Below are 57,671 nucleotides of genomic sequence, written 5' to 3'. Positions count from 1 at the left end.
AGGCCGGTGCCAAACACCCGCTGATGGAAACATTGCAAACCTTGCTGCCCGAAGGTGCCAAAATGGCAGATAACGGTTTGTTAGAAAAGATAGAGAATGCAGCACCTGAGGCGCAACCAGGCGCGCAACCAGACGTAGAACCTGATGTCCAGAACATCGATACACCCGCAGTCGAACGCAACGGAAAGAACAAATCAGAATGAGTCATGCAACCATGCCTGCACAGGCACTTTTAGTCTTGGAAGATGGCCGCACTTTCCGTGGCAGCAGCTACGGGGCACAGGGCACGACCCTGGGCGAGGCAGTCTTCACCACGGGTATGACCGGTTACCAGGAAACCCTCACGGACCCGTCCTACGCTCGTCAGCTGATCATCCAGACGGCCCCGCATATCGGCAACACCGGTGTGAACAAGGCTGACAACGAGTCGGCAAAGATCTGGGCTGCCGGTTATGTTGTCCGTGACGCGGCCCGCCGCCCGTCCAACTGGCGCAGCGAGGGAACGCTCGACGACGAGCTCATCTCCCAGGGCATTGTCGGCATCCAGGGTGTTGACACCCGCGCCATCACCCGGCACCTGCGTGAGCGCGGTTCCATGAAGGCTGGCATCTTCTCCGGCGAGGCAGCAGCCCGGCCCGAAGCTGAACTACTCGCAGAAGTCGCCGCTCAGCCGTCCATGGAGGGTTTGCGACTGGCTGAAGAGGTCAGCACGAAGGAGGCGTACGTCGTCGAACCTGCTGACCACGGCTGGACGGGGGAGACCCTGTTCACCATTGTGGCGCTGGACCTTGGCATGAAGGCCATGACCCCGGCCCGTTTTGCCGAGCGCGGCGTTCGCCTGCACGTGCTGCCGGCCGCCACCACTTTTGAAGAAGCCATGGAGTTGAATCCCGACGGTGTGTTCATCTCCAACGGCCCCGGTGACCCCGCTACGGCAGACCGCCAGGTGGGCTTCGTACGCAGCTTCTTGGACGCCGGGGTGCCGTACTTCGGCATCTGCTTCGGCAACCAGATCCTGGGCCGCGCCTTGGGCTTTGGCACGTACAAGCTGCGTTACGGCCACCGCGGCATGAACCAGCCGGTCTTGGACCGCAGCACCGGCAAGGTGGAAATCACCAGCCAGAACCACGGCTTCGCCGTCGACGCACCACTGGACGGGCCCACCCAGGCTCCCGAGGAGCGCTTCGGTCGGGTTGAGGTCAGCCACATCAGCCTCAACGATCAGGTTGTTGAAGGCCTCTCTTGCCTCGACGTCCCCGCCTTCTCGGTGCAGTATCACCCCGAGGCCGCGGCCGGCCCGCACGACGCCGCCTACCTGTTCGACAGGTTCATCAATCTCATGACCGCCTACAAGACATCAGATGCCAGTAAGTCCGCCCAGGGCGAGACCGCACAGAGCCAGACCACACAGAGCCAGGAAAACAAGTAATGCCAAAGAGGGAAGATCTTAAGTCAGTTTTGGTCATTGGCTCCGGCCCGATCGTGATTGGCCAGGCTGCCGAGTTTGATTACTCCGGCACCCAGGCGCTGCGTGTTTTGAAGGAAGAGGGCCTGCGGGTCATCCTCGTCAACTCCAACCCGGCCACCATCATGACCGACCCCGAGTTCGCCGACGCCACCTACGTTGAGCCCATCACCCCCGAGGTGATCGAGAAGATCATCGCCAAGGAGCGCCCCGACGCCATCCTGCCCACCCTCGGTGGCCAGACCGCGTTGAACGCCGCGATCGCACTCGACAAGAACGGCGTGCTGGCCAAGTACAACGTTGAGCTGATCGGCGCGAACATCGCCGCCATCGAGCTCGGCGAGGACCGCGAAAAGTTCAAGGGCGTCGTTGAGCGCTGCGGTGCCGAATCGGCCCGCAGCCACATCATCCACACCATCGAGGAGGCCTTCGCGGCCGCCGAGGACCTGGGCTACCCCATGGTCGTGCGCCCGTCCTTCACCATGGGCGGGCTCGGCTCCGGCCTGGCCTACACGCCGGAGGACTTGGAGCGCATTGTGGGCCAGGGCCTGCAATACAGCCCCACCACCGAGGTTTTGCTTGAAGAGAGCATCCTGGGCTGGAAGGAATACGAGCTGGAGATGATGCGCGACAAGAACGACAACGTCGTTGTTGTGTGCTCCATTGAAAACTTTGACCCGGTAGGCGTTCACACGGGCGATTCCATCACCGTGGCCCCGGCCATGACCCTGACGGACCGCGAATACCAGAACCTGCGTGACATCTCCATCGCGATCATCCGCGAGGTTGGTGTTGACACCGGTGGTTGCAACATCCAGTTCGCGATTGAGCCCGACACCGGCCGTGTCGTGGTGATTGAGATGAACCCGCGCGTTTCCCGCTCCTCCGCACTGGCCTCGAAGGCAACCGGCTTCGCCATTGCCAAGATCGCCACGAAGCTGTCCCTGGGTTACACGCTGGATGAGATCCCGAACGACATCACCCAGAAGACCCCGGCCTCCTTTGAGCCGGCTCTGGACTACGTTGTTGTCAAGGTTCCCCGCTTCGCGTTCGAGAAGTTCCCGGCAGCGGATCCCACCCTGACCACCACCATGAAGAGCGTCGGCGAAGCCATGGCCATGGGCCGCAACTTCACCGAGGCCCTGCAGAAGGCGCTGCGTTCCTTGGAGCAGAAGGGTGCCAGCCTGGACTTCTCCTCCGTCAACGCCCTAGACGTCCCCGATCTGATTGAAGCGGCTAAGCGCCCCACCACGGAGCGTCTCTCACAGGTTCAGCGCGCCCTCCTGGGTGGAGCCAGCATTGAAGAGCTCTACGAGGCCACGGGCATTGACCCCTGGTTCCTAGACCAGCTGGTACTGCTCAACGAAGTAGCGGCAACTATCCGCCAGTCCACCGCGCTGACCCCGGAAATGCTGAAACTGGCCAAGCGCCACGGCTTCTCCGATGTCCAGATCGGTGCGATCACGCACAACACCGAGGCTGTGGTGCGTGGCGTCCGCCAGGCCCTGAACATCCGCCCTGTCTACAAGACTGTGGACACCTGCGCCGCCGAATTTGCTGCGTACACGCCGTACCACTACTCCTCCTACGATGAGGAAGATGAGATTGCGCTGCACGAAAAGCCGTCCGTCATCATCCTCGGCTCTGGTCCGAACCGTATTGGCCAAGGCATCGAGTTCGACTACTCCTGCGTGCACGCCTCCATGGCACTGCGCAAGGCCGGCTACGAGACCGTCATGGTCAACTGCAACCCGGAAACCGTCTCCACCGACTACGACGTCTCCACCCGCCTGTACTTTGAGCCGCTGACGCTTGAAGACGTGCTGGAGGTCATTGCGGCCGAAGAGCGCACCGGCGGCGTCATGGGCGTCTTCGTGCAGCTCGGCGGTCAGACTCCGCTGAAGCTGGCTCAGGAACTGGCCGACGCCGGTGTGCCCATCCTTGGCACGTCCCCGGAAGCCATCGACTTGGCTGAGCACCGCGGCATGTTCTCCCGCGTCTTGGACGAGGCCGGTCTGATCGCGCCGAAGAACGGCACTGCCGTGTCCTTCAACGACGCTAAGAAGATCGCCGATGAGATTGGCTACCCCGTTCTGGTCCGCCCGTCCTACGTTTTGGGCGGCCGCGGCATGGAGATTGTGTACGATGAGGCGAATCTTTCCCGCTACATCAAGAACGCCACGGAAATCACCGAGGCACACCCGGTCCTGATCGACCGCTTCCTGGAAGACGCCATCGAGATTGACGTGGACGCACTCTTCGACGGCAAGGACATGTACCTTGGCGGCATTATGGAGCACATTGAAGAAGCTGGAATTCACTCCGGTGACTCCGCCTGCGTACTGCCCCCCATTACCCTGGGCAAGGACGTGCAGGAACGCGTCCGTGTGGCTACCCGCGCCATCGCCGAAGGTGTTGGCGTGCGCGGCTTGATCAACATCCAGTTCGCACTGGCTGCTGACATCCTCTACGTCCTCGAAGCCAACCCGCGGGCCTCCCGCACGGTCCCGTTTGTCTCCAAGGCAACTGGCGTGCAGATGGCCAAGGCCGCCGCGCTTATCGGTGTTGGTGTCTCCATCGCCCACCTGCGTAGCGTCCACCACATCCTGCCTGAGGTTGGCGACGGCGGAAAGCTGCCCGACAACGCTCCGGTCGCCGTGAAGGAAGCTGTTCTGCCCTTCAACCGTTTCCGTACGGTGGAGGGCCACGTAGTGGACTCCCTGCTCGGGCCGGAAATGCGTTCCACGGGGGAGGTCATGGGCATTGACAAGCACTTTGACACGGCCTTCGCCAAGAGCCAGGCGGCCGCCAATGGTGCCCTGCCCGTCTCCGGAACCGTGTTCGTCTCCGTGGCGAACCGCGATAAGCGCTCCATCATCATGGCCGTCAAGCGTCTGGTTGACCTGGGCTACGAGATCGTGGCCACCGGGGGTACTGCCGATGTACTGCGCCGCAACGGCATCGCTTCAACTACTGTTCGCAAGATCAGTCAGGAAAGCGCCAACTCCGATGACCAGAGCATTGTGGACCTCATCAATAACGGTGAGATCGACATGATCTTCAACACCCCTTCAGGTGGTCAGGCCCGCGGCGACGGCTACGAGATCCGCGCAGCGGCGGTCTCTAACGGCCGTCCGTGCATCACCACAGTGGCCGAGTTCAACGTTGCCGTCCAGGCCATGGAGGCATTGCGCTCCTACGAATGGGATGTCACCAGCTTGCAGGAGCACGCCGTGGTTCTGGCCGCAGGTCAGGTAGCCCAGAATGCCTAATCCGGAGTCAAGGCGCGACGGCGGTCAGCGAGCGTCCTTCGGCGCCCGGCTCGCCGAGGCGATGGCTGCCCGCGGTCCGCTGTGTGTGGGTATCGACCCGCACCCAGGGCTGCTGGCTGCCTGGGGACTGGAGGATTCCATCCAGGGCCTGCGGACGTTTTCCTTCACAGTGTTGGAAGCTGTTGCGCCATTGGCGGCAGCCATCAAGCCTCAGGTGGCGCTCTATGAGCGTCACGGTTCGGCCGGTTTGGCCGTGCTTGAGGATCTGCTGGCTGCAGCCGTTGACGCCGACGTCTTGACCATCGCTGACGCCAAACGTGGGGACATTGGCTCCACCATGGCCGGTTATGCCGATGCCTGGCTGCGCGACGGTTCGGCCCTTGCCGCCGATTCGTTGACGCTGAGCCCATATCTGGGGTTTGAGTCGTTGCGTCCGGCACTGGATCTGGCCGCAGACAACGGCCGGGGTGTGTTTGTTCTCGCATTGACCTCCAACCCGGAGGGCGCTTCGGTGCAGCATGTGGGCGGAAATGAATCGGTGGCCAAGCGCATTGTGCAGGCGGCAGCGCAGGAAAATCAACGCTATGCGCAAGCGGCGCTGGGTTCTGTCGGACTCGTTGTTGGGGCAACTGTAGGCAGTGCGCTGAAGGACCTGAACATTGATTTGGCGGCCCTACATGGCCCAATCCTGGCGCCAGGCTTGGGTGCGCAGGGTGCCACGGGTGCCGATATGCAGGCCACTTTTGGGGCAGCATATCCGGCAGTTTTGGGTACCTCGAGCCGGGGTATCTTGGCTGCCGGGCCTGATCTGGCGGCTCTCCGGGCAGCTACCACAGAATCGTTGGCCGGGCTTAAATAGCGGCTGGCCGCAGTCGCGGCCCGCCATGCGCAGATTGATTTGCTTCCCCGGTGCGGATAGGTTCGAACCACTAACTGTGTTCGCCATCCGCGCCGGGGACATTCGTCATCAGGGAGCCTTTTTCGTGAACTTGCCGCACCTCTCGCATGAACAACGCGCAGACGCGCGGATCAAGGCCATTGCAGCCCGGGCGGTGAGGTCCCAGACAAAACAGGATCTAAAATCGGGACAGGCCAGTGTGGCAGATGTGCTTGGCGCAGCTGGCACGGAGCCGGCCCTGGACAGACTCAGAGTCAGTGATTTATTGGAAGCCCTCCCGGGCATTGGAAAGGTACGTGCAACTGTGATCATGAGCGAGCTGGGTATTGCCCCGACCCGCAGGGTGCGTGGCTTAGGCATACACCAACGCCGAGCCTTGATTGAATACCTTGGAAAGAAGTCATGAGCCAGGTTTCCGTACCGATGGAAAACACCGTCCGCACCAAGCCCCGCAGCGGTGTCACCGTTCTGGCCGGGCCCACCGCGGTTGGCAAGGGCACTGTTTCAACTTTCATCAGGGATAACTACCCTGAGGTGTGGCTGTCCGTTTCGGCAACCACACGCAAGGCGCGCCCGAACGAGGATGAAGGTATCCACTACTTCTTCAAGTCAGCGGAGGACTTTGATCATCTCGTTGCTGCCGGCGATCTGCTCGAGTGGGCCGTCGTCCACGGCGTGAACCGCTATGGCACGTTGCGCAGCACTGTTGAAGCGGCTGTGGCTGATGGAAAATCGGTGCTGCTGGAGATTGATTTGCAAGGCGCACGCCAGGTGAAAGAAGCCATGCCCGAGGCTGACTTCGTGTTTTTGGGCCCGCCCAATTGGGACGAACTTGTCCGCCGATTGGTGGGACGCGGCACAGAAACTGCCGAAGAACAGCACCGTCGCCTAGAAACCGCTAAACTGGAACTTGCTGCCGCCCCGGAATTTGATTACGTCATTGTTAATGACGATGTCAGCCGGGCTGCAGCCGCGCTTGTTGAACTGATGGGGCTCACCCCTCACCACACTGCTTGAGCCAAGATAAGTTGCACGGTAACCGCTGACAAACCGTTAGCGAACCGTGCACATTGTTGGATCTGCAAGACACCCTTTCGATTTTTTGGAGAAGTAATTGACTACACAACCCGAAGGCATCATCAATCCCTCGATCGATTCGCTGCTTGAAGCTGCCGATTCGAAGTACGGACTGGTCATCTTTGGTGCCAAGCGCGCACGTCAGATCAACGCTTACTACGCACAGCTCCACGAGGGCCTGTTCGAGTACGTTGGCCCGCTGGTAGACACCAAGTTGAACGAGAAGTCGCTCTCTATCGCTTTCCGTGAAATCGACGAGGGCCTGCTGGTTTCCACCCCCGTCGAGACCGCGTAACAGGAAGTTTGAGCACAGCCACGGTGTCTGAGCTGAACATTGTTTTGGGAGTAGGCGGCGGCATCGCCGCCTACAAGGCGGCCTTGTTGCTGCGCCTCTTCACCGAGGCAGGCCATCAGGTCACGGTCATCCCCACCGACGCATCCACCAACTTTGTGGGTGTCGCCACCTGGGAGGCCCTCAGTGGCCGGCCCGTCACCAACAATGTTTTTGACGCCGTGGATCAGGTCAACCACGTACGAATCGGCCATGAGGCCGATTTGATCGTGGTGGCCCCGGCCACCGCTGATCTTTTGGCGAAGGCCGCTGGCGGACACGCCAACGATCTGTTGACCACCACCTTGCTGATGGCCCGCGGCCCGGTGCTTTTTGCCCCGGCCATGCACACAGAAATGTGGGCTCATGCCGCCACGCAAGCCAACGTTGCCACGCTGCGGTCCCGCGGCGTGCACGTGCTGGACCCTGCGGTGGGGCGCCTGACTGGCGTGGACTCCGGTCCCGGCCGGCTCCCCGAGCCGGAAGCGATTTTTACCGCCGCCATGGCATTGCTTGACGACGCCGGATCCTCGGCACCCACTGAAGCCGCACCTAGCGTGGGGGGCCAGTGGGGCGCCGGGAATCTTGTTGAGACTGCCGCTGGCGCCGAGCCAGTCATCATGGCAGAGCCCTCGGACCACTCTGGAGCTGTCAACGACGATGCGAATCTGCTGCCCGCCACGGACTCCCTTACGGGCTCGGCACCCCTTGCTGTCGAAGATGGCCCGCTGACTGGAATGAACGTTCTGATCACTGCTGGTGGGACGCGAGAACCTCTGGATCCTGTGCGGTTCTTGGGCAACAAATCTTCGGGCAAGCAGGGCGTGGCCCTGGCCGAGGCAGCATTGGCTGCGGGCGCCACGGTCACCTTGATCCACGCCCACCTGGAAGTAGCCCCTCCCGCCGGTGCCAAGCTGCAGCCGATTGAGACTGCTCTTGACTTGCGGAAGGCAACGCTGGCAGCGGCGGCGTCGGCCGACGTGGTCATCATGGCCGCTGCCGTGGCCGATTTCCGTCCGGCCAACGTTTTTTCCGGCAAGATCAAGAAGCGCGACAACGTCGAGGATCCCGTCATCACTCTGGTCCGCAACCCGGATATTTTGGCGGAACTCGTGGCCCACCGTTCCGCGCAAAACCAGCAGCAGCTCATTGTTGGATTTGCCGCAGAAACAGGCGACGACGAAGCAGATGCCCGCACTTACGCTGAAGCGAAACTGCGCCGCAAGGGCTGCGACTTGCTCGTGGTCAATGAAGTGGGGCCGGGGGATTCCGGCACCGAGCGGGTCTTTGGTCAAGACACCAACCATGTCGAGATTTTGGCTCTAGACGGTGCAACACCCGTGCAATCCGGGGGCAGCAAGCGTGAGGTAGCTGACGCCGTCGTACGTCTGATTGCGCAGAGGCTCGGCCACACCTCAGGCACTACCTAACCACGCGCCAGCAACACACTATGTATGACAAACCGTGTCTCACCGCAATGGGTGGCGAGCTATCCCAAAGTAAAGTAGAACAGTGACTTCAGTAAACCCCCTGCGCCTATTTACCTCCGAATCCGTGACGGCAGGCCACCCCGATAAAATTTGCGACCAGATCAGCGACGCCATCCTTGACGCGCTGCTGGCCGAAGACCCGGACTCCCGCGTCGCCGTTGAGACCATGGCCACCACTGGCTTGGTCCATGTGGCGGGCGAGGTGACCACCAATGCCTACGTGGAAATCCCGGCGATTGTCCGCAACACCATCTTGGACATTGGCTACGATTCCTCCGCAAACGGCTTCGACGGCGCCCGTTGCGGCGTGTCCGTCTCGATCGGTCAGCAGTCGCAGGACATTTCCGACGGCGTTTTCAACGCTCTCGAGGTCCGCGAAGGCACCGCCGTGGACAAGTACGACTCCCAGGGCGCCGGCGATCAGGGCCTCATGTTCGGCTACGCCAGCAATGAGACCGCGTCCTACATGCCCACCCCCATCTACCTGGCGCACCGGCTCTCCGAACGCCTCACCGATGTGCGCAAGTCCGGTCTGCTGGAATACTTGCGCCCCGACGGCAAGACCCAGGTGACCATCGGGTACGACGGCGAAAAGCCCGTCTCGGTAGACACCGTTGTCATCTCCAGTCAGCACGCCGAAGGCACCATGCTGGATAAGCTGCGTGCCGATCTGAGCGAGTTTGTTATTGCACCGGTCATGGAGGCCTCTGGTCTGGATGTTTCCGGGCTGAAAACGTACCTGAACCCGGCTGGCCCGTTCGTGGTGGGCGGTCCCGTGGGCGATGCTGGTCTGACCGGCCGGAAGATCATCGTCGATACCTACGGCGGCATGGCCCGTCACGGTGGCGGCGCCTTCTCCGGTAAGGACCCGTCAAAGGTTGACCGTTCCGCCGCTTACGCCATGCGCTGGGTTGCCAAGAACGTGGTTGCTGCCGGGTTGGCCTCACGGGCTGAAATCCAGGTCGGTTACGCCATTGGCGTAGCTCGCCCGGTGGGTGTGTACGTTGAGACGTTCGGCACCGAAACCGTGGATCCGCGCCGCATCGAGGATGCCATTGCGGCCATCTTCGATCTGCGCCCCATGGCCATCATCGACAGCCTTGACCTCAAGCGCCCCATCTACGCCAAGACGGCCGCGCACGGTCACTTTGGCCGCGACGACCCCGATTTCACCTGGGAAAACCTGGACCGCGTCGATGCTTTGAAGGCCTACTTCAACGCCTAATCACTTCCGTTATCCACAGCTGAGCACAGCCCACCGACTACTTTGTCAGTGGCCTGTGCTTAGCTTGTTTTAGGCCGAGTTTTTCGGCCGAACATTCAAGCCCGCATGCGGGTTTGCCGCACCGATCGCAGGAGGATGCCATGGCTGATTCACCACACCATGATGGCCCGGGCGAAGGTGTACAGCTGAGCCTGTTGAGTGGCTTTGTGGCCAAAGAACGCGTGGCCGATCCTCATAGCGGCGTGGTTTTGGCGCCAGTTCTGCCGGTGGCACACGTTGTCATTGATTCACCCTTGCCGCACCTTGACCGGATCTTTGACTATTCCGTTCCCTTGGAGCTCGACGCCGAGGCACAGCCGGGCGTGCGCGTGCGCGTAAAGTTCTCCGGCCAGGACCTCAACGGCTTCCTGGTGGCTCGCGTGGCTGAATCCGAGAGCGACCGTTTGGTGCCGCTGAGCCGCGTGTACTCGGCGGTCCCCGTGCTGGCACCGCAGGTGTTGGAACTGGCGCATCAGGTAGCGGCCCGCTACTGCGGCACGGTGTCTGATGTGTTGCGCGTCGCTGTACCACCGCGGGTTGCCAGCTTGGAAAAGGTTTACCTGAAAAAGGCGGCTGAGCGGGTTGGCAGTGAAGGGGGCCATGGCACCGGGCCTAGCACGGGGCCTAGCGCCGGCGGTGCTGGCTCAGGCGCTGAGAGTGGCTCCGGTCCAACGGCTGGCGTTGCTGCTGGCTCCACTACTGGCACAGGCCAGCGGACCGCCGCCGACGTCAGCCGAGTTGGGGGAGCAGTGGTCCACGATCCCCACGTGGAACCGCTTCTAGAGTTGCCTGCGGCTGCCAAGCCTGGCCATTCTCTGTTCGGTGATTACCCACGTGCCGAGGACTTTCTGACCCGGCTGGCCATGGGGGATAGCCCCAAAGCTGTCCTAGCAACACTTCACGGCTTCGGGCCTATGTCGTGGCACAGGCAGCTGGCTCAGGTTGTGGCTTATTGCCAGCTGTCCGGGCGTGGGGCCATTGTGGTCGTGCCAGATTTGCGCGACCTTGAGCTGCTGGAAGCGGCTTTTGCTCAAGTGCTGCCTGAGGACAGCTTCGTCAAATTGACGGCCGACGACGGCCCCAGCCTTCGCTATGCCAACTTCCTCCGTGTCCTCTCTGGCGACGTAAAGATTGTGATCGGCACCCGTTCGGCTGCCTACGCACCCGTGGCGGATCTGGGTTTGGTCTGTTGTTGGGACGACGGCGACGAACTCCACATTGAACGCCGGGCCCCTTACCAACACAGTCGTGATGTACTGCTACTTCGTTCGAGTATTGAAGACACAGCAGTCTTGATGGCCGGACACAGCAGGAGTAGCGAATCTCAGCGCCTCGTTGCCACAGGCTGGGCGCAGGACCTTGTCGCCGCCCGCCCAGAGGTACGTAAGGCCACGGCCAGGGTCATCAGCACCTCCGACTCCTTCGAGCAAGAGCGTGATCCTGCCGCGGCCATGGCGCGTCTACCTCATAGGGCTTGGGAGACCGCGAAGGCAGCGCTGAAGTTCGGACCTGTGCTGGTTCAGGTAGCCCGGACCGGATACGCGCCAGCACTTGCCTGTCAGCGATGCCGTGAAGTTGCCCGTTGCCAGCACTGCACCGGCCCGCTCATGCAAAGCCGGGCGGCTGGTTCTGCCTCCGTCACGGTGACCTGCAAATGGTGTGGCCAGCCCGAGAACGCCTTCAGCTGCAACACCTGCGGGTTCAACCAATTGAGGGCTATCACCGTGGGTGCTTTACGCACTGCCGAAGAGCTAGGCAGAGCATTCCCATCGGTGCCTGTTATTTCTTCCTCTGGAGACAACATCAAAACCATGGTTCCGGATAAACCGGCTATTGTGGTGGCCACTATAGGGGCCGAGCCAGTGGCTCCGCACGGTTACGCGGCTGCGCTCTTGCTGGATGGCGATTCCATGCTTCGGAGAGAGTCGTTGCGTGCCGGAGAAGAAACACTGCGTCGGTGGATGAACGCAGCTGCACTGGTGCGTTCCGCCAAGGATGGAGGAATCGTAGTTGTCACCGCGGATGAGTCGCCTGAAGTGGCAGCATTGGTGCGCTGGGATCCTGCCGGGCACGCAGAACGAGAGTTTGCGCTGCGGCACCAGCTCGGACTCCCGCCGGCCATGCGACTGGCGTCGCTGACGGGGCAAGAAAGTGATGTAGCGGCTTTTCATGCCGCCTTGAAGCTGCCGGATTCAGTGCGAAGCATCGGCCCTGCACCCGTTGCAGCAGCGCACATGAGTGCATCGAGTGCTGGCGGCGCCGAAGGTGAGGCTGCCCCCGATTACCGGACCATCCTGCTCTTTCCGTACTCCATGGCAGCCACCGTCACGGCCAATATGCGTGCCTTGAAGGCTGCCAATGCAGCCCGCAGGGTGGGTGCGCCCGTCCAAGTCCGTTGCGACGGTTTGGACGTTCTCTAAAATAGGTCCGAACCCTTCCATAAAACATTTTTCGAAGTTACTTTCGGGTATGTATTGCCGTTCTATATAGGTGGGTTTAGTGTTGTTGTTATGAGTATTCGGGAGTTGTTCCCCGGGGGCCGGGGCGGTGACGCTACACAGGATGTGGCGGCACTGCTGGCTGGGATTACTCTTCCTTCTATTGAACCTTTTGGGTCTGACAATGCTGAGTTGGCCGGGTTACCTGATCGGTTGTTGTATTCGCCCTCGAATCCTGCACCGTATCCGTGCCCGGAGGTTGATCCGCCCTCGGTGCTTTCCGTTGCTGAGGGTGTGCGGGATGCTGGCTTGGAGGCCTTGGCCGCGGTGAAGTGTTTAGAAGATGCTCTAGCGGGTTGTAAGGCACGGTTGGTGGCTAGGGTTGCTGGGGCGGCTGCTGTTGAACGGTCAGTGTGGGCGTTGGATGGTTTTCAGCGTGGGGTTGCTGCGGCGGGGTTGGCGACGGAGATGTCGTTCGCGTTGGGGATTCCTGAACCCACCACGGCGACATTGATTGAGCACAGTGTCGCGTTAGTGGGTGATCGCCCGGCAGTGTTAGCTGGCTTGGAAGCGGGGGAGTTGTCGTGGCGGCATGCGGTGGTCATGGTGGAGGAGATCGCGACGCTGAGCTCTATGGGGCACGTTAGGGCCACTGATGAGGCGGTGTTAGAGGGTCGGTTGTTGTATCTCGCGCCGGGGACGACCGCGTATTCGTTTATGGGCAAGGCTCGTCGGGCGCGGGAGAAGATGTTTCCTGAGACGATCCCGGTACGGGTCAAGGAGGCTTTCGCGAAGCGGAAGCTAACGTGTGATGTGGGTGCTGATGGGATGGCGTGGTTGGGGTTGCATATGCCGGCGGTGAGTGCCTCGGGAATTTATACCCGGTGCACGAGGTTGGCGCGGGCGATGAAGGCTGAGGGTGTGCGGGCTCAGCGTGTTGCTGATGCTGCCGGGACGGGTCAGGACTGCCGTGAACACAGGACCCTGGCGCAGTTACGGGCTGATATTGCTACTATCTTGCTGCTGGGACAAAACCTCCCCACCACCGCTACACAGTTAGTCTATGAGGCAGAAGCAACCCTCAACACAGGCACCGCAGGAGCAGGATCCAGTGCCGGCAGCCCGGCCGGTTCAGGAACCGGTTCAGGAACCGGCACGGGAACCAGTACAGGGGCCAACACCGGAGCAGGCCAGAGTGCTGGAGCTGCTAGTAGAACCGGTTCTGGTTCTGGTGTTGAGTGTGGTGGCTCCGGCGGGCTCGGGGATCCTGGTGGAGCTGATGGCTCTGGTTCTGCTTTTAGGGGCAGGATCCGCCCCCACGGCCAGGCAGCTAACCTGGAAGCTGAGACTGAGGTTTCGCCCCCACCTGGTGAGAACGGTGCTACGTCCGAGGCCGCCACAGGAGGGACCCTATCCGGTGGTCCTGCCGTTGCCGGCACGGCCACTATTACGGCCAGTCCCACGGCTGCTGAACTGTATTTCGCCCCTGACCCCGCTGATCCTGCTGATCCTGCCGCCCCTGTTGGTGTTGGTGGCCCTGCTGGCCTGGCTACTCAGCGTTGCGCTCCTGACCCCGCCGACACCACTGACCTAGCCGACACCACTGATCCTGCTGGCCTTACCGATCCTGCGGACTCTGCTGGCCTTGCTGGCCTTGTTGGTTGTGTGGCTGTGGTGGGGGATGGGTCTGGGTTGGTTGATTCTGTTGTGGATGGGATTGTGGAGGATCCCGAGTCAGATTATTTACGGCAGCTGACGGAGTTGGCTGGGCATGGTGTGTTGGTGGATCCGCCGATGCCTGAGGCGTTGGTGTTGGTGAAAGTCCCGTTTCTGGGGTTGTTGGGGATCACGGATGAACCCGCTGAATTGGTGGGTCCTCAGGGTGGTCCTGTGCCGGAGGAAGTAGCGCGGAAGCTGTTGAGTAATAGTTCCTCGTTCTTGCGGGTTTTGACTGATCCGATCACCGGGGAAGCGTTACCGCTGGAACCGCAACGGTATACGTTGCGGGCGGCGGAGCGAGCGGTGTTGCAGGGCCTTGCTGGGTGTTGTTATGTACCGAATTGCCCCAACCCAGTCATGGACACGGAACTGGACCACTTGCGTGCTTTTGAATTCGGCGGACCATCCACCATGGCGAATTTGCGCCCAGCCTGTAAACGCCATCACCTGATGAAGCACTTCAAGGACGATAAGAACCGCCGTGGTCGTCGGCGGTGTATTGATGAACCAGAACGGGCCGGGATCCAGCTCCGTGGCTGGACACCACAACTCACCAAAGACGGACGGATCGGCTGGATCACGCCCAGCGGCAAGTACCGGCCACCACTGAACACCGAACCAGACCGGCCCGAATACCCGAAATGGCTCAAAAAAATCATCAGCAAAACCACCAAAAAACCGACAAACTAAACCGGTTGATTGCTTGCCTGTTAAGTTGGATTTCGACCAAGTGTTGTATCAAGCAGTGACCTTGTACGCCGGTTGACGTCGGTGTCTCGAATGGACAGCATCTTCACCAGAAATTCGAGTTTCTCGAAGTCGGCCACATACTCCTCACCAAGGCGCTCTGACAGAGTACGTGCGGCCAGGTCATCGGCCATACGCCATGCCATGCCATGGCTAGTGCGCCTTCAAAAATACGCTGATCATGCTCGCCTGCGGACCTGTCATCGTCAAGCTCCCATACCAGAAATAACGCCACCCACACTTACGTCAGGAGAACCAGAAAACTGTTCCGATGCCTAGGAAAAGCTCCAACCAGGGTAGGCCGAAGCGAGGCTTCTTGTGAACCTGGATGAGTGGAAGGGTCATCGCTGCTTTCGTAACTCCTGCGCAATTCCTAGCAGTTCCTGGGCGGAGGAATCCCAACTGAACGTGGCCGCCTGGGCAACGGACGCAGTAGAGCAAGCAGCCCAGTCCGTCGGGTCAGCCAAGGCGTGGACGGCAGCGGCAAAATCGTGCGGTGAATCGGCTGGCACATAGTGCGCCGCAGTACCGCCCACCTCACGGAAAATATCGGTGTCAGCGACCACCACGGGTGTCCCCAATGCCATGGCCTCCACCAGTGGCAGCCCGTAGCCTTCGGCCTTGGACAGCGTCACAAGGGCCGTGGTGCGCAGCAGCAGCTGATCGTATTCGGCGTCGGTCACGCCATTGTGGAACACCACCGAGGCCCCGGCAGGCACCAGCGCCGACAACTCGGCGCGACGCTCCGGGGTGATCCGGCTGAGCAGGTTCAACGTGAAATCAGGCAGTTCGGCCATGCCGCGGATCAGCGTTTCCACGTTCTTATAGGGCATGAACGAGCCCATGTAAGTCAGTGTCTTCTCCGGAGCTACCGCAGGATCCCGCGGCGTCCGCTCACCCTGCGGCGCGTTGCCAATGATGCGCACGGGACGCTTGGTGAGCTTGTGCTTACGCATGAGTGACAGCGTGGTGTTACTGATGGTGGCCACCACATTGGCACGGTTGAGCAGCAACCGTTGGGGCCAATACGCCTTGTGATAAATCCGCCAGAGCACACGCACCGGTGCCGGGAGAAAGCCGGGAGGGGCGGGGTGCTCGTAGTAAATGAGGTCGTGCAGCGTCAGGACGAGCGGGTATTTCCGTCCCCAGCTGCCCATGGTTTGCATGGGGCAAAACACCAGATCGGCCGCCAACTTGTTCACGTGCCGGGACACGAAAAGCTCCAGCGGGCTCAGCGGTGAATTGATCTTCACCCACGGCAAATCCGGGAGTAGGGCCAGCTGGCGTTCGTCATGGATGAGCATGGTTACCTGCGCATAAGGTGCGACGGCGGCCATGAGACTTGCGCCGTAACGGCTGATCCCGTCGTGGTGGTCCATGCGCGTAAAGCGGGCGTCCATGACGATCTTGGGTTTAGATGACGGCGTTGGGTTGCCGGCCGATTCGCCAGTGGTGGCCGCTGTGGGGGTGCTCAAGGGGCGGGGTGCCTTTCAAGGAAATCAGTGATGGCAGCTGCTGCCGGCTGGGGTGTTTCGTAATGGATGAGGTGGCCCACCCCGTCGATGACGACAAGTTCGCCTTGGGGGAGGATCTCCAGCAGTTTGTGCTGGTTAGGAAGGGTGGCGATCTCATCCTGTGCGCCAGCAATCAGCAAGGTCGGGAGTGTGAGAGAAGTGGCAACTTCACGCACGGTGCCGCTGACGGAGGCCTGAAATGATTCCAGCAGCATGTCCCTGTTGGCGAAGCCGCTGAAATACGCGTGGTGTTGACCGTGGATGAACGCCAGCAATTGCTTGTCCCGTGTCTTGGACATGGTCACACTCATGACGTACACAATGAGCTTGCTGCGCAACAGCGCATTGCCCAGGCGTGCCGGAAGCTTGGCCGACGCCCAGTAATAGAACACAGCCAGCTTGGTCATGACGCCCTTGGGACCCTCCAACGCGGGGGAGGCGATCGGGTTCACCAAGATCAGTGGATACACCCGGTGCGGATGAGCGGCAACAAAGTGGCTGACCACAATCGAGCCAAAGGAATGCCCCAACAGCACTGTATTCGGGCCAAGTTCCAGTGCGTCCAAGAATGAGGCAAGGAAGGCCCCATATCCGGGGATATCGTGCTTGCCGGAAGCAAATGCGGGGGAGACGCCAAAGCCGGGAAGGTCGGCCATGATGATTCGGTGTTCCGGCAGTAACTCCACCACGCGCTCAAGCCCATGGTGGTCGCCACGGAAACCATGCACCATAACAATGGTGCGGGTGGCAGCCGACGGCGATACCGCGGCGTACTCCCAATAGTGAACGGGGGTGCCCACCACAGTCAGGATGTGGGTACTGACCCGGTCCGCCAGATCAACAGCGATGGGTGAGGCGGGCGCCGTCGTACTGTTCTGTAAGGATGGACTCTTTGCGGATGAACTGTTCTTGGCAGACAAATCAGTTCACATCATTCGGATTGGAGCCGGAACGGCGGTCCTGGTCCAGTGCATTGATGGCAGTCAGCTGGTCGTCAGTGAGAGAAAAGTCGAACACGTTGAGGTTTTCAGCGATCCGGGCCGCAGAGCTGGCCTTGGGGATCACCAGATGCCCGGACTGGACATGCCAGCGCAGCACCAGCTGGGCCACGGATCTACCGGTCTCGGCAGCCAGGGCCAAGAGCACAGGATCGGTCAATAGAGCGCCGCGGGCCAAGGGGCTCCACGCCTGAGTGGTGATGCCCAGCTCGGCATGAAGGGCGCGCAACTGGTGCTGGGCCAGCCAAGGATGGAGCTCAATTTGGTTCACGGCAGGGACCACATCGGTGGCGTCCAACAGTTGAGATAGATGCTCCGGCTCGAAGTTGCTCACACCAATGGCACGTACTCGACCCTCGTGATAGAGGGTTTCCAGCGCTTTGTAGGTAGGAATGAACAGCTTCTTCTCGGGGCACGGCCAATGAATCAGGAACATGTCCACAAAGTCCAGGCCCAGGCGCTCCATGCTGGCGTCAAAGGCGGCCAAGGTGGAGTCGTAGCCCTGCTCCGTGTTCCACACCTTGGAGGTGACGAACAAGTCCGTGCGCGGCGTGCCAGCGGCGACCGCGTTGCGGATCGCGGCGCCCACACCCTCCTCATTGCCGTAGAGGGCTGCCGTGTCCACGGTTCGGTAACCGGTGGCCAGGGCGGTGGAAACCAGGTCCGCGCAGTCCTCAGATGGAACTTTATAGACCCCGTAGCCGAGCACATCGATCTCGACACCGTTATTGAGCGTGTGTTTGGGGGAGCGTTGCATACCGACAACTTTACCCAGTCCGGGCCCCGAGCTGGCATGGGCGCGCGGCTTGCAACCCATGAAGTCCCTCGACGTCGCTAGAGTCCGTCCAGTCCATTGAGGAAGCCGAAGATGGGATCGCTGGAGGGGCTGGACAACTCCACCAGTTCGCGAGCCGTGGATTCATCCAGAATCAAATCTGTGACCAGGCCTGCGGCGAGTGCCCCGCGCAGTCCAGTGATTTTCTTGGCCCCGGAGACCACACAGATACGACGCCGGACCTTGCGTAGGGTTTCCAAGTCAGGACCGCTGGAGCGTGAGTTGAGCACAATGTCGTCGTCACTTCCGTCAGAGCGGAAGAAAACGGTGGCCACATCCCCAGCGACGCCGCTGGCTTCCAGAGCATCCAGATCGGTGGTGTCGAGGTAGCCGCCGGAGTACACATGGCTGGGAATTTCGGCATCCATGGAGCCGACGCCGAAAATGGCGATGGTCATGCGCTCTTGCAGGTCCAGGATGCGCCGGACGCTGCGTTCTTGCCACATCATGTTTTTCGTGGCGGCGTGATCGAAGAACGCCGGCACAGGGAACTGTTCGACTTTTGCCCCGTACGCCGTGCCGAAGCGGCGTACGATCTCCGACGCGTAGGTGATGCCGGAGGTCTGGGTGTTGCCGGCGCCGTTGAGTTGGACAATGGTGCTGCCGTGGGTGGTTTTACGCGTCAGGTGGCGACTGACGGTGCTGACGGTGGAGCCCCACGCCACACCAATGACGGCGTTCGAGTCGACGAGTGGTCCGATGGTGCGGGCCGCCTGCATGCTGACCCGGTCCAAGACTTCAACTTCACTGAGCATGTCCGAGACCGGTACAACATGGACTTCAACTTGGTAGCGCTTGCGAATGACGCGTTCCAATTCAGGTGCTCTGTCGGAAGGAGTCTTGATTTGGATCTGCACGAGGCCGCTGTCGCGGGCTGTGGAGAGCAGCCTGGAAACTGTAGAGCGGGAGGTTCTTAACTCTCGCGCAATGGCGTCCATGGTCTGATCCTGTAAGTAGTACATTTGTGCAGCCCGCAGAGCATCTTGCTGTTTTGTTCGTTTGGAACTCACAGTTCATTCCTCCTTTCTGCACGTTCGTGCAAACATGTTGACTATATTTTCCACGTGCTCCAACAATAAAGGGAAGAGGCGCGCAGGGCGCAATTTATCTGGACTCGAAAGAGGTCATCGTGGGACTCCTAGGCAACGCAGGCGCTAACAATTCAGCGGAAGAAACCCCAACGGTTGTGAGAGCTCAAGTTCAGGCCCTGAAGGATCGTCCGCGTGCAAGTGTTTTGATCATTGGTGGCGGCATTAACGGTGTTGGTACCTTCCGCGATCTGGCTCTGCAAGGCGTAGACGTGGCCTTGGTAGAGCGCGGTGATTACTGTCAAGGCGCCTCCGGAGCATCCTCCCATATGATCCACGGCGGCATCCGCTACCTCGAAAATGGCGAATTCCGGCTCGTGAAGGAATCTGTCATGGAGCGCAACGGGTTGCTGAAGATCGCACCGCACTACGTCAAGCCGCTGCAGACCACCATCCCCATCTTCAGCACCTTCTCTGGCATCCTCAGCGCCCCCATGCGGTTCCTGACGCACAAGCAGGGTAAGCCCCAGGAGCGCGGCGCGTTCCTCATCAAGGTAGGCCTGACCCTCTACGATGCCTTCTCCCGCGACGGCGGCACGGTTCCCCGTCACGATTTCAAGGGCCGCAAGAAGGCTCTTGCCGAACTGCCTCAGCTGCCGGCCAACCTGAAGTACGCCGCCACCTACTACGACGCTTCCGTGCACAACCCGGAGCGACTGACGTTGGACGTACTCCAGGACGGCGAAAAGGCCGGCCTCGCTAGGACTGGATCCGCAGCTGGATCTGCTGCCGCTGGTTCTGCCGCCGCCGGTGCCACAGTTGCCGCCGAGGCCAAGGCTCGTGCCACCAACTACGTAGCCGCCACAGCCGTCACGGCCGACGGCGTGGAACTGACCGACCAACTCACAGGCGAGACGTTCGTCTTCAACGCTGACGTCATCGTCAACACCACCGGCGCTTGGGTGGACATGACCAACACCGCCATGGGCGCAGCCACCCGCTTCATGGGCGGCACCAAGGGCTCACACATTGTGTTGGATCACCCCGGACTACTGGCAGCTTGCAACGGCCGCGAGATCTTCTTCGAGCACACCGATGGCCGGATCGTCCTGATTTACCCCATGGGCGACAGGGTGCTGGTCGGCACCACGGACGTCAACGCTGACATGACCAAGGATGCGGTCTGCACCGAGGAAGAAATTGACTACTTCTTCGACCTCATTGGCCACGTCTTCCCCAACATTTTGGTGACTCGTGAAGAGATCGTCTACAGCTTCGCCGGCGTTCGCCCGCTGCCGCGCCACGACGAAACAGCGCCCGGCTTTGTCTCACGCGATTACCGTATTGAGCGCGCCGAGCGCACCATTGGCGGCACCTCCGTTCCGGTGCTGAGCCTGGTGGGCGGCAAATGGACTACCTTCCGCGCCTTGTCCGAGCACATGACGAACGATGTCCTGGCAATCCTGGGCATGCCGCGAAAGGTTTCTACAGCCAAGCTGCCCATCGGTGGTGGCGTGAACTTCCCGGGAACTACCGCTGGCGTTGAAGCGTGGATTTCCTCGCACACCAGCAAAACGGTCGACGCCGCTCGGGCGGGAGTCTTGTTGACCCGCTACGGAACCCGTGCCGATGAGGTACTGGCCTACCTGAATGGTGGTGTGGACACGGTCTTCGATTCCACCAATGAACTCAGCGACCGTGAGGTGGAGTTCATGGTGGAAAACGAACAAATTGGACACCTCATCGACGTCATGATTCGCCGCACCTCACTGGCGTTCCGAGGCCTGGTCACCAGCGAACTGCTGGCTGAGACGGCTGCCGCACTGGCGGGCCCGCTGGGTTGGAACGAGGCTAAAGTGGCGCAGGAAATCAGCCACAGCGTCGATGTTCTGGCACGCTTCCACGGCGTCCAGGTACAAAGCTTGATTGCCTAAGCCCCCGGGGGCGAAGGGGGCTCAAGAGGGCCGGCCAAAAGGGCCGGCCCTTCATATAATAACTAACCAATTGGAGTCAAAGATGTCTCTTGGAATAGTGTTCGCATCCGAAGTGATGGGAACAATGATGCTCACCCTGCTGGGTTGTGGTGTCGTTGCAAACGTCGCGCTCAAAGGAACCAAAGGCAATTCCGGCGGGTTCCTACTCGTCAACTGGGGCTGGGGCCTGGCCGTCATGGCCGGTGTCTTCGTCGCAGCAAAATCGGGTGCCCACCTCAACCCAGCAGTAACAGTAGGTATCCTCTCCAGCGGTGCGCCTGAGTATGCTCCGGATGTTGCCGTTACTTTCGCCTCAACCATGACGTACTTCGGCGCAGAAATGCTCGGTGCCTTCATCGGCGCCGTGGTCTGTTGGCTCGCCTACAAGGAGCACTTTGACGGCGAACCAGACTCAGCCACCAAACTGGGCGTGTTCTCCACCGGTCCTGCCATTCGCAGCTACGGCTGGAATGTTGTCACCGAAGTCATCGGCACCTTTGTTCTGGTCTTCGTCATCCTCCACTTCGGTGGCGGAGTTGCCGGCCTCGGCCCGCTGCCCGTTGCACTGCTCGTTGTAGGTATCGGTGCTTCCCTCGGTGGGCCCACGGGCTACGCCATCAACCCGGCCCGTGACCTGGGCCCGCGCATTGCGCACGCACTGTTGCCCATCAAGGGCAAAGGCTCAAGTGACTGGAGCTACGCCTGGGTACCCGTTGTGGGCCCGCTGATCGGCGGTGCCCTTGGCGGTGCCGCGGCCCAATGGCTGCCGCTCGTGGTGGCCTAAACCGCCAGGTCTGAACCTGAACCACTGTTCGTCATTTGGATCATTAGTATTTGAATCATTAGCAAAGGAAACAAAGATGTCTCAGTATGTCATTGCCATTGACCAAGGAACCACTAGCAGCCGCGCAATCGTTTTTGATCACGACGGCAACATTGTCTCCACCGGCCAGCTGGAGCACGAGCAGATTTTCCCCAAGGCCGGGTGGGTTGAGCACAACGCAACTGAAATCTGGAACAACACCCGCGAGGTCATCGGCACCGCCCTCGCCCAGGCCAATCTGACCCGGCACGACATTGTCGGCGTCGGCATCACGAACCAGCGTGAAACCGCAGTTGTTTGGGACAAAAACACCGGTGTTCCGGTCTACAACGCGATCGTGTGGCAGGATACCCGCACGCAGAGCATTGTCGATGAGTTGGCGGCAGACGGTGGCGTGGAGCGTTTCAAGGCGAAGGTAGGCCTCCCGTTGGCCACCTACTTCTCCGGCACCAAGATCAAGTGGATCCTGGACAATGTTGACGGTGCCCGTGAAAAGGCGGAAGCCGGTGATCTCCTCTTCGGCAACACCGATTCCTGGGTCACCTGGAATCTGACCGGCGGCACCGACGGCGGCGTGCACATCACCGACGTCACCAACGCCTCGCGCACCCTGTTCATGGACCTGGAAACATTGCAGTGGGACGAAGAAATCCTGGCTGTCTTCGGCGTGCCGCTGTCTATGATGCCCGCCATCAAGTCTTCCTCGGAGGTTTACGGACACGTGCACGGCAGCCAGCTGCTGCGCGAAGTACCCGTTGCCGGCATCTTGGGTGACCAGCAGGCTGCAACGTTCGGCCAGGCCGCTTTCAACCAAGGTGAAGCCAAGAACACCTACGGCACCGGCTGCTTCTTGATTTTCAACACGGGCGAAGAAATTGTTCACTCCAAGAACGGGCTGCTGACCACCCTCGGCTACAAGCTCGGCGACGCCGCACCGCACTACGCGTTGGAAGGCTCCATTGCCGTCACCGGTTCACTGATCCAGTGGCTGCGCGACAACATCGGCATGATCAAGTCTGCTCCCGAGGTCGAGGAGCTGGCGGCAGCGGTCGAGAACAACGGTGGAGTGTACATCGTCCCCGCATTCTCTGGCTTGTTTGCACCGTACTGGCGTGCAGATGCCCGCGGCGCCATCGTTGGCCTGACCCGTTTTGTGAACAAGAATCACATTGCCCGGGCCGCCCTGGAAGCCACCGCTTTCCAGACCCGCGAGGTACTCGACGCCGTCAACGCCGACTCCGGTGTCGACCTGACTGAGCTCAAGGTCGACGGCGGCATGGTCGCCAATGACGCGCTCATGCAGTTCCAGGCGGACATCCTCGGTGTCCCCGTGATCCGTCCCAAGGTCACCGAAACCACAGCTCTGGGTGCAGCGTATGCAGCTGGTCTGGCTGTTGGTTTCTGGAAGGACTTGGGCGAGCTGTCCTCGAACTGGTCCGAGGACAAGCGTTGGGAGCCGCAGATGGAGCCCGCTGAGCGCGATCGCCAGATGCGGCTCTGGAAGAAGGCCGTCACCAAGTCCATGGACTGGGTTGATGAAGACGTCCTCTAGAGGACTCTGAAGTACCCCGGCGGGAGCCCACCACAGGAGCAATCGGTGGGCTCCCGCCGTCGTACTTTAAGTGCGCTAAAATGAGGGAGTGTATACATTTCTCCTTCTTATTTAGCCGCGCTTTCTAGTGCGGTGCGCCCCTTGCCATGTCGAGGGGCTTTTGTGTGTAAGCAGTCAGCCAGCCAGCCAGCCGGCCAGAAGGAACAAGAAGCCAATGATGAACGAAAAGGCAGGGTACGTGAGCGTGCAGTCCCAGACTGAAGAGAACAGCGAAGAGGGCGTCTACAGTTTCGCCTCGATGGAAGCCAAGTGGCCGGCCATCTGGGACGAACTTAAGGTCTTCACACCCCTTGACGACGGCTCGAAAGAACGCCGCTACGTCTTGGATATGTTCCCGTACCCCTCGGGCGATCTGCACATGGGCCACGCCGAGGCGTTTGCCATGGGAGACGTGGTCTCGCGTTACTGGCGCCAGCTGGGCTATGACGTGCTCCACCCGATCGGCTGGGACTCCTTCGGGCTGCCCGCGGAGAACGCCGCCATCAAGCGCAACGCCCACCCCAGTGAGTGGACCTACGCCAACATTGACACGCAGGCGGAGTCGTTCAAACGCTACGCCATCTCCGTGGACTGGTCACGCCGTCTGCAGACCTCAGACCCCGAGTACTACCGGTGGACGCAGTGGCTGTTCAAGCGCTTCCACGAGAAGGGTCTGGCATACCGCAAGAACTCACCCGTGAACTGGTGCCCCACGGACCAGACAGTGCTGGCGAACGAACAGGTTGTCAACGGCGCCTGTGAACGCTGCGGCACCATCGTCACCAAAAAGTCCCTGAACCAGTGGTACTTCAAGATCACCGACTACGCCGACCGCCTCCTCGATGACATGGATGCGTTGAAGGGCCACTGGCCGGACCGCGTCCTGGCCATGCAGAAGAACTGGATCGGCCGCTCCGAGGGCGCCCACGTCACGTTCGTGATTGACGCCGCTGGCGAGGAAAAGGTCCAGCAGGAGTTGACGGTCTTCACCACCCGCCCGGACACCTTGTACGGGGCAACGTTCTTCGTGGTGGCCGCCGACGCGCCGTTGGCGCTGGATTTGGTCACGGCTGAGCACGCCGAGGCGCTGAGCGACTACCGCGAGCAGGTTAAGGCGCTCAGCGACATTGAACGCCAGGCCACCGACCGCCCCAAGTCCGGCGTGTTCACGGGCCGCTACGCCATCAACCCGTTGACAGGTGAGAAGCTGCCCGTCTGGGCCGCCGACTACGTGCTGGCCGATTACGGCACCGGCGCCATCATGGCCGTGCCTGCCCACGATCAGCGTGACCTCGATTTCGCCAAGGCTTTCGACCTGCCCGTCCGCGCTGTGCTGGATACCGGCATGGAAGATCCGGCCGAGACGTGGATCGCCTCCACCGGCGAAGGCACGCTCATCAACTCCGGCGAGCTCAACGGCCTGTCCAAGGCTGAGGGTATCCCGGCCGCCATTGCGGTTCTGGAGAAGTTGGGCACGGGCGAGAAGTTCGTCAACTTCCGCCTGCGCGACTGGCTGCTGTCCCGCCAGCGTTTCTGGGGCACTCCCATCCCCATCATTCACTGTGCCGATTGCGGCGAAGTGGCGGTTCCGGACGATCAGCTGCCTGTCCGCCTGCCGGAGAATCTGCGCGGCGAAGCTTTGGCTCCGAAGGGCACCAGCCCGCTGGCTGCCGCCGCGGACTGGGTCAATGTTGAGTGCCCCTCCTGCGGCAAGCCGGCCAAGCGCGACACCGACACCATGGACACGTTCGTGGACTCCTCCTGGTACTTCCTGCGCTTCACCTCGCCGGACTACACCGACGGCCCGTTCGATCCGGCCAAGGTCAATGACTGGATGCCCGTGGGCCAGTACGTGGGTGGCGTTGAGCACGCGATTTTGCACCTGCTCTACGCGCGCTTCTTCACGAAGGTCATCCACGATCTGGGACTGCTGGAAGCCACCGAGCCCTTCAGCGCACTGCTGAACCAGGGTCAGGTACTCAACGGCGGTAAGGCCATGAGCAAGTCACTGGGCAACGGTGTTGACCTAGGCCAGCAGCTGGATAAATACGGGGTCGACGCCGTTCGTCTCACCATGGTCTTTGCCGGCCCTCCCGAGGACGACGTCGACTGGGCGGATGTTTCGCCGTCGGGCTCGGCAAAGTTCCTGGCCCGCGCCTGGCGCCTGGCCCGTGATGTAACCAGCGAACCGGGCACCCCGGCCGCCAGCGGGGACGCAGCACTGCGTTCCCTGACGCACCGCACGGTCCATGACGCGAAGGCGTTGCTGGAAGGTCACAAGTTCAACGTTGTGGTCGCCAAGCTCATGGAGCTGGTCAACGCCACCCGTAAGGTCATCGACTCCGGTGCCGGCGCAGCCGACCCGGCCGTGCGTGAGGCTGCTGAGGCAGTGGCCATCATCTTGAGCCTGTTTGCCCCTTACACGGCAGAAGACATGTGGGACACCTTGGGTCACCCGGCCTCTGTTGCCAACGCCGGTTTCCCTGCCGTTGATCAGGCGCTCCTGGTGCAGCAGACTATCACCGCGATCGTTCAGATCAAGGGTAAGGTCAAGGACCGTCTGGAGGTGTCCCCGGACATTACCGAGGACGAACTCCGTGAGCTGGCTTTGGCCTCGGAAACGATCCAGAAGGCACTTGGCGGCCTTGATATCCGCACAATGATCGTGCGTGCGCCTAAGCTGGTCAATATCGTCCCAGCCTAGGTTCCAGCCTAGTCAGCGAAGAGACAGCGCGTAAAAGCAGCACCACGCAAAGTGCCCTCGCCCTCACTGGGCTAGGGCACTTTGTTTTTTGATGGATATGCGGACCTTGTTACACGGGACTGGTTGGACGGGGCTTTTTGGACTGGGCTTTTTGGACGGGACTGCTTGGGAAGGGGGTGGTGGCAATGAATGAAACATCGGCGGCACGCACATGGCTGCGGCAGCAGGTGGGCCGGATACGCCCCAAACCCATAAGCCCTATTGATCCCTTAGACGCAGGGCTTTTAGCTGAGCCCGCGGGCCCGCCGGCGCCGATCATCGCCATCGTGACCGATTCTGCCGCGGCTCTACCGCCGGAATGGGTGGCCGAACTTGCTGGCACCGGAGTGCTCATAGTGGTGCCCATCCCGCTCATCATCGGCGAAAACGTGTATTCAGATGATGATGCGGAACTGGAAGTCCACATTTCTTTGGCGCTGGCAGCCGGCAAACCCGTCAAAACATCGCGTCCGTCTCCGGGCCAGTTTGAACGTGCCTACAAGGCTGCGGCTAATGCCGGATTCGAACAGATCGTGTCCCTCCACCTGTCAAAGAAACTCTCGGGAACAGTGGATGCTGCCCAACTGGCGGCAGAGCGTTCGCCGATCCCCGTTCATGTGTTGGATTCAGCAACCGTTGGCATGGGGCAGGGCGGGGGAGTGCAGGCGGCTGTGTCGTCAGCGCTGCGGGGTGAAGATGCCGCAGCCGTGATTGCTGCCGCGCAGAGCGCTTTGTCCACTACCGAGATCTACTTCTATGTGCCAAGCCTTGAGCAATTGCGCCGTGGCGGCCGCATCAGCCTTGCTTCGTCATGGTTTGGGACAGTGCTGGATATCAAGCCCATCCTCGGGGTTAAGGACGGCGCTATTGTTCCCTTGGAAAAGGTGCGTACGGCTGCCAAAGCCATAGCCCGTCTTGAAGCGCTGGCCGCAGCCGAAATTGCGGCACGTGGCGCGGCCGAGACCCGGATCAGTCTGCATCATTTTGGCAATGAGTCTCAGGCGCGCACGCTCGGTGATTCCTTGGCGGCTGGCTCACCAGGGCTGGCTGGTGCCACATTGACACGTTTGCCGGCTGTTCTGGCTGCTCACGCGGGTCTGGGTGTCCTGGTTGTGGTGGTGTCGGGGGCACACGTTCCTCCACAGCAGGAGCTGGCTCCTTAGCTCCTCACAAAAGCGCCCAACGGTCATGTTCGTAGCCGCCGGGAGGCCTACGGTAGGTCCATGGAAGAGCGCAGCCCACAAGTCCAGCGGATGCGGCAGGCGAGCAATCGTGCCGGCCGTGGCTCTGACGCTGCTGGTGGTGCCGGCCCTGGCGATGGTCGCGGTGGTGGTTTCGGTGCTGGTTTCGGTGATTTCGATACAGGCAACTCTGAGGCTGGCAGCGGCGCGGCTCGTCGTCGAGGCTTAAGTCGCTGGAAGGGGCCCCGATGGGTTGTTCCCGTGCGCTCCTTAGTAGTGGTCTTAGCAATGGTGGCTGCTGCGCTGGGTGTCTTGTGGATTGAATCGGCGGGAGTGCAGAATGCTTCGGCGCAGCTGGTCACTGAAACCGCAGGAAAAGTAGCCGTCCCACCCTTGGATGCATCTCTGGCTGAATCTGCGGGGGCGGCTGGAGCCGTCGGTGCCGCTGATGCCACAGGCGCTATTGGTCCCGCGACGGGTGTCCCAGGAAGTTCTCAGGGCGCCGCGGCTGTTGGCGGAACAGATAACTCCGAAGGATCCACAGAGCAGACGCTATTGGTGGTGCATATTGCAGGGGCTGTGAATCATCCCGGAGTGTTCTCGCTGGCACCGGGTAGCCGGGTCTTTGAAGCGGTTGAGGCCGCCGGGGGAGCACTTCCCTCAGCCGAACTAGCAGCCTTGAATTTGGCGGCTCCACTGCTTGATGGCGTGCAGGTGTTCATACCCACCCAAGAGCAGGCGGCTGCCTTGCCGCTCAATCCGGGGGCACCGCAGGTGCCGGGCCAATCGCAGGGAGCGGTGGGTAGCGCTCCTTCCGGGGCGCAGGGAAAGCTCAATCTCAACTCAGCTTCTGCGGCTGAGTTGGAAACCCTGCCAGGTGTTGGCCCCGTTCTCGCCGAGCGGATCATCACGTGGCGTACTGACCACGGAAAGTTTGCCACTGTCGACGCTCTCGATGCGGTTGCTGGGATTGGTGCCAAGCTGTTGGCCGGCCTGCGTGATTTGGTCACCGTCTGATGAGGGTCCGTGAACCGCGCTGGGCCCGGTTTACTCGTGCCGCCGTCGGGGACCCAGAGCCGGTGCGGGCCAAACCGTTACGGATTCGTTTGTTGTTGCACCTGCAGGATCTGCGGCGTCGCGTTGCCGATGCGCATGCTGGACAGGCCGAGAGTGAGCTGCATAGGAGGGCAGATGCCCGGCTGCTTCCTGCCGTTGTGGGGACCTGGGCGGCAGCTGCTGCCGCCATGATGATGCCCTGGGAGCTGACTGCTGGTTGCGCGCTGGTGCTCGTTACGGTCCTGCTGGCAGCCTTTGCGGCTACCCAATGGCGTCGGCTGTCGCGTATGCCAACTAGTAGGTCCAGCCGGGCCAGTAATGCGGGGCGGGTGAGCAGACCGAGTAGGGCGAGGTGGGCTCCGCGGAGTGGTGGTGCATTGGCCCTACTACGAGCAGCGGCACCCACGGTGATTCTGGCCGCTGTCTGTATTCTGGGCGTCTTGGCGTCGGCGGCGCTACGCTCCTGGGGCGCGGCGGCTTCTCCAATAGATCAGGCTGTGGAACGAGGTGAGGTGTTGGTGCTCACCATAGAAGTGGAGACCGCACCTAGACGCTTGAGCGCGGGTAACGGACCGCCACGGGTGGCCTTCGACGCCGTAGTGGTCCAGGCTCAGGCCAAGGGCAAGACCATGGCGGGCAGGCTGCCCATTCGAGTTGTTGCAGGGACGGAATGGGCCGGTCTCCAACCTGGGGACAGTGCTGTGACTGCCGGTTCCATTACGCCAGCAGGAGGACACGAGTCTGTCGCCGGGTTCCTTCGCCCGTCCACCATTCCACAGTCGCCAACGTCCGCGTCAGGTGGGTCGCAAGCGGCCGTCACCGCTATCCGCAGCTCCTGGGTTGCGGCGGTGCAGACAGTATGGGCAGAGAATTCCGATGATACTGCAGGACTTTTGCCGGGGATGGTCATGGGGGACCGCGCTGGTATGGACAGTAGCCTCGATGACTCCATGCAAGTGGTTGGCCTCACACATCTGACAGCGGTCAGCGGAGCCAATTGCACCCTCATATTGGCTTCCCTCATGCTGGGCCTGCGGACGCTCCGGTCACCGCGGAGTCTGGCCTTTGCCGCCTCGGGTCTAGGCCTGCTGGGATTTGTTCTGGTGGTGGGCCCGGATCCCAGCGTGCTGCGGGCTGCCGTCATGGGGGCCATCGGAGCCATGGCTATTCTGGGCGGACGGCCCAAAAGGGTGGGAACACTGCTGGCGGTCTCCATCGTGGTGCTGCTGCTGGCCGATCCTTGGCTTGCCGCCGACTACGCTTTCATCCTTTCCGTGCTGGCCACTTTGGGGCTGCATCTTCTGGGTCAGCGGTGCGTGCGGTGGTTGGCTGTCATGCTGCCACTGTGGTTGGCGCAGGCCGTCGCCATTCCTTTAGCGGCTCAACTGTTCTGTGCACCCGTCATTGTGCTGCTGCAGGCCCGGTTAACGCCGTACACCATTCCTGCGAATATGCTGGCGGCCCCGGTGGTGGCACTCGTAACTACGGTAGGCACACTGGGCATGGTGGTGGCCACTGTGCTTCCTCCGCTGGCCGCGCTCTGTGCAGCCATTAGCGGGCTCGGAGCGTGGTGGGTGGCTGTCGTGGCGCGCACGCTGTCGGCCTGGCCCGCGGCCAGCCTGCCTTGGCCTTCGGGCGTCCAAGGAGTTGTGCTTATGTCACTGCTGAATACTGCGGTACTAGCCGTGCTGTTTGCTGTGGTGGAGAAAGAGCGGGCTCGGGCTATTGCTGCGCGGATGCGAGCCCTGCTGCCAGCGCGGTGGCGCGGCCACGGGTTTGTTGCTGCAGTGGTCTTCGCCACTGGAGCAGCAGCCTGGTGGAGCGCGGCGGTACTTCAACTATGAGACCGGGCCAGCCATGACTGGGCATGCCGCGACGGGGCCAGCCGCGACAGGGCCAGCCGCGACACGCCGGTGGGCCGAACGCCGTCGTGCTGGTTGGGAATCAGCGGCCGTCAGTGGCACAGTAGATGCTGTGAATATTGAGTGGACAGGAAGCGGCCAGTGAGCCCGGCTCCGAGAACTACCCAGCGGCCTACCGGCGGTGCCGACTGGCGTGACGTTCCGCTGGCACCGGTGGTGCTCCTGTTCGGCCCCGAAGACTTCATTGCCAGCCGGGCCACCGACGATCTCCGCAGGAAGCTGCGGGCACAGGATCCGGCCATCGAATTGACCTCGCTCGATGCTGCCGCCTACACAGCGGGCAAATTGAGCATGGTCGCCAGCCCGTCGCTGTTCAGTGAGCCCAAGCTCATTGAGGTGTCCGGTCTGGCCAGCATGAGTGACGATTTCTTGCAGGACGCCTTGGCCTACATCAAGGACCCCGCCCCTGATGTCACACTACTGTTGACCCACAGCGGCGGCACCCGCGGGAAGAAACTGCTGGATGCTTTGAAAGCTCTCGGAGTTCCTCGCATCGAGTGCCAGCCGCTGAAAAAGGATGCCGAGAAGTCACAGTTTGTCAGTGCTGAGTTCACCTTGAATCAGCGCAGGATCGATGCGCAGGCCGTCCGGGCCTTGGTGGCAGCCGTGGGCGCAAGCCTCTCGGAATTGGCGGCAGCATGTTCCCAGCTGATAGCCGACACCACTGGCATGGTCAGCAGCGACGACGTCGATAAATACTACGGCGGCCGGGTCGAAGCCACAGCTTTCCGGGTGGCTGACGCTGCTCTCGCCGGCAACGCCCCCGTGGCCTTGTCCACGCTCAGGCACGCCCTCGCCACAGGAGTGGATCCGGTCCCGCTCGTAGCAGCGTTGGCCATGAAGGTACGGCAGGTAGCCAAGGTGTTTTCGCTCCGTGGCAGTTCCGCCCAGCTCGCCCGCGAACTCGGCATGAGCCCGTGGCAGGTCGATGCAGCACGCCGTGACGCCGGGCATTGGAGCGGACCAGCATTGGTGACTGCCATCAAGGTGCTGGCCGAGGCCGACGCCCAGGTCAAGGGAGCGGCGAAAGATCCGGTCTATGCCGTGGAGCGAGCCGTGACCGTGATTGCCACTGCGGCCCGGCGCTAGAGCAGGAATCGACGGGCGGCCGCTATGTGGTTAAGGGCTGGTACGGGCTGGATTTGAAAACGCGGATGATGCGATGAAAATCGCGAATTTGTCGCGTCTTCTGCAGTCTCGAACAGGTTCAGCGCATCATCTGCTGTTTCGAAGCAGAAGCCACTGACGCACCCGGGATGTACCCACATTTTGGCCGCTAACCACTAACCCCCGCACTCGAGTCGCCAGATATGGCCCCTTTAGTCGCATTTTCGGGGCCAGATGTGGCGACTCGAAGATGGCGATCGAAAGAAGCCACTGACATGACCGGGATGTACCCACATTTTGGCCGCTAACCCCCGGAATCGCGTGAGGGCTGGCCGCTAACGCTGAATAAACGCTGTAACCATGAATAAACGCTGACTTAAACAATGAAGGACCCTCACCAGAACGGTGAGGGTCCAACATTTGAGTTGCGAAGCGGATCAGCTTCTCTTAGAGGGCGTTAACCTTCAAAGCGAGTGCTGACTTACGGTTGGCAGCGTTGTTGGCGTGCAAGACGCCCTTGCTGACAGCCTTATCCAGCTTGCGGCCGGCATTCACCAGTGCGGCTGCTGCTGCATCCTTGTCGCCTGCAACCAGTGCCACGTTGACTGCACGGACAGCGGTCTTGACGCCTGAACGAACGGCGAGGTTGCGCTGGCGCGACTTCTCGTTGGTCAGGATGCGCTTCTTCTGGGACTTGATATTAGCCACGATGTATAACTCTCTTTTGATACGTAAATTCGGTCGTAGAGGGCGTAGCTTGGCCGTCGACAGCGGCGTGGGGATGCTCGAATTATGGTGAACGTCTGGCCAAGCTGTTGCATCCGCCGACCTGCACGGATACACACAAGCAACAAGTTTATCAGATTTTGTCCCCGCAACTAGTGCGGCTTACTTCCAGCCGTGTCGTTGGCGCAGGCCGGTAGCTACCGCGTTGAAGCGTTTCTTCTCCAAGATGGATCCTTCGCGTCGCAGGTCGCGGGCAGAGACCTGCAAAACTCGGTCCAGCTTCACTTCACTGTCGCGTCCCTGCTTGTCCCAGGAACCAGAACCAATGTCTATGTAGTCGTTGTCGCCGCGATGATCATCACTGTGATCCTTGCTCGTCATCATCAGCGCCAGCAGATACTTCCCAGACTTGCCTACGATCAGGACGGGCCGGTCCTTGCCTTGGCCATGGTCTTCCTCATAAGGCACCCACGTCCACACGATTTCCCCGGGGTCCGCCACGCCGTCGGGCTTGGGTGAATAGCTGACGGTAGCCGTGCCGCGGAAGTCTCCCGGGTAAGGTGCGCTGAGTCCGCTGGTGGGGGAGCCCGACGTCGGCCGGGCGGCGGGGCGGCCCGCTGGTCTTGCGCTGGAGGAACCTGACGCCTTGGTGCCGGGCCGGGTTTTGGTGGAGGAGTTCCTTGGCTGGGAGGTTTTCCCGGGGCTGAGGAATGCGCCTGCCAGAGACCGGAGGAACTTGAAAATTTGCTCGGAAGTCGATGCCATGGTTTCTAGGGTAACGAATGGCTAGGTACCGATGGGGCTCTTGTGGGTGGCGGGTTCTCTCGTGGCGGGGTAAACGTGGGAGACTTGATGGCAATGAGTGTCCGCCGTGCAACGCGCGGTCACATCCCCTGCACGGTTCGGCGCATCAGCCGTTATCCCTGCGTTCATGCAACAGTAAGGAACCCTAGTGTCACCCATGGCCCGCACTGCCCCGGTGCCCGCCGCGACTGATCCGGCGATCATCAGGAACTTCTGCATCATCGCGCACATCGACCACGGTAAATCAACCTTGGCCGATAGGATGCTTCAGCTCACTGGAGTTGTTCAGCCGCGTGACATGAAGGCGCAGTATCTTGACCGCATGGACATTGAGCGTGAGCGTGGCATCACCATCAAGTCCCAGGCTGTTCGTATCCCCTGGGAAGTTGATGGCACTTCTTACTGCCTGAACATGATTGACACCCCGGGTCACGTTGACTTCACGTACGAGGTTTCCCGGTCCTTGGCCGCCTGTGAAGGTGCCATCTTGCTGGTGGACGCCGCGCAGGGCATTGAAGCCCAGACTCTGGCTAACTTGTACCTGGCTATGGAAAATAACCTCACCATCATCCCGGTATTGAACAAGATTGACTTGCCGGCCGCGCAGCCTGAGAAGTACGCGGCCGAGCTTGCCAACCTCATCGGCGGTAAGCCCGAAGACGTGTTGATGGTTTCCGGCAAGACCGGTGTCGGTGTGGAAGCGCTGTTGGATCAGATCGTCCGTGACCTGCCGGCTCCTGTGGGCGATCCCAACGCCCCGGCCCGTGCCATGATTTTCGACTCTGTGTATGACACCTACCGTGGCGTGGTCACTTACGTCCGTGTCATCGACGGCAGCCTGAGCCCGCGCGAGAAGATTCAGATGATGTCCACCCGAGCCACGCACGAACTGTTGGAGATTGGTGTCAGCTCGCCTGAACCCAAGCCCTCCACGGGTCTGGGCGTTGGCGAAGTGGGCTACCTGATCACAGGTGTGAAGGATGTGCGCCTGTCCAAGGTGGGCGATACCGTCACCACCTTCCACAAGCCTGCAAGCGAGGCCTTGGCCGGCTACCACGACGCCAAGCCCATGGTCTTCTCCGGGTTGTACCCGATGGACGGTACCGATTACCCGGTGCTCCGTGATGCGCTCGAGAAGCTCATGCTCAATGACGCCGCGCTGGTCTACGAACCCGAAACCTCGGCTGCACTGGGCTTCGGCTTCCGCGTTGGCTTCCTGGGGCTGTTGCACCTGGAAATCACCCGTGAGCGCTTGGAGCGCGAACACAATCTGGACTTGATCTCCACAGCTCCCAACGTGGAGTACGAGGTCACGCTGGAAGACAAAAAGGTTGTGCACGTTACCAACCCCAGCGAATACCCCTCGGGCAAGATCGCCGAGGTGCGCGAGCCAATGGTGGCCGCAACCATCCTGGCCCCCACCGAGTTTGTTGGCGCCATCATGGAGCTGTGCCAAACCCGCCGAGGCATTCTTGGCGGCATGGACTACCTCTCCGAGGACCGTGTTGAGATCCGTTACCGCCTGCCGTTGGCGGAAATTGTGTTCGACTTCTTTGACATCTTGAAGTCCAAGACCCGTGGTTACGGTTCACTGGACTGGAAGGCCGACGGCGATCAGGTCGCAGACCTGGTCAAGGTCGACATCCTCCTCCAGGGCGAGCAAGTTGACGCATTCTCCGCCATCACGCACCGCGAAAAGGCCTACGCCTACGGTGTCATGATGACCGGCAAGCTGCGTGAGCTCATCCCGCGCCAGCAGTTCGAGGTACCCATTCAGGCGGCTATTGGTGCACGCATCATCGCCCGCGAAAGCATCCGCGCCATCCGCAAGGACGTTCTGGCCAAGTGCTACGGTGGCGATATTTCGCGTAAGCGCAAGCTGCTTGAGAAGCAGAAGGAAGGCAAGAAGCGCATGAAGATGGTGGGCCGCGTAGAAGTCCCGCAGGAAGCCTTCATTGCCGCCTTGACCACCGGTGAATCACCCAAGGACAAAGCAAAGAAGTGACACCATCTGCACTACCCCTCGGGGATCCGGCTCCGGCCGACGGCGTCCTGCCCGCGCAGGCCGCCGTCGGTGCTGAGAGCCGCAAATTTAGCCTGTACGCGCACATTCCTTTTTGTGCTGTGCGCTGCGGCTACTGCGATTTCAACACCTACACGGTCACCGAACTCGGCGGTGGCGCATCTCAGGATGCCTACGCCGGAACCGCTGTGCGGGAGGTGGAATTTGCTGCCCGAGCCATGGTGGCCTCCGGTTTGCCCGCCAGGAAGCTGAGCACCGTCTTCTTCGGCGGCGGCACACCCACGCTTCTGCCTGCCAGCGATCTGACCAGTATTTTGGGTGCTGCCATCGCGCAGTGGGGCATTGAGGACGGCGCCGAGGTGACCACCGAGGCTAACCCGGATTCGGTCACCCGTGAGTCACTTCAAGAACTGTTCGACGGCGGATTCACTCGCGTATCCTTCGGCATGCAATCGGCAGTGCCGCATGTGCTCAAGGTGCTGGACCGCACACACAACCCGGAGAAGGTCCCGCAGGCGGTTGCCTGGGCACGCGAAGTTGGCCTGCGGGTTAGCGTGGACTTGATCTACGGCACGCCGGGGGAGAGCTTCGCGGACTGGGAAACCTCGGTGCGCACAGCGCTGAGCTACGAGCCGGACCACATTTCTGCCTACTCCCTGATTGTGGAGGAGGGCACTAAGTTGGCTGCCCAGATCCGCCGCGGTCAGGTCCCCAACATTGACGACGACGACCATGCCGCCAAATATGAACTGGCTGATCGGCTCTTTCAAGAGGCCGGCCTGTCGTGGTACGAGGTCAGCAACTGGTCCCGGACACCGCAGGACGCGTGCCAGCACAATCTGGCCTATTGGCGCGGGGACGACTGGTGGGGGATCGGGCCTGGCTCACACTCACATATGGGCGGCGTCCGCTGGTGGAACGTCAAGCACCCCACGGCATATGCAAACCGCCTGGACAAGGGCGAATCGCCGGCGGCCGGGCGCGAAACCCTTGACGCTGATACCCGTGAGCTTGAACGCATCATGCTGGTCTCTAGATTGAAACAGGGCCTAGCTATCGAGACACTGTCTCCGGCTGCCCGCAAGGCAGTTGCCGGGCTCATAGCTGGGGAACTCGTTGACCCAGTGAAGGCCTTCGCCGGGACTTTAGTACTCACTCTCAAGGGGCGGCTACTGGGTGACGCTGTAACCCGCGCGCTCCTGGACTAGCAGGATCTCCGGGCATACACAAAGGGGGGCTAGCTCTTAGTGAGCTAGCCCCCTTGCTTTTAACTTTGCCTTTAACTTCGGAGTTTAACGGCTACGTGTTACTTGATTAGGCGCGGATTCCACGGGTAGCGGTACGGCTGGTCGTTGTTGACCCGCACGGCGCCAATGATGGCGAAGACGGTCAGGAAAGCCCAGATCAGCAGTGCCATCAGGGAAAATGCCGTGCCTGAGCCCGGGTTGATCAGCTGCATGACAAAAGCCAGGATGTTCAACAAGACCGCCACAATGGTGGGGATCAAAGTGAAGTTTAGGGCTTCCTTGGATTCCTGGGCCGTAAAACGGCCGCGGGGCGCGATGTACTTGTAAATCAAAAGCGAAGGAACGCAACCCAAAATGCCACCGCAATGTGACATGAAAGCCCACTGCTTGTCTTCAGACGGTGTGAGGGGCTGCAATGGTACGGCGCCATTTTCGTTATTTTGGTTCTTCTGGTTGGCCGGGTGGCTCACAGTTTCAGGCCTTTCAGCGTGCGAAGCTACGGGCGTGAAAGATCATTGCCCTGACTCTAGGATACGGGTGCTGTCAGGAAATCAATGACTTCCTCGACACGACCCAGCAGTGAAGGCTCCAGATCGGAGTAGGAACTCACCCGTGAAAGCAATCGCTGCCAGCCCAGACCGATGTCTTCGGCAGTTGTGTGCGGCCAGCCAAAAGCTTGGAGGATACCCGCCTTCCACTCCATAGTCCGCGGGATAATCGGCCATGCAGGGATGCCCAGAGTGGAAGGTTTGATGGCCTGCCAGACATCGACGTACGGGTGTCCAACGACGAGGACGTTCGCCCGGACGCCAGGCTTCTGCATGAGATTGGCCACAATTCGAGTTTCCTTGGAGCCTGGCACCAAGTGGTCTACCAGAATGCCCAAACGGCGGTTGGGTCCGGGTCTGAAGTCGGCCACGGCGGCGGCAAGGTCGTCAATGCCTCGCAGCGGTTCTACAACGATTCCTTCCACCCGCAGATCGTCTCCCCAGACTTTCTCGACGAGTTCGGCGTCGTGCTTGCCCTCGACCCAGATCCGGCTGGCTTTGGCAACCTTGGCACGGTCCCCGGTGACCTTGACGGAACCTGAAGCGGTACGCAAGACCTGCTTGGGTGCGCCAGCGGCTGTGGGGGCGATGAGTTCAATGGGTTCGCCTTCCAGCAGGAAGCCGAAACCGAGTGGGAAGGCGCGGATCTTCTCGCGTCGATCGGCGAGTTCCACAATGTGCATGCCCCCGGATTTCTCCAGCCGCACCACAGCTCCCACCCAGCCTGTTTGCACGTCTTCCACGACGAGACCCGAACGGGCCTCCACCTTGCGCAACACCCGTTCTGGCGGGGCGCTGAGGTCCAGGGGGCCCCACTGGTGGTGAGGTACGTCATTGAAATGCATGGAGAAACCTGACTTTTGACGCTCAAGGCAACGCTCATGGCGAACGCTACAGGGTGAAAAGCCATGCTATCGCGTGCTGTGCCCGCCCTCGTGGCACTAGCCGTATAGGGGCATGGCGTGTGCGCGCGGGGTGTGGATAAGCCATGGGTGGGTGGTCTGAAAAAGTATTAGACTTAGCACTTGGTTGGGTAGAGTGCTAAAAGTTAGTTATCAAGAGCCACTGGGCGTGCCCGGTGGAAAGCTGATGCGGTGAAGTTTGGGCAAAGTTACGGTGAGAAGGCTGAAGGGAGGTGCCGAGCATGAGTGAACCACGGAAATTGGAAGTTCTGCGGGCTATTGTTGAAGATTATGTGCATTCACGTGAACCTGTCGGCTCCAAGGCTTTGGTGGAACGGCATCACCTGGGCGTCTCCAGTGCCACCATCCGCAATGACATGGCCGCGCTGGAGGAAGAGGGGCTGATTACCGCTCCGCACACCAGTTCCGGGCGCATTCCCACGGATAAGGGCTACCGGCTCTTCGTCGATCAGCTGGCTTCGGTCAAGCCACTTTCAGCAGCCGAGCGGCGCGCCATTTCGGTACTGTTGGACGGTCCCACCGATCTTGACGACGTTTTGGAACGCACCGTACGGACACTGGCACAGCTGACCAACCAGGTGGCTGTGGTTCAGTACCCGCGCACCACAGCAGCCACGGTACGGCACATCGAATTCGTTTCATTAGCGGCTCACCAGGTGCTGGTGGTGCTGATCCTCGCCTCGGGCAAAGTGGAACAGAACGTGATTGACCTAGGTGGCGCCGTAGATGAGGACATTCTCGCCGGGTTGCGGAGACTCTTCATGGCTAGTCTGAACGGACTGACTGTGGCCCAACTTCCTGCTGCGGTGGTCAGGATTCCGCTCGAGGTTCCAGTAGCTGAGCAGGCTGCGGCTGCACGGCTGGCCCAAGGTCTGGCGATTTTGGCGCACAGCGCCCGAGAAGACCGCATTGTCATGGCAGGGACGGCCAACCTTGCCCGGTCCAACAATGATTTCCCCTTGAGCATTGGCCCCGTCTTGGACGCTCTAGAGGAGCAGGTCGTACTGCTGCGGCTGCTGGAAGCAATGGCTCAGGACTCGTTGGGCATGGCTGTGGTGATTGGCCGTGAAAACCCTCACGATTCACTGGCGGAAGCTTCTGTGGTGGCCACCAGCTATGTGCCTGGCGAAAACGCCAAGCTCGGAGTGGTCGGCCCAACCCGGATGGACTACCCCAACACGATGGCCAGCGTTCGCGCCGTGGCCCAGTACTTATCGAGAATTTTGGCCGGCTAAGCGGCCACCGATTCAACAAAAGAGAGCAACACTTTGAGTAACCATTACGATGCATTGGGCGTCGCCCGCGACGCAACGGCCGAGGAAATTAAGAAGGCCTACCGCAAGCTTGCCCGCAAGTTGCACCCGGACGTCAACGACGCCCCGGATGCTCAGGACCGCTTCAAGGCCGTCACGCACGCCTATGAGGTGCTCTCGGACCCGCAGAAGCGCCGTGTCTACGACACCACGGGCAATGAAAACGGCAACGATGTTGGCGGCGGAGGCGGCGGCTTTGGCGGCGAAGGCTTCGCCTTCCAGGACATCTTTGAGACCTTCTTCGGTGGTGCCGGCGGTGGTGGCGGGGGACGCGGTCCCGCATCACGCATGCGGCGAGGCCAGGACGCCCTCATCACGGTGCGCGTAGAACTGCGCGAGGCCGTCTTTGGTGTGAACAAAAAGCTCGAAATCGACACCGCCATCACCTGCCCCACCTGTGAAGGCAGCTGCTGCCGGGAGGGCACCTCGCCGACCACCTGCGATATTTGCCACGGTGCTGGCCAGATCCAGCGTCCCATGCGCTCCATCCTCGGCAATGTCATGACGCTGGCCACTTGCAACTCCTGCCAGGGCTTCGGCACCATGATCATTGACCCCTGCAACGAGTGCATGGGCGAGGGCCGTGTCCGCGATCGCCGCACCCTGACCATCAAGGTTCCGGCCGGTGTGGGCACCGGTACTCGCATCCAATTGGCCAATCAGGGCGAGGCTGGCCCCGCCGGCGGCCCCTCAGGTGACTTGTACGTGGAAATGAAGGTCAACAATGACCCGAACTTCATGCGTGAAGGCGACGATCTGCACGCCACTCTCAGCGTCCCCATGACTGCTGCTGCACTGGGCACCGAGCTGAACTTCGAAACCTTCGACGGCGAACAGCCCATCAGCATCAAGCCCGGAACTCAGGCTGGGGAAGTCATCAACCTGCGCAACTTGGGCGTAACCCACCTGCGCGGATTCGGTCGTGGAGACCTGAAGGTGCACATCCACGTGGAAACTCCCACCAAGCCTGACGCCGAACAGGAAGCCCTGCTGAAGCAGCTTGCCGCCTTGCGCGGGGAAACGTTCAGCGAAGGAAAGCTCGTCTCCAGCGGTGGAATGTTCGCCAAGCTGCGTGACAAGCTCGGCAACCTCTAAACGCCATGAGCAATCCAGTCTTCTACGCCGACCCCGCAGAGCTTGCCGGGCTTCTTCCCGGCTCAAGTTACACTCTGGGCGGTGACGAAGGCCGGCACGCCACCACCGTCAAACGGCTCACCTTAGGCGAGCCAGTTGACCTGTGCGACGGGGCTGGGTTGCGTCTATCTTGCACCGTCAGCAGCGCTGAGAAGGGGCTGCTGACGGTGCAGATTCTCGATGTTGCCCGCGAATCGGCCCAACCCATCACCTTCACCCTGATCCAGGCACTGGCCAAGGGTGACCGGGATGAGTTGGCCATCGAAATGGCCACCGAACTGGGCATAGATGCGGTGGCGCCATGGCAGGCGGAGCGTTCCATTGTGCGCTGGAAGATGGACAAGGCCCTCAAGGGGCCACAGAAGTGGCGGCAGGTAGTTGCCGCGGCGGCCAAGCAGGCGCGGCGCTCCACCATCCCGGAGGTTGGTGCTCTGCTGGGAACAACGGGAGTCTGTGAACAGATTGCAGCTGCTGATCTGGCCCTGATTCTGCATGAAGACGCGACAGATTCAGTGGCAGCGGTGGCCCGTCAATGGCAGGAAGCGCTGGCTGACCACCACGCGGGAAGTACAGTTGCGGGCGGTGCCGATGCGGCTGCCACGGCGCCCCACACGGTGCTCATGATTGTCGGGCCCGAGGGCGGCATGAGTGCCGCCGAAGTTGAGGCTTTCATAGCTGCCGGGGCGCGGACCGCCCTCTTGGGCCGCCATGTCCTGCGCTCTTCGACTGCCGGACCAGCCGCCGTCGTACTTCTGAGCCAAGAGCTTGGACGCTGGTGACACCTACGCGCGTGGGCTCAGTGATCCGGTAGCTGGAAGGTTCCCGCTGGCTTAGGGCTTGGCGATGGTGACCACTTTGGTATCGAGTCCGATTTTACGGCCTGGTTGCAAGGGGTCATCGATGTAAATTGAGAGCTGGTAGGTGCCGGGCGGGGGAACCAAGTTGAAGGTGAACTCACCCAACTCATTTGGGCCTTGCGGGATTTTCACTGTTCCACTGAGGTATTCCCCGGACACTGAACCGTCCTTCATGAGTGACAAGGACCATGCCAATGTGCCGGTGGGGGAAACTCCCTGGCCAATCACCTTCAGGGGCACCTCTTTGTAGGTGGCGCCATGGCCCGGGTCAATAATCCACACGGGCGCCACAAAAGAGGGGTTGCGGGTCAGCGGCTTGTCCAGCGAAACGTGACCAAAGGCTTTGTAACCGGTGTGCCCATCAACCAGCAGGGAAACTTGGATGGGTGTGGTGGTGTCAACCAGTCCGGCCATGGCGGCAGCGGCGGTGGCGGTGTAGATAAGTTGCGAGATGGAACGCTCGGCGAGGCCGGCATCTACCTTTTGTCCGAAGGCGTCGGCTGAGACGTCAATTGTGATGATATTTTTTGCCGAGATGGACGCGCCTAACCGTGAAGGTTCGTTCCAGAGCGAGAAGTAGTCCGGGTCCAAAGGCTTGTCGGCCATCATGGTTCGCAGCGCGGTAACGATCGGCTCGTCGGCGCTGTTGGAGGACCGGAATTCCCGGTAGAGAAAGACGTCGTCGTTGCTGCGTCCTAGCCAGTAGACCGGCAGGGTTTCCGAGGCCGTGGCAGTTTCCAACGGTGCGCTGGTGACCAATCCGGCCGAGGAGGAGGCTATTGTGGCCGGCATCGTAACGGGAGGCTTCTCGCCACCGCCCGAGGTGCAGCCACCCAGGAGCAGCGACAGCGACAAAGCCACAATGGCGATTTTGTCGACGGCACGCAATTTCTCTGCTGTACGCTGCGCCCGCGCCTCACGGCCGGCACAGGTGCCGATCCGGGGTGTGGGCGCAGGATGAAAGGCAGGCATGGGGAGCTATCTCGCAGTTTCTTTTGACGATGATGATTGCGGGTCCCGTTCCGTCAGGAATCGGGTTGTTCCAAGCATCCCCACAAGGCTTCGAACCTTATCTACCTTGGCACAGGAGGCTGCGCAGATGGGCTGGAATGGGCCTGTTGTGGAGAACTGAAACCGTATCGAAACACTTCTACGCTGATAAGGGAAAAAGTTGCACATCGGTGGAGTAGTTCTCTTGAGTTCTAGCTGGAGTACTCGTTGGCCTACCAATCGGAGTAGTAATCCGGGGAGTGCACTAGAATTGATTCCACACAGACAAGGCATTAAATCCGGTAGTTCCTACCGGTGAACCCAAGGAGAGATTTCAGGCCCGGATGGGCCGGAATTATGGCAGAGACAACAGCACACCACGGTGGTCAACTCCCCGATGAGGGGCCAGGACGGCGCTTCCCTTACTCCGTTGACGGCACACGCACCGAACTCGTCCATTTCCGCTCCACAGAGCAGATGGTGGCCACTTTGGGTGCCGAGGATGAAGGCCTGCGTATTGTCGAAAATCTTTACCCGGGAATTTCTTTTCTGGCCCGTGGCAACGTGCTCACCATTACCGGTCCAGCCGCCGTGGTGCCACGCATCATGCACCTGATGGAAGAAGCCCGCGGCATGGTGGCACGCAACAGCCCCATGACTGCGGACGTCTGGGAGCAACTGGTCGCAATGCTAAAAGCCCGCCCTGAAGTTTCTGTTGTGGATATCCTCAGTCACGACATCCTTTCCAGTCGGGGCCGCACCATTCGGCCCAAGACTGCGAACCAAAAGGACTACGTTGATGCCATTGACCGCAATACCGTGGTGTTCGGCATTGGCCCGGCTGGAACTGGCAAAACGTATCTGGCAATGGCCAAGGCGGTCCAGGCCCTCCAACACAAGGAAGTCAGCCGGATCATTCTCACCCGCCCCGCAGTGGAGGCCGGGGAACGGTTGGGCTTCCTGCCAGGAACCCTCTACGACAAAATTGACCCCTATCTGCGCCCGCTCTACGACGCCCTGAACGAGATGCTGGATCCAGAAACGGTCCCGCGCCTCATGGCGGCCGGAACCATTGAAGTGGCGCCACTGGCGTATATGCGCGGACGTACCTTGAATGATGCGTTCATCATTTTGGATGAAGCTCAAAACACCACCCCGGAGCAGATGAAAATGTTTCTGACACGGTTGGGGTTTGGCTCCAAGATTGTTGTAACAGGCGACATCACTCAAGTTGACCTGCCCTCCGGGACTAAATCCGGGCTGCGGGTAGTCAAGGAAATTCTCCAGGACGTTGACGATATCCACTTCGCCATTCTGGACGCCACCGATGTGGTGCGCCACCGCCTCGTGGGCGCTATTGTCAGCGCCTACAACAGCTGGGATGAAGCTCATCCCAGCCCCACGACACCGAAGGACAGCACGTCACGATGAGCATCGAAATCAACAATGAGTCGGGTGTGCAGGCAGCCGAAGAAGAGCTCGTCAAGCTCATCAGGCACATCCTCACCGCCATGCACCTGCACCCGCAAACCGAAGTTTCGGTGATTCTGGCCGATCTGGAAACCATGGAAAAACTCCACATCGAATGGATGGATGAGCCCGGTGCCACCGACGTGCTCTCCTTCCCGATGGATGAGCTTCGGCCAGGAACTGCCTCAGAGCCAACCCCTGCCGGTCTGCTCGGCGATATAGTCCTGTGCCCAGCGGTCGCCCAAGACCAGGCTGTGGCTGCGGGTCACTCCATGGATGAGGAACTGCTGCTGCTCACCACTCACGGCATGCTTCACCTGATGGGTTATGACCACCGTGAGCCTGATGAAAAAGAAGAGATGTTCGGTATCCAGCGTGAACTGCTTTCCAGCTTCCTAGGTAAGGAAGCCCCTCAGGAGACCACGCAGTGACCTTAGTTGTCCTCCCTGTCATGGGGATTCTTTTTACGATCATCGCCGCGTTCCTGACAGCCGTTGAATCGGCGCTGAGTTTTTTTCCCCGCCATGACTCCGAAACCATTACCGCGCACCGCCGGGGTGCGTCCATGGATAAAGTCCTCGGTGATCCGCTCGCGCACCTGAATGCCTTGAAGTTTTGGAGGGTGTGGTCAGAGATGGCGGCGGCTGTGGCCGTGGCAATCTTTTTTGTGCGCATTCTCGAGAACGAGTGGATTGCCGGGCTCATTGCCACCATCATTATGGCCTTTCTCGGGTTCATGATTGTGGGCGTTTCCCCGCGTCGTCTAGGCCGTCTCCATGCCGGAGCTCTCGTGGGGCGTACCTCGTGGCTGGTGCACTTGTTGCGCCGCGTCTTGGGGCCCATTCCGCAGTGGTTGAACCGTCTTGGGACCGCCTTGACCAAGGATGCCCCGGCAGCTGATGAGGGTTTTGTCAGCGAAGAGGAATTCCGTGAATTCGTAGACCGGGCCAGCGAAGCGGACATGATTGAGGACAACGAGGCTGAACTTATTCATAGCGTGATCGACATGGGTGAAACCATGGTCCGTGCCGTCATGGTGCCACGCACCGACATCCTCAGCATTGAACAGGATGCCACTTTAGAGCATGCCCTGGACGCGTTCTTATCCTCAGGGTATTCACGCATCCCGGTCATTGGTGAGAGCACCGACCATATTCTTGGGATCCTGTATTTGAAGGATCTGGTGGCCACCCTGCACCGCAACAGCGATCTGCAGAACCAGCCCACCGTAGAACAACTCACCCGCAATGTCCGTTATGTTCCGGAGTCCAAACCGGTGGATGCGCTTCTGAAAGAACTCCAAGTGGAGCACACTCACGTGGCCATTGTGGTGGATGAATACGGCGGCACGGCAGGACTGGTCACCCTGGAGGACCTCATTGAGGAAATTGTTGGTGACATTGCGGACGAGTACGATTCAGTGTCCCCTGATGTACAAACCCTTGCTGAGGGACGCTTCCGGATCCGGGCCAGAATGGCTGTCGATGAACTGGGTGAGTTGTTCGGCAAAGACCTGGACGACGACGAGGTGGACACCGTAGGTGGCCTCCTGGCCAAGCATCTGGGCAGGATTCCGATGGTGGGGGACTCCGTTGAAGTCTCCGGATTGACTTTGCAAGCAGAACGTAAAGAACCACAGCGGAACCGCATTAGCCATGTCATCGCCAGTCGGGGTGTTGCTAGCCGCAGTGTTGCCAGCTACGCGCCGGAGACGGACACTGGCATGAGTGCACTAACACAAGCTATTGCGCCTCATGATGAGGTGTCCAATGATCAAAAAAATAGGAGCAACCATGAGTAAGTCGAATAAGAAACTGGCCATGCCTGCTCCCAAGGGCGACGGCTTCCGGGCAGGATTTGCAGTTTTGGCTGGGCGACCCAACGCCGGCAAATCAACTCTGACCAACGCTTTGGTAGGGCAGAAGGTCGCCATCACTTCGGCCAAGCCGCAAACCACGAGGCACACCATCCGAGGCCTGGTGCACCGGGATACCTTCCAACTGGTACTGGTTGATACCCCGGGTCTGCACCGTCCGCGAACCCTTTTGGGCAAACGCCTGAACGATCTGGTGGCCGACACGCTGGCGGAAGTAGACGTGATTGGTTTCTGCCTTCCCGCCAATGAAAAGATTGGCCCTGGAGACAGGTTTATCGCCCAGCAGCTGGCCAATGTTGGCAAAAAGCCAGTCATTGCCATTGTGACCAAGACAGATACTGTGGACCGTCAGGCCGTCACGGACCAACTCATTGCTGTTGACCGGCTGGGACAGGAAATCTTCGGTGAGTCTGGCTTTGCCGCAGTCATCCCGGTTTCTGCGGTAGAGGATTTCCAAGTGGAGACGTTGGCAGGGGTCCTGGCCGAGTTCATGCCTATCTCACCGGCGCTGTACCCTGACGGTCACCTCACCGACGAGCCCGAAGCGATCATGGTAGCCGAGTTAATCCGTGAGGCTGCTCTTGAAGGTGTTCGTGATGAGCTGCCTCACTCCCTAGCTGTGGTGGTAGAGGAGATCCTACCCCGGGAAGGACGCGGCGAGGACAACCAGTTGCTGGATGTGCGGGTAAATCTCTATGTAGAGCGACCGTCCCAGAAGGCGATCATCATCGGTAAGGGTGGCGCTAGGCTGCGCGATGTTGGCACCACCGCCAGGAAGGGGATCGAGGCGCTGTTGGGTACCAAAATTTATCTGGACCTGCATGTCAAGGTGGCCAAGGACTGGCAGCGTGATCCGAAGCAACTGGTCAAGCTGGGCTTCTAGATACAGCTGCTAGAAGAAACTTCTTAATACGGGTTTTAGACCCGACTGTTGGGCGTGGCGGTCTGAACGGCCGCCACGCAACTTTTGGTGTTCAGTAGTGCGCGAACGTGTGGCTGTGGGGATGTTCCCAGTCTTCGCCGCTAAACTCGTGAGAGTTAATATTCATAGTGAAAGGTTTGTTCATGGGGCGACGCCGTGCCGAAACGGGAGCAGCTGAGGCTGCCGGCACCCCACGGAGTGAACCTGAGAATCCGCAAGAGCCAGCAGGTAGACACTATCGGCCCCACCACAAAGCGCCGTTGTGGCTGCGTATCGCCGCGCTGGTCCTGTGCAGCGTTCTGGTCATCGGTGTGGGTACGGCCGGGGTGTTGTTTTACAAGTTGCAGAGCAATGTCACCACGGCGCCCTTGGATGGCCGGCTACCCAATGGGGCCAATAGCGGTCCAGCCATTGAAGACACCGGTTCCTTGCAAATCCTGATTCTGGGAACCGACACCCGCGATGGCAAGAACAGCCAGTACGGTTCTGAAGAGGACTCCTCAGGTCAGGGCCAATCTGATGTCATGTTGCTGATGGATATTTCCCCGGACAACAGCAGGGTATCGGTCACGAGTTTCCCGCGGGATTTAGTAGTCCCGATCCCCGATTGTGTTTCGGCCACAACCTCTGAGACCGTCTACGGATCCTCCGCCGGGCAACTCAATGGAGCATTGCAGGCAGGGCCCGGCTGTACAGTGGCTGCGATCAATGACATCACCGGGTTGAGCATTGACCACTTTATGTTGGCCGACTTCACAGCAGTCAAGGAACTGTCCACGGCGCTTGGCGGCGTTGAAGTCTGCGTTGACCATGCCATGTATGACGTCAACGGTTCATTCCTGCGGCTCCCAGAAGGCAAAAGCTTGGTAGAGGGCGAACAGGCCCTTGCCTTCCTAAGAACCCGTCATGCCTTCGGGGATTCCGGGGATCTGGATCGGATCAAGGCGCAGCAGTACTTCCTCGGGTCAATGGTCCGCAAGGTCAAGAGTGAAGGCACTCTGACTAATCTGCCCAGACTCTACACTCTGGCGGATGTAGTAACTAAGAACCTCACGATAGATGAGGGTTTGGCCAATATTCCGTCCATGGTCACCATTGCTACTCGCTTGGCAAAGATTGATCTCGCCAAAGTATCCTTTGTTACGGTTCCGACTGAACCTTATGTGGCCGACAACAACCGCGTCCAACTCCAACAGCCGCAGGCTAGCCAGTTCTTCGCGGCCTTGCGCCAAGACACGGACCTGACGGCCTCGCCGACTCCCAGCTCCACTGGTGGCACCCTGGCAAGCACCCCGCCGGCTGAAACGCCTGCTGCTACACAGTCCCCGGATGCTCCGGCGTATGAGAAGGCCCTGCAGCCCATCAGTGTGGTCAATGCCACCGCAGTAGTTGGCCGTTCCCTTGAACTGGTGCAAGCCCTGGCTGCCGCTGGGTTTAGCAACGCTTGGCAGGCAGGGGACATCCCCGCCGTCAGCGAGACAAAGCTGCTGTACGGTGCCGAGATGGCGGATGTGGCGGCAGATTTGGCCACGCTGTTCAATCTTCCGCCGGCCGCAGTTCAGTTCGATGCCACAGTGGCAGGTATCAGCCTCGTGGTTGGTGCTGACTGGATCTCCGGCACGCAATACGGCACCATCGTGGTTCCGGAGAATATTGTGGCCAGCACCGCTGAGCAAGATGCTGGATGCATGAAGGTCAACCCGCTCTACTACACGTACTAGCCGGCTGGGTGGCGGACCAGCTGGACCGTAATCCATAGAGGGCGGGCACTGTTGCGAAGGAATTCCTTCGCAACAGTGCCCGCCCTCTATGTTGTTGGGCCGGTGAGACCCTGAATTTTCTACCAGATACTCACGCGATCTGCTGGTTCCAACCAGAGCTTGTCCTCGGCGGTGGTGCCAAAGGCCTCATGGAAGGCATCCAAGTTACTGACCACAGCATTACACCGCAGTTCCGCGGGGGAGTGCGGATCAATGGTGAGGCGCCGCACAGCCTCCTCATAACGAATCTGGGTACGCCAGCACTCGGCCCATGAGTAGAAGAAACGCTGAGCCCCTGTCAGCCCATCAATGGTGGGTGAGCTGCTGCCGTCCAGGCTGAGCTGATAGGCCTTGTAGCCGATGGCCAAACCACCAAGGTCCCCAATATTCTCGCCCAAGGTGAGTTCGCCGTTGACAAACTCCTCTGGGGCGGCCATGGGGGACAAAGCGTTGTACTGCTGCACCAACTTCTTGGTGAGGCTGTTAAAGGCTGCACGGTCCTCATCTGTCCACCAATTTCGCAGGGCGCCGGAGCCGTCAAACTGGGAACCTTGGTCATCGAAGCCGTGCCCAATTTCGTGGCCGATGACGGCTCCGATGCCGCCGTAGTTCGCGGCGTCGTCGGCCTCTGCATCGAAAAACGGTGGCTGCAAGATGGCAGCCGGAAAGACCACCTCATTCATGGTGGGGTTGTAGTAGGCGTTGACCGTCTGAGGGGTCATGAGCCACTCATCACGATCAATGGGCGCGCCGATCTTCGCCAGCTGGCGCGCCAGTTCGAACGCGTTGCTACGCTCAATGTTGCCCAGCAAATCGCCTTCCACAATGTCCAGCGTCGAATAGTCGCGCCACTTGGATGGGTAACCAATTTTGGGAGTGAAGGCGGCCAGCTTCTCCAACGCTTTTTCCTTGGTTTCACTGCTCATCCAGGAGAGGTCAGCGATGCTGATGCGGTAGGCCTCAATGAGGTTGGCTACCAGGGCTTCCATGCGTGCCTTGTGAGACTCGGGGAAGTGTTTGGCCACATACAGCTGGCCCACGGCCTCGCCCAGTACGCCTTCTACAAGAGCGACGGCGCGTTTCCAGCGGCCCCGGATGGCCGGGGTTCCACTGAGGGTGGTGCCGTAGAAGGCGAAGTTGGCATCCACAAAGTTCTTGGACAAGTAACCGGCGAGACTGGAGATGGTACGCATGGCCAACCAGGCCTGCCAATCGGCGAGGCGTTCTTCCACCAAGAGGCTCTGTTGGCCACTGAAGAATTCTGGTGTGGCAATGACCACGTCGCTGCTTTGTTCTGCTGTGACGCCCAGTTCATCCAACCAGATCTCCAAAACTGGAAGCAGAGCCAATGCTTCACTGCGGTTTTTGAGGTTGTAGGTCTTCTGGGGGTCTCGAAGTGTCACCTTGTCGAGATGGGTGGCGGCGATTTCAGTTTCCAATGCCATGATGAGTGGGGCCTTGGATGCAGCGTCAGAGACGCCAGCGAGCTCCAGCATGGTCTGAACATGTGTCACATAGGAAGCGCGGATGGCCGCGAACTTCTCCTCCCGATAATAGGATTCATCCGGCAGGCCCAGACCTGCCTGAAATAGGTGCAGCAGCGCACGGTCCGGATTTCCGGCGTCGTTGTTGACATAGGCGCCGAACAATGTGCTTCCGCCGGTGCGGTCAAGCTTACCCATCAGCCGAACCAGGGCCTCGATGGAGTCAGCTGATGCGATGGCACGCAACTTCTCTGCCAAGGGGGTGGCCCCGGCGGACTCGATGGCGGCTTCATCCATGAAGTCTGTATAGAGGGCTCCGATTTTGGCGGACAGCGCCGGGTTCGTGGCGTTTGGGTTGCCCGCTTCCGTGCCGGCGTGCTCGATGATGGTTTTGACAGCGTCTTCTGATTCATCGCGCAAGGTGATGAAAGAACCGGTGAGAGCCCTGTCTTCAGGGATCACTTCCGCCTCCAGCCAAGCACCGTTGACATGGCGAAACAGGTCATCCTGGGGCCGTGTGCCCGGGTCAATGTGGCTGAGATTGATACCGGAGTGGGTCAAGTGAATCGGTTCCTCTTCATGGGTATTCGGGTATTCAGGGATAGTCAACCTTATTCAAGGCTAGTCACAGCCAGTCGTAGCTGGTCAACCTCGGTTAAGGAAACGCCCCCTCAAACGGTGGCGCTTGGCAAACGTCTGACAGTTACAAGGTGCGTGCACACCCTAAGTGAGTTCGTTCACCTTCATCCTACGTGCCGTGTTAGGGTAAAAATGTGCGCACTGGAATGCTTCTTCTTAGCTGCCGCGGCGAGGCCTCGAACCCGTTGATGTGATCAATGCGGACAATGGCCACCCTCGCTGCGGTGTTTGTGTTGCCCGGCCGGCCTCTCTCTCGTTGAATAACATTAAGGTCACCCCACAATGCGAAATGCACAAAAAACCTCTGGAATGCCAGTCCACCGCTACATTCCATTCCAAGACCAGATCAATGTCAGCCTGCCTGACCGCACCTGGCCGGACAAAACCATCACGAAGGCCCCGCGCTGGTGCGCCGTTGACCTGAGGGACGGTAACCAGGCGCTCATCGACCCCATGAGCCCAGGCCGCAAATTGAAGATGTTTGCGCTGCTCGTCAAGATGGGTTTCAAAGAGATTGAAGTTGGCTTTCCGTCTGCTTCACAAACCGACTTTGACTTTGTGCGCCAGCTGATCGAAGGCGGCCACATCCCCGACGACGTCACGATCCAGGTACTGACCCAGGCCCGTGAGCACTTGATCGAGCGGACCTATGAGTCGCTCCAAGGCGCCAAGCAGGCGATCGTTCACCTGTACAACTCCACGTCTGTGCTGCAGCGCCGTGTGGTGTTCAACCAGGACGAGGACGGCATCTTGGACATTGCCCTGCAGGGGGCTCGCCTGTGCAAGAAGTATGAAGAGACACTCGTTGATACCAAGATCACGTATGAGTACTCACCGGAGTCCTTCACAGGCACCGAACCGGAATACGCACTGCGTGTCTGCAACGCCATTGCTGAGATTTTCGAGGCTTCAGCTGACAATGAGGTCATCATGAACTTGCCGGCAACGGTGGAGATGGCCACTCCCAACGTGTACGCGGACTCCATTGAATGGATGAGCCGCAATCTGCATCCGCGTGAGGGAATCGTGCTGTCTCTGCACCCCCACAACGACCGTGGAACAGGCGTTGCCGCAGCGGAATTGGGCTATTTGGCAGGTGCCGACCGGATCGAAGGTTGCTTGTTTGGCAACGGCGAACGCACCGGCAACGTGGACTTGGTGACACTGGGACTGAACATGTTCACCCAGGGCATCGATCCCATGCTCGACTTCTCCGACATCGATGAGATTCGCCGCACGGTGGAGTACTGCAATCAGTTGCCTGTCCCGGAGCGTTCGCCTTACGGTGGAGATCTGGTATTCACCGCTTTCTCTGGCTCGCACCAGGATGCCATCAAGAAGGGCTTCGACGCCATGGAAGCGGACGCTGCTGCGGCTGGCACAACCGTGGACCAGCACACCTGGGCAGTCCCCTACCTGCCCGTCGATCCGAAGGACCTAGGACGCAGCTACGAGGCTGTCATCCGCGTCAACTCCCAGTCGGGCAAGGGCGGTGTGGCCTACCTGCTCAAGAACGAGCACAGCCTGGACCTGCCGCGCCGGGCGCAGATTGAATTCTCTGGTGTCATCCAGCAGCGCACCGACACAGTGGGTGGCGAAGTGAGTGCCGCAGAACTCTGGACCATCTTCAAGGATGAGTACCTGCCGGCTGAGGACACTGACGCGCAGTGGGGTCGCTACCGCATTGGTTCGTTCTCAACTTCGACCGACGACGACGGCGAAATGAGCCTCACCGCCAAGGTCAGCATCGATGGCACGATTCACACACGTACAGGAACCGGCAACGGCCCCATCGCGGCCCTGTTGGCCATCTTGGCCGAGGACGGCGTAGACGTGCGGGTTCTGGATTACTCCGAGCACGCTCTCTCTGAAGGCGGCGACGCGCGCGCCGCAGCGTTCGTGGAATGTGCTGTGGGTGAACGAGTGCTGTGGGGTGTGGGCATTGATGCCAACACCTCGACCTCTTCACTGAAGGCAGTCATCTCGGCTGTCAACCGTGCCATCCGGGACGTCAAAAACGGTTAATCCCTATTCCTGGATGCTGTTCTAAACAACACCCCGGTGCTGGCCCTGCGCAGGGTTAGTACCGGGGTGTTGCTATTCCCGGCGCGGTTTGGACCGCTTCTGTGGGCAATGATGGGACAATGGGGGAGTGTCCAATCAATCGTTTGCTGCCCGTACCTATAGAGATGACGCCGTCATCCTACGTACCCATAAATTGGGTGAGGCAGATCGAATCATCACCCTCCTGACCCACCATCATGGGCAGCTGCGGGCGGTAGCCAAGGGCGTGCGACGTACCAGTAGTAAGTTCGGTGCCCGGCTTGAACCGTTTATGGTGGCAGATTTGCAGCTCGTCAAGGGCCGGTCACTTGATATCGTCACCCAGGCTGTTGCTCGAGCTAGCTATGGGGATGCGATCGCCGCGAACTATGACAGGTATGTAGTCGCCGCCGCTATGGCTGAAACTGCGGAGCGGCTCACCGACATTGATGGAGAGACCTCAACGGCCCACTACCTACTGCTGGTGGGCGCGCTGGCTGCCCTCAGCCGCGGTGCGCATGCGCCTGAACTGATCCTGGATTCCTATCTGCTGCGTGCGGTATCGATCGCGGGTTGGGCACCCAGCTTCTCCGACTGTGCCCGCTGTGGTGAACCCGGCCCCCATGGTGCTTTCAACGTGTCTCTGGGCGGGGCCGTCTGCCACGAGTGCCGGCCACCGGGCTCGGCTGCTCCAGCACCGGAGACCATGGCGTTGCTGGGACAATTGCTCAGCGGCAATTGGGCTGGTGCGGATGGCTCTTTGACCATTCATCGGCGTGAAGCAGCCGGACTCGTGGCTGGATACGTGCAATGGCATTTGGAACGCACAGTGCGTTCTCTGAAACTCGTGGAGCGTGTATAGGAATATGGCAATGGAGCTTAGCGGAAAAAAGAGCAACCGATCCAAGGCCGGCCGCAGTGCTGCCAAGCCGCCCGTTGTGGCACCGTGGCCGCACGCATCGGGTGTGTCAGTTCCTTCCATCCCGAGTGAGCTCATTCCTGAGCATGTGGCCATAGTTATGGACGGTAACGGTCGTTGGGCCAACGAGCGGGGACTGCCCCGTATCGAGGGTCACAAAGCGGGAGAGCCGGCGCTGTTGGATGTGATGGCCGGGGCCATTGAAATGGGCATTAAGTACGTCAGTGTCTACGCCTTTTCTACGGAGAATTGGAAGCGTTCACCCGAAGAGATTCGCTTCCTGATGGGTTTTAACAAAGATGTATTAAGACGGCAGCGCGACCAGCTGGACGCGTGGGGCGTAAGGATTCGCTGGGCCGGACGCCGACCCAAATTGTGGGGCTCGGTTATCAAGGAGCTGGAAACGGCCCAGGAACACACCAAAGACAACGACGTGATTACGTTAACCATGTGTGTTAACTACGGCGGTCGGGCTGAGATTGCCGATGCCGTGGCAGCCTTGGCGGCCGACGTCGCGGCCGGACGGCTCAGCCCCAAGCAAGTGAGTGAAAAGACGCTTCAGAATTACCTGTACCTGCCGGATGTGCCGGATGTTGACTTGTTCTTGAGGTCCAGCGGAGAACAGCGTCTCTCCAACTTCTTGCTGTGGCAGTCGGCCTATGCGGAGTTCGTCTTCATGAATACGATGTGGCCTGACGTGGACCGGCGCACCCTGTGGGCTGCCGTGGATGAGTATGCTCGCCGAGACCGCCGCTACGGCGGAGCGGTTGACGCGGCCGCTCAAGCCTAGGTTGAACGGTCTAGCCTTATTTAGTACACCTAATTTAGTACGAATGTATTAACTCAGTAGCTACATAGCTACATAGCTACATAGCTACATAGCCGCGTAGCCATCGCGCCAATTTGGCATAGGCGTCTTCACGGACCGAGCGGCGTGATAAGAACACCTCGTGCAGCGCGCCGTCGATCCTTTCCAGCGTGACGGAGTTACCCAGAGAAAGGGTTCGTAAGGCTAGAGAACGGACATCCAAAACAACATCGGCGTGCAGCATTTGGTCATTCCAGACCGGGCCGAGCATGCTTTTGGAGGAGAGCAGCACCAGGATCGGCATAGGGAGTCTCAATCCGGTAGCCACCTCCTGCTGAGCCGCCAAAATAGCCTTCATCCATCCTGCCCGCACGGGAAATGCATGCGGCGGACGCAGTGCCGTATCGACCGGCCATTCTCCGTAGGCCTGATTGCTGATACCGCGCCAATAGAAAGAACGCTCTGGCACGCGCATACGCAGCAGCGGTCGCAGATCGGCAAGCTGGACCAACGGAGTTGCAGCACGCCTGATGGCAGCCCCGCCTTGGATCTCCAACCACGGGCTGTTGAGCACCAGATGGCTGACGAGTCCGGGATGGTGGTGCGCCCACAAGGTCGCGATGAGTCCGCCAGTGGAGTGGCCCACCAAGATTAGCGGACTGCCACCAGAAATAACTGTGTGTGCGGCGAGAATCTCGGCGTCGTAATCGGCGAGGTCAGCTACATAGCCGCCCATCTCGAGGGAATCTAAGCTGCGTCCATGGTTGTGGAGGTCAAGGGCATAAAAGTCGTAGCCTCGGTCCGTAAAGAACTCGGCCAGCCCAGTGTTGTAGAAGTAGTCGCTCCACCCGTGAATGAAGAGCACGGGGATAGCTGTGCCGGGCTGCCCGGCCCCAGGTTTCGGCTCATGCGGACGGTGCCGCACCAAGGTGGCTCTGTAGTGACGGCCGGCAACATCCTGCTGGACTGCGTCTTGTTCGGCACTAACTTGTTCCACCAAGTGCGGATCAGTGGAGCCTTGTTCAGCAAACTTGTGTTCAGCAGTGTCCTGTTCAACATCCGTTTGCTCGGCAACCGCATGTTCGCGGGTCTGCACCAGCAAGGTGGTTGCCTGGTAATCGGGACCCAGAATATCTTCCACCCACGCTACTTTGCTGTTGCTCATCCACCGATGCTACCCGCAGCCTCCCGGCCGGCCGTGCGCCCGGAGAACAGGCAGCCACCCAAGAACGTGCCCTCTAGCGAGCGGTAGCCGTGCATACCGCCACCGCCAAAACCGGCCGCTTCACCGGCAGCAAAGAGGCCAGGGATCGGTGTGCCGTCGGAGCCCAGAACTCGTGCAGATAGATCCGTGGCAAGCCCGCCCAGACTTTTGCGGGTCAAGGTGGTCAAGCGGACGGCAATGAGCGGGCCGTGCTCCGGCGCCAGCATGGGATGCGGTGGCACAACACGCATCAACTTATCGGTGGTAAAACGGCGTGCTTCTCGGATGGCATTGAGTTGGGTGTCCTTGCCCAGCCCACTGTGCACTTGCATGTCCCGGGCAGCGATGGAATGGTGCAGCCCGACAGGATCGATCAAGGAGCTACCGACTAAAGCGTTCATTTTGGCGGCCAGTTCCTGCGCTGTGGTGGCCTGAACGAAGTCGATCCCGGCATCAAGAAACTTCTGCACGGGACCAACCGTGCCCGGAAGCGCCCGCTTCGCCAGCAGCTTGACGTCTTTACCTGTCAGATCCGGGTTTTGTTCGGAACCGGAGAGCGCAAATTCTTTGCTCATGATGGTTTTGTTCAGCACAAACCAAGAATGCCCGTGGCCGGTTGACTCCAGATGGCGCAGGGTGCCTAGCGAATCAAAGCCGGGGAACAAGGGGACAGGCAGCCGCTTTCCGGTGGCGTCGAGCCACAGGGGAGAGGGGCCGGACAGGATACGAATTCCGTGGTTGGGCCACACCGGATCAGGATTGTGGATGCCCTCGGGGTAGTGCCACATGCGGTCGGTGTTGATCAGGCTGCCACCACTGTTGGCGACAGACTGCTGGAACTCACCGTCCACCGAGGCTGGAACCCCTGTCAGCATGTAGTCCGGTCCACTACCGTTGGGCCACTGCTCACGGACCATGGGATGGTCTCCGCCAATGCCACCGGTGGTGACAATAACTGCGTCAGCGGAGACCTCAAAGTCGCCCATCACGGTCCGGCCACTGGCAACACCCCGAGCGGCCGCAGAAGGCTCCAGGAGTTGGCCACGCACTCCGGTGACGGCTCCGGCGTCGAACATTAACTCTGTAGCACGGTGACGGAAAGCGATTTGCACGCGTCCGGCGGCAATACCTTCCTGCACTTTGCTCAGGAAGGGCGCAACGATGCCGGGGCCGGTGCCCCAGACAAGGTGGAAGCGGGGGACGGAGTTGCCGTGTCCTTGTGCGTCGTAACCGCCGCGTTCGGCCCACTGGACCAGAGGGAAGAGGCGCACGCCCAGGGCGTGGAGCCACGAGCGTTTCTCGCCGGCGGCGAAGTTCACATACGCTTCCGCCCAGGCGCGGGGCCAGGTGTCCTCGGGGCGGTCAAAGGCGGCCGAGCCCATCCAGTCGCTCATGGCCAACTCCACCGAATCCTTCACGCCCAGGTGCCGCTGTTCGGGGGAGTCAACCAGGAATAGCCCACCAAAGGACCAATGCGCCTGTCCGCCCAAGGACGCCTCAGGCTCCTGATCCAGGATCAGTACCTTGCGCCCCGCGTTATAGGCTTCGGCGGCAGCCACCAGACCGGAGAGCCCTGCCCCCACAACCACCACGTCAGACTGCTGCCAGATGCTACCGCCATTGGTATTCATTGGGCCATGCTAACGCCTCTTTTGTCTCCGGTGGGTAGTGCCCTTCGCGTCCACGTCATGTTCAAGCGTTTTGCAGTTGGGCGGCGGAACCGGAAAACTAGGGGTATGCGAATTTATCCCACAGTTTTCCGGCTCTGCTTTTCTTGGATGGATGCCGAAAAGGCCCACAAGATCGGGTTCACCATGATCAAGGCCATCCATACCGTGGGAGCTGGTGCTGTGCTGCGCCGCATGTTTACCCCTCCCACCTCGCTGCAAACGCAGGCGCTGGGCTTGACCTTCCCGACGCCGTTTGGCCTAGCCGCCGGTTTTGACAAGGAAGGCCAGGGCATCAACGCCCTTGCCAATCTCGGCTTTGGTCACGTTGAAGTTGGCACCATCACCGGTCAGGCTCAGGACGGCAACCCGCAACCTCGTCTGTTCCGTCTCGTTGCGGACCGGGCCGTCATCAACCGCATGGGGTTCAATAACGACGGCGCCTCCGCCGTTGCGCCGCGCCTCAAGCAGGCATTGGCTGGCTTACGCAAGACTTACCCTACTGTTCGTCCCATCATTGGTGTGAACATTGGCAAGACAAAGATTGTTGAGCTGGAGGATGCGCTGGGCGACTACCTCATCAGTGCGCGCACTTTGGCGGACTCGGCCGACTACATGGTGGTCAATGTCAGTTCACCCAACACTCCGGGCCTGCGCTTGCTCCAGGATGTAGCAACCTTGCGGCCCCTGCTGACAGGTGTGCGTGAGGCGGCCGACTCCGCTGCCGGGCGTCATGTTCCGCTACTGGTCAAGATTGCGCCGGACCTTGCCGATGAGGACGTGGCCGACGTTGCCGCACTAGCTCTTGAACTCAAGCTCGACGGCATTATTGCCACCAATAC

Annotated in this window: 46 protein-coding genes (2 of these 46 only partly in view); 34 read left to right on the top strand and 12 right to left on the bottom strand. The window is 60.3% G+C overall.

Annotated elements, in window-relative coordinates; translation table 11 throughout:
• The 11 genes from AB0P14_RS07355 to AB0P14_RS07305 form a co-directional block, all read left to right on the top strand.
• Window positions 1-203: the end of a hypothetical protein gene (locus AB0P14_RS07355; protein WP_363839828.1), read on the top strand. It extends 436 nt beyond the left edge of the window; only the last 203 of its 639 coding nucleotides appear in the window; the start codon falls outside the window, past its left edge; it ends in the stop codon at window positions 201-203.
• On the top strand, window positions 200-1,429 hold the full coding sequence (gene carA / locus AB0P14_RS07350; RefSeq protein ID WP_363839825.1) for a glutamine-hydrolyzing carbamoyl-phosphate synthase small subunit: 1,230 nt from the start codon (window positions 200-202) through the stop codon (window positions 1,427-1,429). Before AB0P14_RS07355 ends, carA begins: the two co-directional genes overlap by 4 nt.
• A complete protein-coding gene (gene carB / locus AB0P14_RS07345; protein WP_363839822.1) occupies window positions 1,429-4,737 on the top strand; it encodes a carbamoyl-phosphate synthase large subunit in 3,309 nt (1,102 codons plus the stop codon). The genes carA and carB overlap by 1 nt, the downstream gene beginning before the upstream one ends.
• Window positions 4,730-5,596: an orotidine-5'-phosphate decarboxylase gene (pyrF, locus tag AB0P14_RS07340; RefSeq protein ID WP_363839819.1), complete on the top strand. Its 867-nt coding sequence runs from the start codon at window positions 4,730-4,732 to the stop codon at window positions 5,594-5,596. The genes carB and pyrF overlap by 8 nt, the downstream gene beginning before the upstream one ends.
• 124 nt (window positions 5,597-5,720) lie before the next feature.
• On the top strand, window positions 5,721-6,041 hold the full coding sequence (gene mihF / locus AB0P14_RS07335) for an integration host factor, actinobacterial type (RefSeq protein WP_363839817.1): 321 nt from the start codon (window positions 5,721-5,723) through the stop codon (window positions 6,039-6,041).
• Window positions 6,038-6,652, top strand: a complete 615-nt coding sequence (gmk, locus tag AB0P14_RS07330) for a guanylate kinase (RefSeq protein ID WP_363839814.1) — start codon at window positions 6,038-6,040, stop codon at window positions 6,650-6,652. The genes mihF and gmk overlap by 4 nt, the downstream gene beginning before the upstream one ends.
• Window positions 6,653-6,749: 97 nt before the next feature.
• A complete protein-coding gene (rpoZ, locus tag AB0P14_RS07325) occupies window positions 6,750-7,007 on the top strand; it encodes a DNA-directed RNA polymerase subunit omega (protein WP_044575390.1) in 258 nt (85 codons plus the stop codon).
• Between the two features lie 32 nt (window positions 7,008-7,039).
• Window positions 7,040-8,473, top strand: a complete 1,434-nt coding sequence (locus AB0P14_RS07320; protein WP_363840421.1) for a bifunctional phosphopantothenoylcysteine decarboxylase/phosphopantothenate synthase — start codon at window positions 7,040-7,042, stop codon at window positions 8,471-8,473.
• An 82-nt stretch (window positions 8,474-8,555) separates the two neighbouring features.
• Window positions 8,556-9,758 (top strand): methionine adenosyltransferase, encoded by a 1,203-nt coding sequence (gene metK, locus AB0P14_RS07315; protein WP_363839810.1) that lies wholly within the window; start codon window positions 8,556-8,558, stop codon window positions 9,756-9,758.
• 140 nt (window positions 9,759-9,898) lie between these two features.
• On the top strand, window positions 9,899-12,217 hold the full coding sequence (locus tag AB0P14_RS07310) for a primosomal protein N' (protein ID WP_363839808.1): 2,319 nt from the start codon (window positions 9,899-9,901) through the stop codon (window positions 12,215-12,217).
• 90 nt (window positions 12,218-12,307) lie between these two features.
• Entirely contained in the window at window positions 12,308-14,644 is a 2,337-nt protein-coding gene (locus AB0P14_RS07305; RefSeq protein WP_363839805.1) for a DUF222 domain-containing protein, read from the top strand.
• Between the two features lie 398 nt (window positions 14,645-15,042).
• On the opposite strand, the gene AB0P14_RS07300 is transcribed toward AB0P14_RS07305, so the two are convergent.
• The 4 genes from AB0P14_RS07300 to AB0P14_RS07285 all read right to left on the bottom strand — a co-directional run bounded on the left by AB0P14_RS07300 (window position 15,043) and on the right by AB0P14_RS07285 (window position 19,010).
• Entirely contained in the window at window positions 15,043-16,101 is a 1,059-nt protein-coding gene (locus AB0P14_RS07300; RefSeq protein WP_363840418.1) for a glycosyltransferase family 1 protein, read from the bottom strand.
• A 71-nt stretch (window positions 16,102-16,172) separates the two neighbouring features.
• On the bottom strand, window positions 16,173-17,135 hold the full coding sequence (locus tag AB0P14_RS07295; protein ID WP_363839802.1) for an alpha/beta hydrolase: 963 nt from the start codon (window positions 17,133-17,135) through the stop codon (window positions 16,173-16,175).
• 1 nt (window position 17,136) lies between these two features.
• Window positions 17,137-17,970, bottom strand: a complete 834-nt coding sequence (locus tag AB0P14_RS07290; RefSeq protein ID WP_363839799.1) for an aldo/keto reductase — start codon at window positions 17,968-17,970, stop codon at window positions 17,137-17,139.
• Window positions 17,971-18,047: 77 nt separating this feature from the next.
• Window positions 18,048-19,010, bottom strand: a complete 963-nt coding sequence (locus tag AB0P14_RS07285; RefSeq protein ID WP_363840415.1) for a sugar-binding domain-containing protein — start codon at window positions 19,008-19,010, stop codon at window positions 18,048-18,050.
• A 224-nt stretch (window positions 19,011-19,234) separates the two neighbouring features.
• On the opposite strand from AB0P14_RS07285, the gene AB0P14_RS07280 reads away from it, so the two are divergent.
• The 9 genes from AB0P14_RS07280 (at window position 19,235) to holA (ending at window position 31,454) form a co-directional block, all read left to right on the top strand.
• Complete coding sequence (locus AB0P14_RS07280; RefSeq protein WP_363839796.1) at window positions 19,235-21,010, top strand: glycerol-3-phosphate dehydrogenase/oxidase; 1,776 nt, start codon at window positions 19,235-19,237, stop codon at window positions 21,008-21,010.
• Window positions 21,011-21,092: 82 nt separating this feature from the next.
• Complete coding sequence (locus AB0P14_RS07275) at window positions 21,093-21,833, top strand: MIP/aquaporin family protein (protein WP_363839793.1); 741 nt, start codon at window positions 21,093-21,095, stop codon at window positions 21,831-21,833.
• 76 nt (window positions 21,834-21,909) lie between these two features.
• Window positions 21,910-23,424 carry a glycerol kinase GlpK gene (gene glpK / locus AB0P14_RS07270; RefSeq protein WP_363839790.1) on the top strand — a complete coding sequence of 505 codons (1,515 nt, stop codon included), beginning with the start codon at window positions 21,910-21,912 and terminating at the stop codon, window positions 23,422-23,424.
• A gap of 217 nt (window positions 23,425-23,641) precedes the next feature.
• Window positions 23,642-26,167, top strand: a complete 2,526-nt coding sequence (leuS, locus tag AB0P14_RS07265) for a leucine--tRNA ligase (protein WP_363839787.1) — start codon at window positions 23,642-23,644, stop codon at window positions 26,165-26,167.
• 185 nt (window positions 26,168-26,352) lie between these two features.
• Window positions 26,353-27,369, top strand: a complete 1,017-nt coding sequence (locus AB0P14_RS07260; protein WP_363839784.1) for a DegV family protein — start codon at window positions 26,353-26,355, stop codon at window positions 27,367-27,369.
• Window positions 27,370-27,487: 118 nt separating this feature from the next.
• On the top strand, window positions 27,488-27,616 hold the full coding sequence (locus AB0P14_RS07255; protein ID WP_363839781.1) for a hypothetical protein: 129 nt from the start codon (window positions 27,488-27,490) through the stop codon (window positions 27,614-27,616).
• A 32-nt stretch (window positions 27,617-27,648) separates the two neighbouring features.
• The gene (locus AB0P14_RS07250) at window positions 27,649-28,404 is read left to right on the top strand and encodes a ComEA family DNA-binding protein (RefSeq protein ID WP_363839778.1); all 756 of its coding nucleotides are present in this window, start codon (window positions 27,649-27,651) and stop codon (window positions 28,402-28,404) included.
• Complete coding sequence (locus tag AB0P14_RS07245) at window positions 28,404-30,287, top strand: ComEC/Rec2 family competence protein (RefSeq protein ID WP_363839775.1); 1,884 nt, start codon at window positions 28,404-28,406, stop codon at window positions 30,285-30,287. Before AB0P14_RS07250 ends, AB0P14_RS07245 begins: the two co-directional genes overlap by 1 nt.
• Window positions 30,288-30,446: 159 nt before the next feature.
• Complete coding sequence (gene holA, locus AB0P14_RS07240) at window positions 30,447-31,454, top strand: DNA polymerase III subunit delta (RefSeq protein ID WP_363839772.1); 1,008 nt, start codon at window positions 30,447-30,449, stop codon at window positions 31,452-31,454.
• 465 nt (window positions 31,455-31,919) lie between these two features.
• Here holA and rpsT read toward each other — a convergent pair whose 3' ends face one another.
• Both rpsT and AB0P14_RS07230 read right to left on the bottom strand, forming a co-directional pair.
• On the bottom strand, window positions 31,920-32,180 hold the full coding sequence (rpsT, locus tag AB0P14_RS07235; RefSeq protein ID WP_363839769.1) for a 30S ribosomal protein S20: 261 nt from the start codon (window positions 32,178-32,180) through the stop codon (window positions 31,920-31,922).
• Between the two features lie 180 nt (window positions 32,181-32,360).
• On the bottom strand, window positions 32,361-32,963 hold the full coding sequence (locus tag AB0P14_RS07230; protein WP_363839766.1) for a type II toxin-antitoxin system PemK/MazF family toxin: 603 nt from the start codon (window positions 32,961-32,963) through the stop codon (window positions 32,361-32,363).
• Window positions 32,964-33,150: 187 nt separating this feature from the next.
• Here AB0P14_RS07230 and lepA point away from each other — a divergent pair, with 187 nt between their 5' ends.
• Together lepA and hemW are read left to right on the top strand one after the other, a co-directional pair.
• Window positions 33,151-35,007, top strand: a complete 1,857-nt coding sequence (lepA, locus tag AB0P14_RS07225; RefSeq protein WP_363839764.1) for a translation elongation factor 4 — start codon at window positions 33,151-33,153, stop codon at window positions 35,005-35,007.
• Entirely contained in the window at window positions 35,004-36,233 is a 1,230-nt protein-coding gene (hemW, locus tag AB0P14_RS07220; RefSeq protein ID WP_363839762.1) for a radical SAM family heme chaperone HemW, read from the top strand. The genes lepA and hemW overlap by 4 nt, the downstream gene beginning before the upstream one ends.
• Window positions 36,234-36,331: 98 nt before the next feature.
• On the opposite strand, the gene AB0P14_RS07215 is transcribed toward hemW, so the two are convergent.
• Both AB0P14_RS07215 and AB0P14_RS07210 read right to left on the bottom strand, forming a co-directional pair.
• Window positions 36,332-36,742, bottom strand: a complete 411-nt coding sequence (locus AB0P14_RS07215) for a DUF4870 domain-containing protein (protein WP_363839759.1) — start codon at window positions 36,740-36,742, stop codon at window positions 36,332-36,334.
• 56 nt (window positions 36,743-36,798) lie between these two features.
• Entirely contained in the window at window positions 36,799-37,665 is an 867-nt protein-coding gene (locus tag AB0P14_RS07210) for a DUF3097 domain-containing protein (protein WP_363839756.1), read from the bottom strand.
• 299 nt (window positions 37,666-37,964) lie between these two features.
• Here AB0P14_RS07210 and hrcA point away from each other — a divergent pair, with 299 nt between their 5' ends.
• From hrcA to AB0P14_RS07195, 3 genes are read left to right on the top strand one after another with little or no spacing between them, the layout of a single operon-like run.
• Entirely contained in the window at window positions 37,965-38,978 is a 1,014-nt protein-coding gene (hrcA, locus tag AB0P14_RS07205; RefSeq protein WP_363839753.1) for a heat-inducible transcriptional repressor HrcA, read from the top strand.
• Between the two features lie 33 nt (window positions 38,979-39,011).
• Entirely contained in the window at window positions 39,012-40,151 is a 1,140-nt protein-coding gene (dnaJ, locus tag AB0P14_RS07200; RefSeq protein WP_363839750.1) for a molecular chaperone DnaJ, read from the top strand.
• A 5-nt stretch (window positions 40,152-40,156) separates the two neighbouring features.
• A complete protein-coding gene (locus AB0P14_RS07195) occupies window positions 40,157-40,969 on the top strand; it encodes a 16S rRNA (uracil(1498)-N(3))-methyltransferase (protein ID WP_363839747.1) in 813 nt (270 codons plus the stop codon).
• Between the two features lie 51 nt (window positions 40,970-41,020).
• Here the strand turns inward: AB0P14_RS07195 and AB0P14_RS07190 are convergent, their stop codons facing one another.
• Window positions 41,021-42,019 (bottom strand): GerMN domain-containing protein, encoded by a 999-nt coding sequence (locus AB0P14_RS07190; protein WP_363839744.1) that lies wholly within the window; start codon window positions 42,017-42,019, stop codon window positions 41,021-41,023.
• A 375-nt stretch (window positions 42,020-42,394) separates the two neighbouring features.
• Here AB0P14_RS07190 and AB0P14_RS07185 point away from each other — a divergent pair, with 375 nt between their 5' ends.
• The 5 genes from AB0P14_RS07185 to AB0P14_RS07165 all read left to right on the top strand — a co-directional run bounded on the left by AB0P14_RS07185 (window position 42,395) and on the right by AB0P14_RS07165 (window position 48,026).
• Window positions 42,395-43,468: a PhoH family protein gene (locus tag AB0P14_RS07185; RefSeq protein ID WP_363839741.1), complete on the top strand. Its 1,074-nt coding sequence runs from the start codon at window positions 42,395-42,397 to the stop codon at window positions 43,466-43,468.
• A complete protein-coding gene (ybeY, locus tag AB0P14_RS07180; protein WP_363839738.1) occupies window positions 43,465-43,938 on the top strand; it encodes an rRNA maturation RNase YbeY in 474 nt (157 codons plus the stop codon). The genes AB0P14_RS07185 and ybeY overlap by 4 nt, the downstream gene beginning before the upstream one ends.
• Window positions 43,935-45,308: a hemolysin family protein gene (locus tag AB0P14_RS07175; protein ID WP_363839735.1), complete on the top strand. Its 1,374-nt coding sequence runs from the start codon at window positions 43,935-43,937 to the stop codon at window positions 45,306-45,308. The genes ybeY and AB0P14_RS07175 overlap by 4 nt, the downstream gene beginning before the upstream one ends.
• Entirely contained in the window at window positions 45,301-46,266 is a 966-nt protein-coding gene (era, locus tag AB0P14_RS07170) for a GTPase Era (RefSeq protein ID WP_363839732.1), read from the top strand. Before AB0P14_RS07175 ends, era begins: the two co-directional genes overlap by 8 nt.
• Window positions 46,267-46,448: 182 nt before the next feature.
• Window positions 46,449-48,026 carry an LCP family protein gene (locus AB0P14_RS07165; RefSeq protein ID WP_363839729.1) on the top strand — a complete coding sequence of 526 codons (1,578 nt, stop codon included), beginning with the start codon at window positions 46,449-46,451 and terminating at the stop codon, window positions 48,024-48,026.
• Between the two features lie 119 nt (window positions 48,027-48,145).
• Here AB0P14_RS07165 and AB0P14_RS07160 read toward each other — a convergent pair whose 3' ends face one another.
• Entirely contained in the window at window positions 48,146-50,110 is a 1,965-nt protein-coding gene (locus tag AB0P14_RS07160) for a M13-type metalloendopeptidase (protein ID WP_363840412.1), read from the bottom strand.
• Window positions 50,111-50,470: 360 nt separating this feature from the next.
• On the opposite strand from AB0P14_RS07160, the gene leuA reads away from it, so the two are divergent.
• The 3 genes from leuA to AB0P14_RS07145 all read left to right on the top strand — a co-directional run bounded on the left by leuA (window position 50,471) and on the right by AB0P14_RS07145 (window position 53,940).
• Window positions 50,471-52,213 carry a 2-isopropylmalate synthase gene (leuA, locus tag AB0P14_RS07155; RefSeq protein ID WP_363839726.1) on the top strand — a complete coding sequence of 581 codons (1,743 nt, stop codon included), beginning with the start codon at window positions 50,471-50,473 and terminating at the stop codon, window positions 52,211-52,213.
• Between the two features lie 127 nt (window positions 52,214-52,340).
• A complete protein-coding gene (gene recO / locus AB0P14_RS07150; protein ID WP_363839723.1) occupies window positions 52,341-53,093 on the top strand; it encodes a DNA repair protein RecO in 753 nt (250 codons plus the stop codon).
• Window positions 53,094-53,097: 4 nt separating this feature from the next.
• Window positions 53,098-53,940 carry an isoprenyl transferase gene (locus AB0P14_RS07145; protein WP_363839720.1) on the top strand — a complete coding sequence of 281 codons (843 nt, stop codon included), beginning with the start codon at window positions 53,098-53,100 and terminating at the stop codon, window positions 53,938-53,940.
• A gap of 76 nt (window positions 53,941-54,016) precedes the next feature.
• On the opposite strand, the gene AB0P14_RS07140 is transcribed toward AB0P14_RS07145, so the two are convergent.
• The gene (locus AB0P14_RS07140) at window positions 54,017-55,123 is read right to left on the bottom strand and encodes an alpha/beta hydrolase (RefSeq protein ID WP_363839717.1); all 1,107 of its coding nucleotides are present in this window, start codon (window positions 55,121-55,123) and stop codon (window positions 54,017-54,019) included.
• Entirely contained in the window at window positions 55,120-56,793 is a 1,674-nt protein-coding gene (locus AB0P14_RS07135; RefSeq protein ID WP_363839714.1) for an FAD-binding dehydrogenase, read from the bottom strand. The genes AB0P14_RS07140 and AB0P14_RS07135 overlap by 4 nt, the downstream gene beginning before the upstream one ends.
• 105 nt (window positions 56,794-56,898) lie before the next feature.
• Here AB0P14_RS07135 and AB0P14_RS07130 point away from each other — a divergent pair, with 105 nt between their 5' ends.
• On the top strand, window positions 56,899-57,671 hold the 5' portion of the coding sequence (locus tag AB0P14_RS07130; RefSeq protein WP_363839711.1) for a quinone-dependent dihydroorotate dehydrogenase. The gene runs 295 nt beyond the window's last position; the window shows 773 of its 1,068 coding nt (coding positions 1-773); its start codon is at window positions 56,899-56,901; the stop codon falls past the right edge of the window.

It is taken from the genome of Specibacter sp. NPDC078709, from assembly GCF_040686795.1.
Taxonomy (GTDB): Bacteria; Actinomycetota; Actinomycetes; order Actinomycetales; family Micrococcaceae; genus Specibacter.
Note: the sequence above shows the minus strand (reverse complement) of the source record. Positions and strands in the feature narration are given on the sequence as shown.

What these genes read in the sequence shown, in the direction of transcription:
- carA (WP_363839825.1), top strand. Translation starts at nt 200, where the DNA reads ATGAGTCATGCAACCATGCCTGCACAGGCACTTTTAGTCTTGGAAGAT.
- carB (WP_363839822.1), top strand. Translation starts at nt 1,429, where the DNA reads ATGCCAAAGAGGGAAGATCTTAAGTCAGTTTTGGTCATTGGCTCCGGC.
- pyrF (WP_363839819.1), top strand. Translation starts at nt 4,730, where the DNA reads ATGCCTAATCCGGAGTCAAGGCGCGACGGCGGTCAGCGAGCGTCCTTC.
- gmk (WP_363839814.1), top strand. Translation starts at nt 6,038, where the DNA reads ATGAGCCAGGTTTCCGTACCGATGGAAAACACCGTCCGCACCAAGCCC.
- AB0P14_RS07310 (WP_363839808.1), top strand. Translation starts at nt 9,899, where the DNA reads ATGGCTGATTCACCACACCATGATGGCCCGGGCGAAGGTGTACAGCTG.
- AB0P14_RS07305 (WP_363839805.1), top strand. Translation starts at nt 12,308, where the DNA reads ATGAGTATTCGGGAGTTGTTCCCCGGGGGCCGGGGCGGTGACGCTACA.
- AB0P14_RS07300 (WP_363840418.1), bottom strand. Translation starts at nt 16,101, where the DNA reads ATGGACGCCCGCTTTACGCGCATGGACCACCACGACGGGATCAGCCGT.
- AB0P14_RS07290 (WP_363839799.1), bottom strand. Translation starts at nt 17,970, where the DNA reads ATGCAACGCTCCCCCAAACACACGCTCAATAACGGTGTCGAGATCGAT.
- AB0P14_RS07285 (WP_363840415.1), bottom strand. Translation starts at nt 19,010, where the DNA reads ATGTACTACTTACAGGATCAGACCATGGACGCCATTGCGCGAGAGTTA.
- AB0P14_RS07275 (WP_363839793.1), top strand. Translation starts at nt 21,093, where the DNA reads ATGTCTCTTGGAATAGTGTTCGCATCCGAAGTGATGGGAACAATGATG.
- glpK (WP_363839790.1), top strand. Translation starts at nt 21,910, where the DNA reads ATGTCTCAGTATGTCATTGCCATTGACCAAGGAACCACTAGCAGCCGC.
- leuS (WP_363839787.1), top strand. Translation starts at nt 23,642, where the DNA reads ATGAACGAAAAGGCAGGGTACGTGAGCGTGCAGTCCCAGACTGAAGAG.
- AB0P14_RS07260 (WP_363839784.1), top strand. Translation starts at nt 26,353, where the DNA reads ATGAATGAAACATCGGCGGCACGCACATGGCTGCGGCAGCAGGTGGGC.
- AB0P14_RS07245 (WP_363839775.1), top strand. Translation starts at nt 28,404, where the DNA reads ATGAGGGTCCGTGAACCGCGCTGGGCCCGGTTTACTCGTGCCGCCGTC.
- AB0P14_RS07230 (WP_363839766.1), bottom strand. Translation starts at nt 32,963, where the DNA reads ATGGCATCGACTTCCGAGCAAATTTTCAAGTTCCTCCGGTCTCTGGCA.
- AB0P14_RS07210 (WP_363839756.1), bottom strand. Translation starts at nt 37,665, where the DNA reads ATGCATTTCAATGACGTACCTCACCACCAGTGGGGCCCCCTGGACCTC.
- hrcA (WP_363839753.1), top strand. Translation starts at nt 37,965, where the DNA reads ATGAGTGAACCACGGAAATTGGAAGTTCTGCGGGCTATTGTTGAAGAT.
- AB0P14_RS07195 (WP_363839747.1), top strand. Translation starts at nt 40,157, where the DNA reads ATGAGCAATCCAGTCTTCTACGCCGACCCCGCAGAGCTTGCCGGGCTT.
- AB0P14_RS07190 (WP_363839744.1), bottom strand. Translation starts at nt 42,019, where the DNA reads ATGCCTGCCTTTCATCCTGCGCCCACACCCCGGATCGGCACCTGTGCC.
- AB0P14_RS07185 (WP_363839741.1), top strand. Translation starts at nt 42,395, where the DNA reads ATGGCAGAGACAACAGCACACCACGGTGGTCAACTCCCCGATGAGGGG.
- ybeY (WP_363839738.1), top strand. Translation starts at nt 43,465, where the DNA reads ATGAGCATCGAAATCAACAATGAGTCGGGTGTGCAGGCAGCCGAAGAA.
- era (WP_363839732.1), top strand. Translation starts at nt 45,301, where the DNA reads ATGAGTAAGTCGAATAAGAAACTGGCCATGCCTGCTCCCAAGGGCGAC.
- AB0P14_RS07165 (WP_363839729.1), top strand. Translation starts at nt 46,449, where the DNA reads ATGGGGCGACGCCGTGCCGAAACGGGAGCAGCTGAGGCTGCCGGCACC.
- leuA (WP_363839726.1), top strand. Translation starts at nt 50,471, where the DNA reads ATGCGAAATGCACAAAAAACCTCTGGAATGCCAGTCCACCGCTACATT.
- AB0P14_RS07145 (WP_363839720.1), top strand. Translation starts at nt 53,098, where the DNA reads ATGGCAATGGAGCTTAGCGGAAAAAAGAGCAACCGATCCAAGGCCGGC.
- AB0P14_RS07140 (WP_363839717.1), bottom strand. Translation starts at nt 55,123, where the DNA reads ATGAGCAACAGCAAAGTAGCGTGGGTGGAAGATATTCTGGGTCCCGAT.
- AB0P14_RS07135 (WP_363839714.1), bottom strand. Translation starts at nt 56,793, where the DNA reads ATGAATACCAATGGCGGTAGCATCTGGCAGCAGTCTGACGTGGTGGTT.